Here is a 57671-nt window from a genome sequence, read left to right on the forward strand (position 1 = left end):
CCATTTCACCAAACTGCGCGAAGACGCGATTATTGGTTTCGTCTTTTCCACCTTCTTCGCACTCGGCCTGCTGCTGGTGTCGCTTAACCCGACGTCGGTCAACGTCCAGTCGATCCTGTTCGGCAATATTTTAGGCATCGATGACGCGGATATTTTGCAGGTGCAGATCATCGTTGGCATTTCGCTGGTGGTGCTGTGCGTTATCTGGCGGGATCTGCTGGCGGTCTTCTTCGATGAAGCGCACGCCGTGTCGGTCGGGCTTTCTCCGCTGAAGCTGAAAATCATTTTCTTCACCATTTTCAGCGCGTGCAGCGTGGCCGCATTGCAAACCGTCGGCGCGATTCTGGTGATCGCGATGGTGATTACCCCCGGCGCGACGGCGTATCTGCTCTCTGACCGCTTCTCACATTTGCTGATTATTTCGGTGATTATTGGCGCGGTCACCAGTGCGGCGGGCGCGTGGCTGAGTTATTACCTGGATGGCGCGACCGGTGGCGTTATTGTCTGCCTGCAAACCGTCGTCTTCCTGCTGGCGTTTCTGTTTGCGCCGAAACACGGCTGGCTGGTTAATCACTTCCGGCTCCGCAGGAGCCGCGCATGATGAGCTGGCTGGATGTTTTGCTTGAGCCGATGGGCTTCGAATTTATGCAGCGCGCGCTGCTGACCGCGGCGGCGACCAGTATCGTCTGCGCGATTTTTTCCTGTTTTCTGGTGCTGAAAGGCTGGTCGCTGATGGGCGACGCCATTTCTCACGCCGTTTTACCGGGCGTGGTGCTGGCCTATCTGGCGGGTATTCCGCTGGCCATCGGGGCGTTTGGTTCCGGGCTTTTCTGCGCCGTCGCCACCGGTTTTATTAAAGAGCATTGCCGGGTAAAAGAAGATTCAGTGATGGGCATTGTGTTTTCCGGAATGTTCGCCGCCGGGCTGGTGCTTTTCTCGCGGGTGAACACCGGGCAGCATCTCAGCCATATTTTGTTTGGCAACGTACTCGGCGTAACGGACAGCGAAATGCTGCAAACGCTGATTATCGCGGCAGTGGTGACGCTGGCTATCCTGTTCAGATTTAAGGATTTGGTGCTGTTTTGCTTTGACCCGGTTCAGGCCAAAGTCATCGGGTTACCGGTTCGTTTTTACCACTACGCGTTGCTGTGCATGCTGGCGATGACCATTGTCGCGGCGCTTCAGGCGGTCGGCGTGGTGCTGGTGGTGGCGATGCTGATCACACCGGGTATTACCGCATTTCTGCTGTGTAAAACATTGCCGAAAATGGTAATGATTGCAGTGACGGTGTCACTTTCCGCGGCAGTGTCAGGCACGTTTATCAGCTTTTATATTGATGCCGCGACGGGGCCGACAATTGTGCTGATTCAGGCGCTGTTTTTCCTGCTGGCGCTCACGGCTAATTTACTGCGAAAATCCCTAAAACCGCGACAGTCCGCACCGATTGCGTAGTGCTGGCCGGGCATGATTTGCCATGCTGTTTTCTGACATTTTTTGCTGAGAGATTCTGATGACCCCACAATTTGCGCCCGTCGAACTGGAAAAAGCCTACCGCCTGATCAACCACGGAGCCACCGCGCTGGTATCCGCCCACCACGCGGGCGTGGACAACGTGATGTCAGCGTCCTGGGTGTGCGGGCTGGATTTTAAACCAGCAAAACTGACGGTGGTGATCGATAAAATCGCCCGTACCCGCGAGCTGATTGAGCAAAGTGGTTATTTCGTGATTCAGGTGCCAACGGTGGCGCAATTGCAGATGACGTACGATCTGGGCACCAGAACGCTGCGTAACGATCCGGATAAATTACAGCATTGCGGCGCAGAGCTGTTTCGTATGGAAGGGCACGGCGACCTGCCGTTTGTCGCCGGTTGCTCTGCGTGGCTGGCGTGTAAGCTGATCCCTGAGCCGCACAACCAGCAGGCGCATGATCTGTTTATCGGTGAAATTGTCGGTGCCTGGGCGGATACCCGTGTATTCAGTAACGGTCACTGGCATTTCGAAGGCACCGATCCGTCCCTGCGCAGCTTGCATTACATCGCAGGCGGCCAGTTCTATGCCACCGGCGAAGCCCTGAACGCCAATACCGATCTGGGCTGATATTTCTGACGGGGCATATTCTTCGCCCCGTTTTCCCTCTGCGCGCCAATCCTCCAAACCTTTGCCATAATCACACCTTAAAAAAGTCATCAACAGGAAGATGAGACGCATGCAAATTACGAAATCCGATCATCATGACATTGCTGAGATCCTCAGTATTTTAAGCGGATCCAGAGGCGATAATCTGACGGCGCAGCAGCGCGGAGAAGAAGGATTTACGCAAGGGACGATGGACGCTGAATTGCTGGCAAAATTCCAGTCAGGCAGTGGCGTGTTTGTCAGCCGTGATGAACATGAAGGACAGCCGGTGATTACCGGTGTGGCGATGACCACGCGCGGCAGTCTGGCGAAACACGGCCCTGCGCAGGCAGCGTATAACGCGATACTTGCCTCCGGTGTGGCGACGGCGGAACAGATTTTTCTCTATGGGCCTGTCAGTGTCAGAAAGGCATATCGTGGTACAGGATTACTGACGAAACTCCTTTTACATATTTGCGATGCGCTGAAAGAGGACTTTGCGCTGGGTGTGGCTTTTGTTGATAAAGAAAATCATAAATCCCTGCTCATTCACCGGCATTACCCGATGACAGAAGCGGGCGAATTCTCGCTGAACGGCAGGGAATATGTCATTTTTTCTTTCGAACCGCGTCACGTGCTGGCGTTTTATCAGCATCGTGCGTGATCGGGTTTACACGCTCAGTTCACGCAACAGCAGGAAAGCCTGTTTGGTGTGTTCCTCGCTGGCGATAAACGCCCGCAGCTGATTCTGGTCGTCCCGGCCTTTCGCCATCATGCCCTGACCGTTGAACGTGATGTCCCAGCTCAGGTCGGTGCGTGTGGTTTCACCGGCAAAGAACAGGGGTAAATCCGGCGTTTTGACCTTCACCAGCATGGCGGGAAGATTCAGCGTTTCTGCGCCGCCCATCAGGTTTTTCGCCAGCGTCATTGCGCCAATCTGCGCCGGTTGCAGGAAAGGCAGAATTCGCCCTTCAATTTCTGCGCAGTCGCCGAGCGCGTAAATGGCCGGATCCGACGTTTGTAACTGACCGTTGACCACGATGCCGCGCTGCGTGTGCAAACCGGCGTCTGCGGCGAGGGCGGTTTCCGGTTTCAGGCCGATGGCCGCGATCACGGCGTCAGCACGTATTATCAGGCCATTTTTCAGCGAAACATTCAGGCCATCAGCCGTTTTAGCCACCGATTCCAGTTCGTTATTTAACGCCAGCTGAATGCCCATCTGGCTGAATTTATGCTGTAACCGGCTGCTGATTTCCGCAGGCATCACCGAAGCCAGCAGGCTGTGGGAACGATCAACCACCGTCACCTGTTTTCCGGCGCGGTGTAAATCCATCGCCAGTTCGCTGCCAATCAGGCCGCCGCCCAGTACCACAATCTGTTTCGCCGACTGCAACGCGTCCTGATTCTGCCGGTACTCATTCTGGCTGTTAAACGTGAAAATCCATTCGCTGCCCGGCAACGCAGGCAATATCGCCTGCGCGCCGGTCGCCAGCACCAGTTTCTCATAATCAAAAAACCGGTCGCCGCACACCACGCGTCTATTCCTGCGATCGATAGCCGTGACCCGCGTGTTTGAAACCACCGTGAGATTATTTTCCGCGGCAAACTGCGCCGCACTCTGGCGCGTCAGGTCATCCGCGCCTTGTTTTTGCGTGAAAACATGGCTCAGATCCGGTTTGTTGTAATCGTCTGCGCTGTCTGCGGTGATCAGCGTGACCGGTACCTGTTTATCGGCGCGGCGGATGTTTTTTATCAGCTGGCGCGCGGCAAATCCGGCGCCAATAATCACAATGTTTTGTTCCATCTGGCCTCCTTTCACAGCGGATCAAAGACGGATTTACCCAGCGCACAGCCCGGGCAAAGGAAGGATTCCGGTACGTCAGACCACGCGGTTCCCGGCGCGACATCCTGCAACGGCTCACCCAGCTCCGGGTCATAAACCCACTGGCACACGGTACAAATCATTGAAACACCGGCGTCGGCTTTCGGCTCAGCATTGCATCCGCAGGCAGATTCAACGGGCTGCACCGGCGCGCTGGTTTCTTTGAGCGGATGCAAAGCCCATTCGCGGGCGATTTTGCGGCCATGTTCACGGCATTCTTCCAGCGCTTTGCCGTCCGGGCGCCATTTAGCTTTCAGTGACAACGCAATATCAAAACCGGCATCCATCAGCCGGGTCTGAATGCGGTCAACCGCGCCGCCGGTCCAGCCAAAGCTGCCAAACGCGGAGGCTTTTTTGTTGCGAAAACGCAGACCTGCCAGCTCTTCAAGCATGCCTGCCACTTTCGGCATCATCACGTTATTCATGGTGGATGAACCGACCAGCACGCCTTTGGAGCGGAAGATTTGCGTCAGGATCTCGTTCTTATCGTGGCGGGAAATATTGTAGATTTTCACCGCAACGGTCGGGTCTGTGTCGTGAATACCCTGTGCAATGGCGTCGGCCATCATGCGGGTGTTTGAGGACATGGTGTCGTAGAAAATAGTGATGCGGTCTTCCTGATAATCCGCCGCCCATTCAAGGTATTTCGCCACAATTTGCGTCGGATTGTCGCGCCATACCACGCCGTGCGAGGTGGCAATCATGTCTACCGGCAAATTAAAGCCGAGGATCTCGTTAATTTTTGGCGTCACCAGACGGCTGAACGGCGTCAGAATATTGGCGTAATAACGGGCGCACTGCTCGTAGAGCTCTGTCTGATCGACCTCATCGTTAAACAAATGCTCGTCGCAATAGTGCTGGCCAAAGGCATCATTGCTGAACAAAACGGCGTCTTCCGTCATATACGTCATCATGCTGTCCGGCCAGTGCAACATTGGCGTCTCAACAAAAATCAGCGTTTTGCCGTTACCGATATCCAGCGAGTCGCCGGTTTTCACAGTGTGGAAATTCCATTCAGGGTGATGATGATGGCCGTTGATGGAATCAATCGCGTTGGTGGTGCAGTAAATCGGCGTGTCGGGAATGCGGGACATCAGTTCGGTCAGCGCACCGGCGTGGTCCTCTTCGGCATGGTTGATAATGATGTAATCGATCGCCGCAAGGTCGATTTCTTTCTCGAGATTGGCAACAAAGTCACGGCTGAATTTATGATCGACGGTGTCAATCAGGACGTTTTTGCCTTCACGGATCAGATAACTGTTATAGCTGCTGCCCTGATGAGTTTTATATTCGGTGCCGTGAAAATCGCGAACTTCCCAGTCACGTTGCCCAACCCAACTGATGTTATTTTTAACCTGAATAGCCATGATAGTTTCCTGAAAAAGTAATGGATGGTCTTCTTCAGAGAGCAATGACCGTGCCAGTGTTTATCATATTGATTTTAAATATTTAAATAATCTTATGAGTCATTTTGACAATACGCTATTATTGTCAAAATGACTTTAACTGTGTCGGAATGACATTATGAGCTTATCCATTCAGTCCCTGGCGGGTATTGCCATTGAGTTACAAAACGGTTTGTCCGGTGAGGATCGCTTTCAGCATCTGATTGCCAGCGTGCGCCAACTCCTCAAATGTGATGCGTCAGCGCTGTTGCGTTATGAAGAACAGCAGTTCAGGCCGCTGGCGATCGATGGTTTATCGCCGGATGTGCTCGGACGGCGTTTCGCGCTGGCCTCACATCCGCGTCTCGAGGCCATTGCCCGCGCGGGGAATGTGGTGCGTTTTCCGGCGGACAGCCATCTGCCTGATCCGTACGACGGGCTCATCCCCGGTCATGACGATCTGAAAGTTCACGCCTGCATCGGTTTACCGTTGTTTGCCGATCAGGCGCTGATTGGCGCGCTGACGTTTGACAGCCTGAATCCGCAACAATTTGATGCGTTCAGCGATGAGGAGTTGTGGCTCATCGGCGCGCTGGCGTCTTCCGCCCTCAATAATGCGCTGCTGGTGGATGCCCTTGAAAAGCAGGCGTTACCGGCGATGGCCGCGCCGAATGCGCGCAAACAAAACGTCCGCCGTCCGGAGGAGGAAATGATCGGGCTTTCCGAAGCCATGCAGCAATTACGGCATGAAATCAGCGTGGTGGCCGGTTCGGATCTCAACGTGCTGATCACCGGTGAAACCGGCGTGGGTAAAGAGCTGGTGGCCAATGCCGTGCATCATCTTTCACCGCGAGCGGGAAAACCGCTGGTGTATCTCAACTGCGCGGCGCTGCCGGAAAGTGTGGCGGAAAGTGAACTGTTCGGTCATGTGAAAGGGGCGTTTACCGGCGCCATCCATAACCGCACGGGCAAATTTGAGATGGCGGATAACGGCACGCTGTTTCTCGATGAAATCGGCGAGTTATCGCTGGTGCTTCAGGCCAAGTTACTGCGCGTGATTCAGTACGGTGACCTGCAACGGGTCGGCGATGACAGCACCAAACGCGTGAATGTCAGGATCCTGGCCGCGACGAACTGCGACCTGAAAAAAGCGGTGGTGGACGGGACTTTCCGCGTCGATCTGTTCCATCGCCTGAGCGTGTTTCCGCTTTTCGTGCCGCCGCTGCGCGAACGAAAGGGTGACATCGTTCTGCTGGCCGGTTTTTTTGTCGAACACATCAAAAACAAGCTGGGGATTTCGCAGCTCAGGCTGCCTGCTGACACGCTTTCGATGCTGGTCAGCTATGGCTGGCCCGGCAATGTACGTGAGATGAAACACGCAATTGAACGTGCGGCAGTGCTGGCGCGGGCGTCGCAAATTCAGGGCGATGTCACGCTACATCGTGCGCTGTTTAACTTTTCTGAGGCCGGAAATCCGGAAGTCATGGCCGCGCCCGAAACCGAAGCCCCGGAGGTAACTTCATTCAATCTGCAACAGGCCACGCAGGATTTTCAGCGGCAACAAATTACCAAAATCTTGCATGCACATCAGATGAACTGGTCTGCGGCGGCGAGAGCGCTGGAAATGGACGGCGGAAATCTTCACCGGCTGGCGAAGCGGTTAGGAATGAAGGCGTAATATCAGAGGGGATTAAGGCGGGGGCTGGCGAATAATGAGTCAAAATAGTTTGAGGCGCGAAAATAATAAATGCTACGGAAGCGAGAACTGTTGAAACGCGTCCGCTTCTGTAGCATTTTAGGTATAACTTCTTTTAAAAATTTCCCTGGTGTTGGCTAATGTTGCTACCTGACTCTACCGGTCAGGTTTTTTTTTGCTAATTAATTATTATGCGGTGATTATACGGGGGGAGACGCAACCCGATAGTTGTACTAAGGTGTAATCGTGCACTGTACTTTGTGACAGAAAGACCACGAAAATCAAAAGGGAAGCCGCGTCAGCCAGGGGGGAAGAGGAATGCATTCGCGTGTTAGAAATGATGAAAAAATTATCGATACGTTACGTGATTATCTCGAAAGGAAATTACTTCCTTACGGCAATCTGAAATACACCTATCTGGTGATCAATAAAAGAAATCCGGTCGACATCTTTGTCGTCACCAGCTATCCGGATGAATGGGCCGATATCTATAAATCGCATAATTACCAGCATATCGACCCGGTGGTTCTGACCGCGCTTAAACGTGTTTCGCCGTTCGCGTGGGATGAAAATCTTACCGTGCTTTCTGATTTAAAATCATCCAAAATTTTCTCGTTGTCGAAGAAATATAATATCGCGAACGGTTTCACTTTCGTGCTTCATGACCACATGAATAATCTGGGCATGCTGTCACTGATTATGGAAGCGGGCGCGGATAAAGGGCCGGAAAATAGGGTCGCGCAGGATATGGATAAGCTGCAATGCCTGCTGATCAAAACCCACGAGAAGATGCTGATGCTTAACCAGAGCGCGGCGCGTTCATCTCAGATTTCGCCATCGCTGGTGTCGGGCGGGAAACCGATTTTCTCACCGAGAGAAAATGAAGTGCTGCACTGGGCGAGCATGGGGAAAACCTACGATGAGATTTCGCAGATCATCAACATCACGACGCGAACCGTGAAATATCACATGGCTAACGTGGTGAAAAAGCTGGGGGTTATTAACGCCAAGCAGGCAATCCGGCTTGGCGTTGAACTGGAACTCATCAAACCTGTACTGGTGTCACAGGCAAAGACATAGGCCATTCACATAACGCTTCCAGCGAGGCTTCGGACTGATCGCTGATACGTCGGGCAAGGATGCCCTGGTTATGCAAATCAATCGGCAAACGGAGCAGGTAAATAGGCTCATTTTCGCTGACAAAACCTTCTTTGATCACTTCAATTTCCCAGCCGGAACGTTTCGCAATCGTCAGCATCGCCCGGCTGACAATGGTGTATATTCCGGTGTGTCCGTGATGGCGCGCATAATTAATCATCGAAAGAAACAGAACATGGCTGATCGGGAAACGGCTGCCGAGTAATTCTTTTGCGCGGTTCTTATCCACGAAAAATCGGCTCGATTCGATATAATCACCCTCGGGTAATTTCACGTCATCAAATAGCCGGTTAAAAGTATGGGTGATCATATTCGGCAGACGTAAATCAACGAAGCGCACGCTGCACACCAGCTGGTTGTCGTAAATGCCCAGCATGTAGCGCGTGTCGGCATTATCAAATTCATCAAATTCCATGTCATTGCTGCACTGAACGGCCCAGTCCAGGCGGTCTTTAAACGTTTTTTTCCTCAGTTTGTAGAGATCATCCGAACGTTTGCCTGTCAGGTCGTTGTAACTCACATCGAAAATTTCCAGCATTTTTTTTCCTGATTTTGAATACGGTCGAAGGGTTATATTTGGCATCTGAATTGATTATTACAATATACAATCGGCAAATAAATCACCGTCTGTAGGGGGAATTTATTTATGAGGGGAGTTTGTGATGTAAAACAAAAAAAAGCCATGCCGCTAAGACATGGCCAGATGCCGATATTTATGCGCTTTCAGTGATAAACAGGTAACAGATTTACGCTGGAAAAAATATGTACGACCGCATTGAGCACACCAAACAGTAATACCAGCATAATCATTTTATTTCCGCCCCATACGCGATACAGCGGGCTGCCAAAGCGCTGACGCGATGCGCGAGCCATCAGTGCCGGAACGATGACTGCCCAGACGGTCGCCGCCAGACCTGCAAAACCGATCGCATAGATAAAGCCATCCGGATAAATCACGCCGCCAACGATGGGCGGGATGAACGTCACGAGTGCGGTTTTAAAGCGTCCGGTTCGGCTGTCATCAAACCCGAACAGATCCGCCAGATAGTCAAACAGGCCGAGCGTCACACCGAGGAATGAACAGGCGACGGCAAAGTTGGAGAAGACCGTCAGCAGGAGATCTAATCCTTCACTGTTGAGGATCTGACTCAGTGACTGTACCAGCACGTCGATGTTGCCGCCACGGGCCGCAATGCCGATGAACTCCGGGCGCGGTATGTTCCCCATCGTCCCCAGCATCCAGATGATGTAAAGCCCGAGCGCCATCAGCGTGCCCAGCAGCAGGCACTTTTTTATGATCTGCGGATTTTTGCCGTAATACTTCATCAGGCTCGGCACATTGCCGTGATAACCAAATGACGCGAGGCAGAATGGCAGCGTCGCCAGCACGTAAGGCATATAACTTGGATTAATTTCAACGCTGTTGAGTAAATTCACCGGCTTGATGTGCCACAGCAGGCTGCCGAACGTCAGGAAGAACGCGATGATTTTAGCGCCCAGCACAATTGCCGTCATGCGGCTTACCGCGCGGGTACTCAGCCAGACAATAAACGCCACGGCAAGCGCCGTTATCAGCCCGCCGAGACGCGGGGAGAAGTTCACCGACATTTCGCGCATCGTATGCTGGAGCACGGAACCGCTGGCTGAGATATAGGCATACGTCAGGATATACAGCACGAAGGCGATGGTCAGGCCGTTAATCCGGTTCCAGTTTTTGCCCAGCAGATCGCCGGTCACCGTGTTGAAACTCGATCCTACCGGATAATTCAGGTTGGCTTCGAGGATCATCAGGCCGGAATGCAGCATGCAGAACCAGGTAAAAATCAGTGCCGCGACAGACCAGAAAAACCAGGCACCGGACATCACCACCGGCAGGGAAAACATCCCGGCACCAATAATGGTTCCTCCGATAATCATTGCGCCACCCAGCACCGAGCGTTGTGGGGTGGTCACGGAAAGCGTCGCCATAGTGCGGTTCCTCGCGTGGCTTTTATCACGATTCGTTCAAGAATTGCTGTAAAAGAATTGATAGGGGAATTGACCAAAAATCGCAGTTTTATCCTGCCTTGTTAGCCTTACGCGCCGCAATATAGTGCATCTTGTGCCGGATGTACACTGTTGAACTAGTTTGCTGGTACAAAACAGCGCATTGGCGAAGATGCCGGGCAGGGCGTGAATTGAGATGTTTCTAAAATATGAAAATGTTGATTTTTTAGGTTAAAACGCTAACCCCTATATCTGGTGCAGATCACATTTTTCATTATTATTACTTATCAAAAAAGGGAGTAAAAACCTGTGCTTAAATACAGTGTTGACACTCTGCTCATAACGAGTAAATTAGAAGTCAGCCCCGCAGAGAAATGAAGTGAAGATTTTATTTCCCGGTGCATTTAACAAGTTGATAAACTTGTCAGTAATGAGATGCGATAAAGGCCACGAAGTATTTTTGTTTGGGTGATTCAATATCAGGCGATATTTGAATGTCTGTGAGATGATGCTTTAAGGCCACGCGGTAAATCTGTGCAATCGCATTATGTGGACGAAAGCGCGATGATGTAACGCCTTGTAATTAAGAGTAATGTTCGCGATTTGGGTACGTAAGTCTGAAATCGAGAATATCGCGAAGAGAGTAAGGCCACGCATCAAAGAGTCTATATCGCGAGGGTGATGTACTCATTTATCCTGACATGAAAAACCAGGCTGAATGAAATGAACAGGATAGCGATGTTATTCCATAATATTATAGGAGGATAGCGTTAACCGGTTTCAAAAATATATCCTGTGAAACGATGTACATCTGTAGAAGTAAGTATCTGTAATTAAGTTGATGAATGTTAAATACTAATTTGATAGTACCTTAAAAGCCCCGGCAATAACTTGCTGGGGCTTTTTCATTCAGGGCACTGTAATATCTCGGATTATTCGTAACACTGGCCTGTCGCCTTATTTCACATTACCGAACTTACCGCTGATAGTGCCTTCCAGAACGGATTCCGCATCCAGATACACCAGAAAACACACCAGCGTCGTCTCTTTTGTGGCCGTTGCAGGCGTCAGTGCGCTGGTTTCGTCGCTGATTGCGTCACCTTTACCCAGCGTGTGACCGCCAATCGTAATTTCGCCGTCCATCACGTATAGCCACTGCGCAAATCCCGGATGCGTGGGGATTTCAATCGTCGTGTCAGTGTCCAGACGGATATCGTAAACGTAAATGGCCTGGCGGATTTCCAGCGGAGACTCAATGCCTTCCGGTGCGCCAATCAGCGTCCATGCGTTTTGTTTCGGGCCGTCCCGACGTTCCATAAACTGCACGCGGGCTTCAAGATTCGCTTTGCGCGGGCGGATAAAAATTTGCAACATCTCAGCCGAAACCAGAGGCGTGGATTCTTCATGCCAGAAACTTTCCCCGGCATTCATCATCATCAGTTTTTTCGGTGAAAGTGGAACGCGGTTGCCGGCAGAATCTTCGTGAACCATCGAACCGCGCCACATATAACTGAGGATTTCGTCGTTATTGTGCTCATGCATTTTCACCAGCGTCCCCTGTTCGAGATTCGCGTGGTCAATAACACTCAGCGGGCCGAAAGCATCGTCACCGCGCTCAGGCAGGATCTGCCCCGGACGCATACGCCGGATCCGGAAAGGGCCGTATTCGAAAGTCGTTTTGGGTTCAGCACGTAATACGTTAAACATGTTTTCTCCGGCAGCTTATTTTAGTCTCAGGCCAGTCTATCAAGGAGGCGAAGAGGGTGTGATCTTTTTGTTAAGAATGCGGATCTTCCTTACGCCGGGCTTACTTCTCAAAGAATATCCTCAGGAAAGCCGAAGGCGTGGCGCTCGCCCGTGCCGTTGAAAATATAGTTGGGCGAGGAAATCACGCTTTGCTTATTGCCTAAATAGAACGCTTTCTTCTCCGGCGTCGCTAAATCAAACCGGTAATATATTTCTGCTTTTTAAGCATAACCGCCGCGGGTAAAAACGATAGGCTGGCGCGAAAAAAGGCCGCATTTCTGCGGCCTTAAAGGGGAAATATTTAAACGTTAGCTCAGTTCCAGTAAGGCATTCAGTTCGGCGATTTGCTGTTGCCACTGGCGTTGTAATTCCGGTTTCTGATGTCTGGGCTTTCGCGCCAGATCTTCTTCCAGTTTACTTTCCAGCTCCAGCAGCGTCGCCAGCCAGTGCTCCTCTTCGGTTTCGGGAACCGCAGATGTAGCCACCTGTGGTTTTTCCGCAGCCAGGGTATTCGCCACCGGAATATCGGCGAGGATCGCGCAGACCGGCGCGAGACTGTGCCATTCCTCCAGCCGTTGCTGATGAATAAGCCAGAAGCGGTTGCAGCTTTGCGCAATCAGCGTCCGGTCGTGAGAAACCAGCAATACCGCGCCGCTGAAGTTTTTCAGCGTTTCTGCCAGCTCCTCTTTACCTTCCATGTCCAGATGGTTGGTCGGCTCATCGAGCAGCAACAGCGAGTAATTCGCCAGCATCAGACCGGTAAACAGCAACCGCGAACGCTCGCCCCCGCTCAGCGTGCTGACTTTTTGCTGATGGCGGAGATACGGAAAACCAGCACCGATCAGCGCCATTTTCCGCTGTTCTTCGGTCAGCGGCGCAAAATGTGCCAGCGCATCCGACAGCGAATCCTCATCCTGTAGTTGCCGCAGGCTCTGATCGTAATAGCCCGTACGCACTTTGGGATGAAACATCACGCCCTCAGCGGTGGTTTCCGGCTGACTGTAAGCCTGCCACAGATGGTGCAGCAGCGATGATTTTCCGCAGCCGTTGCGGCCTGCCAGCGCGATACGGTCGCCGCTTTTCACCCGCAGTTCGCCAAGTTCAAACAAGACCGGCGCATCCGCGGCGGGCCGGATCTGTAAGGCAGAAAGCGCCAGTACGCGATCCGCCGGTAAGGCTTCTCCGCTCAGCCGCAACTGCCACTGATTGCCCGCGGTGACATCGGTTTGTTCTTCCCTCATCCGGTCAACCTGTTTTTCCATTTTTTTGGCCTTGCGCGCCAGACCTTCGTTGTCGTAAATACTGCCCCAGACGGACAGCCGTTTGGCGCTTTTAGTGACACGGTCGATCTCCTTTTGCTCTGCTCTGCGTCGTAATGCGTCCGCCGCATCTTTTTCGGCCAGCGCCTGACGCGCCTGCGTGCAGGGGAGACGGATAAATTGCAGCGTTTTGTCGCGCAGGATCCAGGTGCAGTTGGTTACGCTGTCCAGCAGGCTGAGGTCGTGGGAAACCAGCACAAAGCTGCCGCCCCAGTTTTGCAGGAACTGTTCAAGCCACAGCAACGTGGGCAGATCGAGATGGTTACTCGGTTCATCGAGCAGCAGTAAATCTGGTTGCCGGACCAGCGCACGTGCCAGCATAAGCCGCGTATGTTGCCCGCCGCTGAGCGTACCTGCGGCCAGACTCCAGGTTTTTTCCCCAAAGCCCAGCGTGGCGAGCAGCACTTCGGCCTGCCAGCTTTCCGGCTGATGAAGGCTGCCGGGTAAATGGTTTTGCACCGCATCAATCAGCGTCGCATCTTGCAATGCGGCCGGAAGATGTTGTTCTACCGTCGCCATAATGCACTGGGTCGCCAGCGTCAGCTGGCCGGACGTCGCCGCCAGTTCGCCGTTGAGGATTTTCAGGAGGGTACTTTTCCCGCAGCCGTTATGACCGATAAGCCCGATGCGGTCGCCTTTTTTCAGACCGAAAGAAATTTCCGTCAGCAAAGGGCCGAAGGAATTATCGAAGGATAAGGATTGTGCAGATAATAATGTCATGGTGCTTACTCAAGTTTTACAGGCAAAAAAATGCCTCTCGTCAATAAAGCCGACGATAACCGGTAAGCCGGAGGGAAGTTCTCAGATTGTCAGTTAGCTTCGCTCAAGCAGGTTATCGCAGCACGATACCGGTAACGCTTGAGCAGTGACGATCGCTAAGGACGAGTGAAATTAAAAAAACTTCACGGGTCAGCATGGCAATCCTCCTTATGTATTCAGTTGGTGAATGAATGAACGGATTATATTGGGGATTTCCAAATTGTTCCAGTCCCGGAAACCCCGCAAAGCGTTACGGTGTCACCGCATCATTTTCCAGCTTCTGCCGTTTACGCAGGGCCGGGAACCAGGTCATCCATAATCCCACCACGATCAGCGTACCGACGCCGCCAATCGCCGCAGCGGGCACTGCACCGACCCAGGCAGCCAGTAAACCCGACTCAAACTCGCCAAGCTGATTGGAGGTATTGATGAAAATGGAATTCACGGCGCTGACGCGGCCGCGCATATCGTCCGGCGTGTCCAGCTGAACCAGCGCGCCACGAATGACCATGCTGATCATGTCGAAACCGCCGAGTGCAAAGAGTGCGAGCATGGAAAGCCACAACGACGTTGAGAAGGCGAAAACTAACGTCGCGACGCCAAAACCGGCCACCGCCGTAAACATAGTCATCCCGACATTGCGTTTCAGTGCACGATGGCTCAGCCAGAATCCGACGATTAACCCGCCGACTGCAGGCGCGCCGCGCAGCAAGCCCAAACCCCACGGGCCGGTGTGCAGAATATCGTGAGCGAAAATTGGCAACAGGGCCGTCGCGCCGCCCAGCAGTACGGCAAACAAATCCAGCGAAATCACGCCCAGAACGTCCGGCCGGTTACGGATAAAACTGATGCCTGCAAACAGGGTTTTGAACGTGGCAGGAACACGGCGCGGAGGTGCCTGTTCATAGCGTAAACGACTGACCATCAGGATCGACAGCAGATACAGCACGGCGCAGACCGAATAAGCCACGCCCGCCCCGGCGACATACAAAAAACCGCCCAATGCCGGGCCAACCATCGCCGCCGCCTGGCCGGAAACGCTGTTTGCCGCCATCGCGCGTGCCAGTAAATGCGGCGGAACCAGGGCCGGAAGCATCGATTGCAACGACGGCGCTTCCATCGCTTTGGCGGTCGAAATAATGAAAATCAGCCCGAGCACAATCACTTCATTAACGTGATGCGTGAGCGATAACCAGGCCAGCGCGCCAATCGCCAGCCATTCGACGATTTGCCCGAGCAAGACGACGCGGCGGCGATCAAACTGGTCGGCGACGTGCCCGGCGACCAGCGCCAGTGCGACAGAGGGGAAAAACTGCACCAGCCCGATCAGCCCGAGATCAAACGCCCGGCCGGTGATGGAATAGATTTGCCAGCTCACCACAATGGAAAGCATCTGAAAACCAAAGCTGGACGCGGCGCGCGCTATCCAGAACGCCACAAATGAACGATGTTGTAACAGTGAATCTGAATCCGCTGAGGAAGCAGGAGGCATGATAAATCCCTGAAAAAAACGTTTATACGCCGCGTCTGAGCCTTATTTTGGAATAAGTTAGCCCGGCAATTATTGTGTGTACAAATTATTAACAACCAACCGACCGGCTAGTTTTACCATAAAAGAGAAACATCACAAAAGGTTCAGCAAATCTTCATATAACGGAGTCTGCCGTCATATTGTGAAGAAGGAATGGAGTTCGCGGGGAGGGGATTATGGTTGTGTTTTAGAATTAAAAACGGCCTCCGGTGAGGCCGTCAGCAAGCGCGGAACTGCAAATTTACCAGCGCAGTTTACGGCCGGAATATTCCACAAAGTGATGGCCGCCTTTGCCGCGGAATGCGTCGAACTGATCGGCAATCCCGGTGGCGCTTTCTTCTACGGTCAGCGTGGCATCTTCGCCGCCCATATCCGTTTTCACCCAACCCGGATGGACGGACAACAGCGTCAGTTCCTGTTTCTCAGTCGCTTCCTGCAACCCGCGGGTCAGCATATTCAGCGCGGCTTTACTGGCGGAATACAGCGGATAGGTGGCGACTTCATTCTCATTGAGGCTGGAAAGCTCAGAAGTCATCAGCGCCAGCACGCCGGTGCGGTGGTTGAGCAGCGGAAGGAATTCAGCCGCGGTGCGGACAGGGGAAATGGCATTAGTGAGAAGCAGCTGTAAAATTTCTTCATCGGATGCCTGATGAATGTCCTGATGGTCAGGGCCAAATACGCCCGCATTCACAAAAATCAGATCAAAACGGCTTTCGGAAAGTGCGTCTTTAACCGCTTCCCGCGCTTCGGATTTATTGATGTCCAGTTTGACCCATTCAACCGAAGACGGACTTTTGGCCGGAACGGCAGCCCGCGTTGTCGCCGTGACCTGCCAGCCACGTTTTGCCAGAACGTCCACCACACCTAAACCGATACCGCGTGAAGCGCCGATGATCAATGCTTTTTTAGAGTCAGTCATATTCATCCTTTTATTCAATGCGTAACGTTAATTTATAGTTTTCATTAAACCTGTAAAACCTCATAGCGTGAGTTTCAGTATGGGACAGCCCGCCGCTGGCAACAATGGGCTGGAGTCCGATTTTCCTGACGGGATTTTTTATCGTGAGCTTTCTCGCAAATTTGCGATGAAGCACGGGATAATAATTTTGTAATCGATTACTTTTCCTAAAACACGTTTTGTAATCGATTACTTTTTGTGAGGCGAAAATGATGTCAGCATTAGAAAGCCATGAAAAAAGTCATATCCGGCACCGTTTTCTGGTGCCTCGTTTATCACTGATGATGTTTTTACAGTTCTTTATCTGGGGAAGCTGGTCGGTGACGCTGGGGCTGGTGATGGCGCATCACAACATGTCACTGCTGATCGGCGATGCTTTCTCGGCAGGGCCGATCGCGTCAATTTTATCGCCGTTTGTGCTCGGGATGCTTGTCGACCGTTTCTTCCCCTCACAAAAAGTGATGGCGGTAATGCATCTGGCGGGCGCGGTGATCTTGTGGTTTGTGCCGCAGGCGCTGATCGCAGAAAACGGTACGTTGCTCATCACGTTGTTGTTCGGTTACACGCTTTGCTACATGCCGACGCTGGCGCTGACCAACAACATCTCTTTCCACAGCCTGAAAAACATCGATAAAAGTTTCCCGGTGGTGCGCGTTTTCGGCACGATTGGCTGGATTGTGGCAGGGATTTTTATCGGAGTGACCGGCGTCTCGGCGAGCGTCAGTATCTTCTCGATCGCCGCGGTGTGCTCCGTGGTGCTCGCGGCTTACAGCCTGACGTTGCCACATACCCCCGCCCCCGCCAAAGGCCTGCCGTTTGCACTGCGCGATCTGTTTTGTGCTGATGCCTTTGCACTGCTGAAAACCCGTCATTTCTTTGTGTTCTCGCTCTGCGCCATGTTGATCTCTGTGCCGCTCGGGACGTACTACGCGTACACCGCGTCGTATCTGGCGGATACCGGTATAGCGGATGTCAGTACCGCAATGTCCTTCGGCCAGATGTCAGAAATCTTCTTCATGCTGGTGATCCCGCTGCTGTTCCGCCGTCTGGGCGTGAAATACATGCTGCTGATTGGCATGCTCGCCTGGTTTGTCCGTTATGCCTTCTTTGCGCTGGGCGTCAGCGAGGAAGGGCGTTTTCTGCTCTATATCGGGATTTTGCTGCACGGCGTCTGCTACGACTTCTTCTTTGTGGTCGGGTTTATTTACACCGACCGTGTGGCAGGGGAAAAAGTGAAAGGTCAGGCGCAGAGCATGATCGTCATGTTCACCTACGGCATCGGTATGTTGCTGGGGTCGCAGATTTCCGGTGCGCTTTATAACCGTCTGGTCGCCGGGCAAACCGTGCCGCAGGCGTGGGTGACGTTCTGGTGGATCCCGGCGATTTCCGCTGCGGTTATCGCATTAATTTTCCTCTTCTCGTTCAGATATGACGAGAAAGAGCGTGTTGAGTAACTCAGGAGGTGCAATGAAAACCATTAAAGGACCGGGCATTTTTTTGTCGCAGTTCATCGGGGCTGAAGCCCCGTTTAACACTTTAGAAGGCCTGGCGGAATGGGCCGCGGCGCTGGGCTATAAAGCGTTGCAGATCCCGTGCAACCATCCGCACATTTTTGATTTGCCGAAAGCGGCAACCAGTCAGGAATATTGTGACGAAATTACCGCCACGCTGGCGCGGCACGGGCTGGTGATCAGCGAGCTTTCTACCCATCTCGAAGGACAACTGCTGGCCGTGCATCCGGCGTATGATCTGGCGTTTGATAATTTTGCACCGGAAGCGGTGCGCGGAAACCCTTCAGCGCGTCAGGCGTGGGCGACGCAGGCGTTAAAACAGGCGGCGGCAGCCTCTGAAAAACTCGGGCTGACGGCGCACGCGACGTTTTCAGGCTCGCTGGCCTGGCCGTATTTTTATCCGTGGCCGCCGCATAATGCGGTCTTGCTGGAAGAGGCGTTTACCACATTAGCGCAGCGCTGGCTGCCCGTTCTGGACTGTTTTGATCAGCACGGTGTGGATGTATGTTTTGAAATTCATCCGGGCGAAGATTTGCATGACGGCGTGACGTTCGGGCGTTTTCTGGCGCACGTCAATCACCATCCCCGCTGCAATATTCTCTTCGACCCCAGCCATCTGCGGCTTCAGCATATGGATTATCTGGACTTCATCGACCGCTATCATGACCGTATCAAAGCCTTCCATGTTAAAGACGCGGAATTCGCCGCCAGCGGCCAGAGTGGTGTTTACGGCGGTTATCAGAACTGGGCTGACAGACCGGGGCGTTTTCGCTCGCCCGGCGATGGCGATATTGATTTCAAAAGTATTTTCAGCAAATTGTCGCAATACGATTATTCCGGCTGGGCAGTATTGGAATGGGAGTGCTGCCTGAAAAACGCCGAAACCGGCGCGCGTGAAGGCAGTGAGTTTATCCGTCGTCACATCATTCCGGTTTCAGAACGGGCGTTTGATGATTTTGCTGCTGGCCAGAATGACCGCCAGCAGGCACGCCGGATGCTCGGCCTGGGCGGAGATGTTTTTCATGATTAATGTCGGCATTATCGGCACCGGTTTTATCGGCCCTGCGCACCTCGAAGCGTTACGACGGCTGGGATTTGTCAATGTGGTCGCGTTGTGTGATACGCCTTTTGAGGCCGCGCAGAAAAAAGCCGGACAGCTGAATGTCCCGCATGCGTACAGTGATATCGACGCGTTGCTGGCACATCCCGGCCTGGACGTGGTGCATAACTGCACGCCGAACCATCTGCATGCGGAGATTAACCGCAAGATCCTTCGCGCCGGGAAACACGTATTCAGCGAAAAACCTTTGTGCATGACGCCGGAGGAGGCGCAGGAGTTGGTGGCAATGGCAGAAAACGCGGGTGTCGTTCACGGCGTGAGTTTTGTCTACCGGCAATTCGCGATGGTTCAGCAGGCCGCGAGCATGGTGCGTCAGGGGCAACTCGGGAAGTTATTTTCGGCGCACGGCAGTTATTTGCAGGACTGGATGTTGCTGGAAACGGACTATAACTGGCGCGTTGATGCGGCTCAGGGCGGCGCTTCGCGGGCCATCGCGGATATCGGTTCGCACTGGTGCGATACGCTTCAGTTTGTCACCGGCAAACGCATCACCGAAGTGATGGCCGATCTCTCTATCGTCTGGCCCACGCGCAAAGCTACCGTGCAGGGCGATTCAACGTTTGCCGCCAAAGAGGCTGATACGCATTATGAAGACCGGCCGGTCACAACCGAAGATATGGGATTTGTGCTGCTGCGGTTTGATGACGGCAGTAAAGGCTGTTTCCATGTTTCGCAGGTCAGCGCAGGCCGTAAAAACCGGCTGAGTTTCGAAGTGAACGGCAGCGGGGCGTCAGTGGCCTGGGATCAGGAAATACCGCAGCAACTTTGGGTAGGGCAGCGCGCGCAGCCGAATCAGTTGTTAACGGACGATCCGGGTTTGATGAATGCCGATGTGGTTCACAGCGCGCAATTTCCCGGCGGGCACATTGAAGGCTGGCCGGATGCGTTCAGGAACATGATGTTGCAGTTTTATACTGCCGTCAGGGAAGGGCGTCCACCGGCCAAAGATCACAGCCCGTTTGCCACTTTTTATGAAGGCGCCCGCGTGATGTCCGTTGTCGATGCCATTTTGCAAAGTCACCGGCAGCAGCGCTGGGTAAGGGTTTAAGTCCTTTCTTCACGCCCGGCGCACAGATAACGCCGGGCTTCCATTCATGCCATCTCCGATCTGTGGTAGCCTCTGGCAAAAAAGAGCAGACCGCAGGATGTGTTGTCGTTATGTCGATTCAGAAAATTGCCAAACTGGCCGGTGTCTCGGTGGCAACGGTATCGCGTGTACTCAATAACAGCGATTCCGTCAAAAGCAAAAACCGCGAACGTGTACTGGAAGCGATCAGGGAAAGTAACTACCAGCCCAATTTATTGGCCCGCCAGTTGAGAACGTCCAGAAGCTCAATGATCCTGGTGATGGTCTCGAATATCGCCAATCCGTTTTGTGCTGATGTTGTGAAAGGCATTGAAGAAGAAGCCGAAAAGAACGGCTACCGTATTCTTTTGTGCAATTCCGGCTCCGACATCGAACGCTCTAAGTCCAGCCTCGGTCTGCTTTCCGGCAAAATGGTCGACGGCATTATCACCATGGATGCCTTTTCCAAACTCCCCGAACTGACGAGTATGATCGGTCAGATGCCGTGGGTGCAGTGCGCCGAATACGCGGATACGGGGGACGTTTCCTGCGTCGGGATCAGTGACACCGACGCCTCCGAGTTTGCCATCCGGCATCTGCTTGCCCGCGGTTGTCGTCGTATTGCACTTATCAACCACGACCTGAGCTACAAATATGCCCGGCTGCGAGAACAGGGGTACAAAACGGTGATGCAGGAACAAGAGCACGGTTATGAAGCCATTGAATATGCCAGCGAGTTGAGTTTTAGCGCGGGAAAAGCGGCGATGGAAAAATTGCTGCAAGCCGCAGAACAACCTGATGGTGTGTTTGCCGTCTCCGACACGCTTGCCGCAGGCGCGATGCGTGCTATCGGGGAGACCGGGCTGAAGGTTCCGCAGGATATTGCGGTCATTGGCTTTGATGGCACCGAACTGGCCGAAATGGTTTCTCCGCAGCTCACGACCATCCAACAACCCTCGCGCGATATTGGCCGGCAGGCGGTTTCCTTACTGATTAAAAAAATCGATAACCCCGAATATCCGGCAGAACGCCTGATGATGGACTGGCATTTTATTGTACGCGCGAGTGCCTGAGTTAAATTGCCCGCAGCGAGGCGGGCATTTCCATTATTTCTCTGTTGCTGACAGCGCTTTGCTCAGGTTTTTGTAGGAAGTTGTTTATCGCAGGCCGGTTTCGCAGCATGTACAGGCAAAGCGGCCAGAGAACACAACACTAACAATCCGCCTGAGAGGTGAGATTTTAAAAGCATACTTACTTCCTTCATTTTGTAATCGATTACAAAATTTACACTTAAAAAGTAATCGATTACAAAACGTAGGTGGGATGATGATCAGGAGTGTGAGGGCGCTCACAAATCAGGTTTCCCAAAGGGCCAGACTTTCACGTTGCCAGCCTTGTAATGAATGCGTACTGTTGTTCTTTCGAAATGGCTGACAAGAGTGAGTGAAAAAATGGCCGTTAAATGGATAATTCTATGTTTTGTAGGAATTTTGTTGCTGTCCTTTGGTTACAGTTATGCCAGGGCGTCGCACACTAAAACAGAGCCTGCCAGTCAGAACTGGGCGACGGCGCGTCGTGACTCTGCGGGTATTGCGCCGGATCCGGTCAGACTACGCAGTACTGCAATTATCCAGATATATGCCGCGCCGACCTATGGCTGGCGCGGGCTGGTGGCGGTACATCCGTGGATTATTTTTAAACGTGAAGGCGAAACGGCGTATACACGTTATGACGTCATTAGCTGGGGCAGCACGGACGTTGTTCGCCGCAATTATGCCCTCCCTGACGGTTACTGGTTTGGGTCAAAGCCCAAATTACTGGTCGATCATCGCGGGGCTCAGGCAGAAGCGATGATCCCCAATATTGTCGCGGCGATTAAACGTTATCCGTATCCGCATACCTATCACGCGTGGCCGGGGCCCAACAGCAACACATTTATGGCGCACATTGGCCGCGAAGTGCCGGATCTCCAACTTGATATGCCGTCTAACGCCATTGGCAAAGATTATCGCGGCATCACAAACCCGATCGGTTTGCCACCTTCAGGGCGTGGTGTGCAGGTTTCAGTGCTGGGGCTTTTGGGCGTCACGCTTGGCGTTGAAGAAGGTGTTGAAGTGAATGTGTTAGGGCTGAATCTGGGAATTGATTTCAAAAATCCGGCGCTGCGTTTGCCGTTTGTAGGGCGCGTTGGTTTTGATAATCCGCAAAATGCCGGGCTTTAGCGTTTATTGCCCGGATCTACTTCAGAATTAAAAAATGGCCGGTATCTCTCCGGCCAGACAAAATGATCAGAACGATGAATGCTTGTAAGAACGGTATTCTGGCTTCCAAAATTCAGTATCAAGACGATTTTGCAGTGTCTCTTGCGATATTTCCGGCGCCACACCTTCCTGCTGCGCCACACGGGCGACTTCGGCGGCAATCACTTTCGACACGTGCTGAATATCGGCAATAGCCGGTAACAGCGAACCTTTACCGGTGGTTGCCAGCGGAGATAAGCTCGCCAGCGCCTGACTGGCGGCCAGCAACATTCCATCAGTAACGCGACGCGCTTTGGCGGCCAGGATCCCTAAACCTAAACCGGGAAAGATATACGCATTGTTACATTGCGGGATCGGGTAGGTGCGGTCCTGATAATGCACAGGGGCAAACGGGCTGCCGGTGGCCATCAGCGCGGCGCCTTCTGTCCACGCAATCACATCCTGCGGGCGGGCTTCAGCGCGCGATGTCGGATTCGACAGCGGCATGATGATCGGATGGTGACAATTGTGGTGCATTTCACGGATGATTTCTTCTGTGAATAGCCCCGGTTGCCCGGAAACGCCAATCAGTATTGTCGGTTTGGAGTTGTGCACAACATCCTGTAAAGAGATATTTTGTGCATCGACTTTCCAGTGGGCAATGTTGGCTTTGCGCGTGACCAGCTTGCGCTGGAAACCGAGCACGTTCGGCATGTCATCCGTCAGCAGGCCAAAGCGATCCACCATAAAGACCTGGCTGCGCGCTTCATCTTCCGTAGCGCCTTCGGCAATCATCTGCGCAACAATTTTTTCTGCGATACCGCAGCCGGCAGAACCCGCGCCAAGGAAAGTGACGCGCTGGTCGCGCAGTTGCGTTCCGGCGGCATGGCTGGCGGCAATCAGGCAGCCCAGCGTGACAGCGGCGGTGCCCTGAATATCATCATTGAAGCAGCAAAGCTCTTCGCGATAACGCTCCAGCAAGGGCATCGCGTTGGTTTGCGCGAAATCCTCGAACTGAAGTAATACGTCCGGCCAGCGTGTTTTTACCGCCTGAATGAACATATCCATGAATTCATTGTATTCACCGTCAGTAATGCGCGGGTGGCGCCAGCCCATATACAGCGGATCATCGAGGCGCTGCGCATTATTGGTGCCGACGTCGAGCATGATCGGCAACGTATTGGCCGGGTTGATCCCGCCGCAGGAGGTATATAACGACAGTTTACCGATAGGAATACCCATCCCGCCGATGCCCTGATCGCCCAGCCCCAGAATGCGTTCGCCGTCGGTGACGACGATCACCCGGATGTCATTCTTGGAGAAGTTTTGCAGCATTTCATCAATGTGGTCGCGGTCTGGGTAGGAGATAAACAACCCTCTCGCCCGGCGGTAGATATCAGAGAAATGCTCGCAGGCTTCGCCAACGGTCGGGGTGTAAATGATCGGTAGCATTTCTTCCAGATGAGAATTCACCAGGTTATAGAAGAGTGTTTCGTTGGTGTCCTGGATATTGCGCAGATAGACGTGTTTGGAGATATCACGTTTGAATTCAGAGAATTGAGTGTATGCACGGTCGGTCTGTTCGCTGATGGTTTCAACCTGATTTGGCAGCAATCCATTCAGATTAAGCGCGAGACGTTCTTCGCGGCTGAAGGCCGACCCTTTGTTCAGCAGCGGATTTTCGAGTAACAGCGAACCGGTGTAATGCGTGTAGAGTGGGCGTTTTTTTAACATCATTAAGCCTTAGAGTTTGTACTCAGTGATTTCCCCGGGCGTTATTTCTTCGCCTCAGGATCCCTCGCAGTAAAATCCTATAAACAATCGAATTGGAGTGAATGGGAAATAAAGACAATGGCGCACAGCAGCCGGAAATAGTATTTATTATTGTCTTGTTTTTATATCACGCGAGTGAGGAGGGTTCTGGTTACACAAATTACAAAAGCATTTAAATACTTACTTAGTGATGAAAGACTTCAGTGTGTTGTTGGATATTTCAGAATAATTCAACGTAAGTAATAAAATGACTCTGAACTTAAGTTAAATAATTGATATTAGTGTAACGCATTGAATTTTATGTAATTTATAATTAAGTAATTATTGTTATTCTTATCCAATAAACAGATGTGAGCACTATCACAATTACCTCTAAGTGAAAATAATATAAAGGCTCGCGGTTTTATTTTTCTTTCTTCAATTAACAATAAAAAAGATAAAGGTCTGATTATGCCAACTTTACTCTTATCCTCTTTATTTCCTTTAGTTTTTGTTATGGTTTTAGGCTGGCTGAGCGGGAAGCTCGGTTATATGAAACGGGACGATGCAACGGTATTAGCCACCGTGGTGATTCGTTTTGCTTTGCCATTACATCTTTTTATCGGCGCATTACACACCGATCCTTCCAAAATACAGAATTTATCCTTTATGGCTGTGCTGGTGATTGGCCTGATGGGATCTTATCTTCTGACATTGTGCATCTCGCGGTTTCTGTTCCGGCACGACATAAAAACCAGCGCCATTCAGTCGCTGGTTTGTGCGTTTCCGGATATGGCGTATTTCGGCGCGCCGGTTCTGGCCGTGCTTATCGGGCCGGAAGGTTTTCTCGGCGTGCTGGTCGGCAACCTGATCACCAGCGTACTGATGATCCCGCTGACGATCGTTCTGATCCGCATGGGGGATAAAGACAGTGAACTGACCGGGCAGGGTAGTTTGGGCAAAATGATTCTGACCAATCTATTTAAAGCGGTGCGAAACCCGATTGTGTGGATCCCGGTTCTCGGGGTCATCATGAGTCTGGCGGGGATCAAAATCCCGGAACTGCTGTCATCTTCGGTTGAAATGATGGGGAAAACGGCAGGGGGGATTTCATTATTCGCGCTGGGGCTGTTGTTCTTCGGCGAACGTCCGACGCTAAATATCCATACGTTTACCAACATCGGGATGAAGAACCTCATTCAGCCCGCCATCATGGCCGCCGCCGGGATAGCATTTGGGCTGAGCCATACGCTGATGCAGCAGGTGGTGATTATCGGTGCCACGCCGTCGGCGATTGCCGCCGGAATGTTTGCGGTGCGCAGCGATACCTACGTGGAATCCGCGTCGTCTTCCATTCTCATCGGCACTGCACTCGGAATTGTGACGGAAGGGATCGTGATTTTTATGATGTCTTAGCGCGGGAAATGCAGTGACCTGAGCTGATAAAAAAGGCCCGCCATTTAAGGCGAGCCTTTTATTTTACTGCAATGCGATTACTTCACGCATTTAGCACATTGGTTTTGCTGAATCTGCTGGAAGAAGTCGTTGCCTTTGTCATCCACCAGGATGAACGCCGGGAAGTTTTCTACTTCAATTTTCCAGATGGCTTCCATCCCTAATTCAGGATATTCAACGCATTCCAGGCTCTTGATGCTTTGCTGAGCCAGAACCGCTGCCGGGCCGCCGATGCTGCCCAGATAGAAGCCGCCATGTTTGTGACACGCATCCGTAACTTGCTGGCTGCGGTTGCCTTTTGCCAGCATGATCATGCTGCCGCCGTTTGATTGCAGAAGATCTACGTAGGAATCCATACGGCCTGCGGTGGTCGGGCCGAGGGAACCGGACGCATAACCTTCTGGCGTTTTCGCCGGGCCTGCATAGTAAATCGGGTGATCTTTAACGTACTGTGGCAAACCTTCTCCGTTATCCAGACGCTCTTTCAGTTTGGCGTGCGCAATGTCACGGCCCACGATAATCGTACCGCTCAGGGAAAGGCGGGTTGATACCGGATATTCAGATAGCTGCGCGAGGATTTCTTTCATCGGACGGTTCAGGTCAACTTTAACGGCTTCGCCTTCGCCTGCATGACGCAATGATTCAGGGATATATTTGCCCGGATTGCTTTCCAGTTTCTCAATCCAGATACCGTCTTTGTTGATTTTCGCGCGGATGTTACGGTCAGCGGAGCAGGAAACGCCCATGCCTACCGGGCAGGAAGCGCCGTGGCGTGGCAGACGGACGACGCGGATGTCGTGAGCAAAGTATTTGCCACCGAACTGTGCGCCGAGGCCCAGATTGTTCGCTTCAACCAGCAATTCCTGTTCGAGCTGTACGTCGCGGAACGCCTGACCGTGTTCGTTGCCTTCAGTTGGCAGGCCATCGTAGTAATGTGTTGACGCCAGTTTCACTGTTTTCAGCGTGGCTTCGGCAGAAGTACCGCCGATAACAAACGCGATATGGTACGGAGGGCAGGCCGCTGTACCCAGCGTGCGCATTTTCTCAACCAGATAACCTTTCAGTTTCGCCGGGGTGATCAGCGCTTTGGTTTCCTGATAAAGATAGGTTTTGTTCGCTGAACCACCGCCCTTGGCGATGCACAGGAATTTGTACTCGTCGCCATCGACGCTGTAGAGATCGATTTGCGCTGGCAGGTTGGTGCCGGTGTTCACTTCTTTGTACATATCCAGCGCAGCATTCTGGGAATAGCGCAGGTTATCTTCAATGAACGTGTTGTACACGCCCTGGGAAAGGCTGGCTTCGTCGTTGCCACCAGTCCAGACGCGCTGGCCTTTTTTGCCCATGATGATCGCGGTGCCGGTGTCCTGGCAGGTTGGCAGAATGCCTTTAGCGGCGATCTCTGAGTTTCTCAGGAACTGCAATGCCACGTATTTGTCGTTTTCGCTGGCTTCCGGATCATCCAGGATGGCGGCAACTTGTTGCTGATGTGCAGGACGCAGCATGAAAGAAGCATCGTGAAATGCGTGCTGAGCCAGCAGGGTAAGCGCTTCGGGCGCGACTTTTAAAACATCTTCACCGTCAAACTGGCTGACAGAAACGTGCTCTTTGGTCAGCAGATAGTATTCGGTTTCGTCTTTGGAAACGGGGAAGGGATTCTGATAGTAGAAAGGTTTATTCGACATTGTTTTCTCACTTAATCCGTTATGGCCGCCACGGGTACAACGATTTTCAGGAAGAGTACGGGAAAATCACGGCGACGTTTCTATTCGTTCCGTATGTTGCCAGCCAAATACACAGGCTGGCAACGTGGTTTAACTGTTTTATTTCAGTAAATGCTCTGTTAATGCTTTGTGGGTGATTTTATGCGCACCCTCAGAACATCATCACCATCCACGGGTAGCCGATAACCAGTAATGCGACCAGGAAGATTGCACCGAAAATGGTGCCCAGACGCCAGTAGTCTTTGGTTGGCAGATAACCACTCCCGTAGTAAATCGGACTCGGGCCAGTGCCGTACGGTGTGATGATCCCCATAACACCCAGAGACGTCACCATCAGCAGACAGAACACCTGCATATTGATGCCCGGAATGGCAGCACCAATAGTCAGCATAGCCGGTAAAAGTGCGGTGGTGTGTGCGGTGGTGCTGGCAAAAAGATAGTGCAAGAGGTAGAACGCCAGCAGCAGGGCGATAGTCGCCGCGCCCGGAGAAATGCCGCCCATCAACGCTGCGCCCTCTTTACCCAGCCAGGTAATGAAACCAGTACGGGACAGGCCGTCGGCCAGTGCAACCAGCGTGGCGAACCAGGCAAAGGTGTTCCAGGCCGGTTTGTTGCTGGTGATATCGTTCCAGTTCAGCACGCCGGTCCACAACATCAGAACCACGACCAGCAGGGCAGCCATTGCTGGCTCAATGAAGCTGGCGGCAAAAATCCACATCGCCAGCGCACAGCATACGAAGACCAGCAGCAGAATTTCGTGACGGGACATTCTGCCCAGTTTAGCCAGTTCAGAAGTCGCCCATTTCGGCACTTCGTCATTCACTTTGACTTCCGGCGGGTAGAACCAGTAGGCCAGCAGCGGCATAGTCAGCAGCAACAGCAAGCCGACTGGCAGGAACGCCATGAACCAGGTGCCCCAGGAAATGTTGATCCCGGTGACGCTGTTCACGATGCCCAGCGCCAGCAGGTTAGGTGCCAGTGCAGACAGGAACATCGAACTGGTGATACATGCCGCAGTGATCGCAACCCACATCAGATAAGAACCGATTTTACGCGCACTCGGGTCGTTAGGTTTTGAGCCGTACAGCGGGGGCAGGTTGGCAATGATCGGGTAGATCGTGCCGCCGCTGCGTGCGGTATTGGACGGTGTGAACGGCGCCAGCAGCAGGTCTGCGAAAGTGATGGCATAACCGAGCGTCAGGCTGCGGCGACCGAGATATTTCACCAGGATCAGCGCCAGACGGCGGCCAAACTGGGTCTTATCGTAGCCCGCGGCAAACATGAATGCCCCGAAGATTAACCAGACCGTGGAGTTACCAAAACCGCTGACTGCCCATTTAAAGGACTGTGCAGCCATTTTAAATTTCGGATCCGCCAGCTCTGCCGGGCTGAACAACAACCACTGGCTGAAGAGGGCGATAACCACGACGCCGGTCAGGCCGATAACGGCACCTGGCAATGGCTCGAAGATCAGGCCTACGATGACACCGACAAAAATGGCGAAGAAGTGCCATGCGTAGGGTTCAAGGCCATCAGGAGTCGGAACCAGCAGCAACAGAACCGCCACCAGCACGGGAAGTAACATAAAGATCCAGCGATTTTTTTTGCCGGATTCGGCTTTTTTCGCTGGCTCTTTCACCGCAGTTTTTGTTATTTCGCTCATAATATTTATCTTAGGTAGTTAGGAATATTGTGATGATGCTTAGGTAAAATGTCTTATGTGTTTTTTTAGTTATTTTGCTTTTTTTAGTTATTTAACGTTGCCCGTTTCTTATTGAAAATCTGCCCCGTTATTATTATTTGTGTTTGGTAGATGTCATTCCCCTTAAGAGGGAGGAATTGTTTATATAATGCGTTTTCCCTATTTATTACTGTTGATCTTGATCAACAAAATACGGTGGCAGTTTAATTTTTAGAATGAATAAATGCCCTGAAGAGACGCTATTAAATCAAACTGCCGGGAAGGGGTGATGGGAGTATCTTTGCGGATGTAACCCTTGCATAAACAGAGGTATTCATAAATGAGAGTCATTCACATCTGTGAGCCTGACTGTAGGGATGCCTCTGGCCTTGCGGGCAGGCGAAATCTCTGATTTTTTGCGGGAAAGCCGGCCCCGGATGTAATAGTTATCTGATCATATAAATACAAATAAGATCGTAGTTTACACGAATGTGATTATTTATTTTTAGCGTTAACATATTTTTAATATAACAGGCATTAGGTTAATAGATAAATAGTTAATAAACTAATGTAAGAGGTTTTGAAGCTAAAAATAAAACTATATTAAAAGCATCAGACCGGCATCGAAAAAAAACACAAATAATAATCACATATTTCGTCAAATAGCGGCCGGTAAAGAATTCAGAAAATTAATACTTAAAATTTGGAGTTATCATTATGAGCACCAACCAACCGCTATTGAGTCCGTTCACTCTGCCAAATGGTACCGTACTGAAAAACCGTTTCCTAATGGCACCCATGACCACCTGCACCGGTTTTTATGATGGTACCGTCACCAGCGAACTGGTGGAGTATTACCGTGCCCGCGCTGGCAGTATCGGCACCGTTATCGTGGAATGTTGTTTTGTTGATGATAAAGGCCTCGCATTCCCGGGCGCTATTGGTATCGACAATGACAGCAAAATTGCCGGTCTGGCGAAAATTGCCGAAGCAGTGAAATCTCAGGGTTCCAAAGCGCTGTTGCAGATTTATCACGGCGGCCGCATGAGCGAACCCAAACTGATTGGCGGACAGCAGCCGGTTGCGCCAAGTGCGCTGGCCGCTCCGCGTGACGGTGCAGCAACCCCGGCCGCGTTAACCGCCGAAGAAGTCGATGGCATGATCGCCAAATTTGGTGAAGCGACCCGCCGCGCGATTGAGGCCGGTTTCGACGGCGTGGAAATTCACGGCGCGAATACTTACCTTATCCAGCAGTTTTTCTCCCCGAACTCCAATCAGCGTAATGACAAATGGGGCGGCAGCCGCGAAAACCGCGCGCGCTTCCCGCTGGCGGTGCTGGATATCACCCATGAAATGGCGCAGAAATACGCCGATTCCTCTTTCATTATTGGCTACCGTTTCTCGCCGGAAGAACTCGAAGAACCGGGCATTCGCTTCACTGATACGATGTACCTGCTCGAACAGCTGGCGGCGCGTGGCCTGGATTATCTTCATTTCTCCCTCGGTTATTCGCTGCGTCCTTCCATCGTCGATACCACAGACCCGACGCCTCTTATCGACAAATATGTCGCGATGCGTTCTGAGGTGCTGGCGGCCATCCCGGTGATGGGCGTGGGCGGTATTGTGAATAAAGCCGACGCGGAGCTGGCGCTGGAACATGGCTACGACATGATTGCCATCGGTAAAGCCTGCATTGCTTATCCGGACTGGACCGACCGTATTGCGAATGACCAGAAACTCGAGCTGTTTATCGATAGCACACAGCGCGAAGCCCTGACCATTCCTGAACCGCTGTGGCGCTTCTCGCTGGTTGACGCGATGATCCGCGACATGAGCATGACGTCGAAAAAATTCAAAGCCGGTATCTTCCAGGAAAAAGTGCAAGACAATGCGCGTGAACTGGCGATTAACGTCAGTCTTGAAACCGACCGCATCTCTGACATCGTGCTGGAGGCCGGTGCGGATCTGGATGTGGAATTCACCACCAGTTTCGACATCATCCGTACACGTATTCTGGATGCAAACAGCCCGCATGTTGACGCCGTTACGGGGGCAACAGAACAGAGTGAGGCAGTGAAGAAAGCGGTATCCAAAGCCATAGCGAAATCCTGCAAAGCGCAATTGCTGGAAGAGGGCGGCAACCTCTCCGAACCGCAAAACTACGACGTGGTGGTGGTTGGCAGCGGCGGTGCCGGTCTGGCGGCAGCGATTCAGGCCTGTGATGAAGGCGCAAAAGTGCTGATCGTTGAGAAAATGTCTACCATCGGCGGCAACACCATCAAAGCCTCCGTGGGTATGAACGCCGCGGAAACCCGTTTCCAAAAACTTAAAGGCATTGAAGACAGCAAAGAGCTGTTCTATCAGGAAACCCTGAAAGGCGGCCAGTTTAAAAACAACACCGTACTGCTGAAAGAATTCATCGAGCGCGCCCCGCAGGCCGTCGAATGGCTGGCTGCACACAACATTGAACTAAGCGATATCACCATTACCGGCGGGATGAGCATCGACCGTACACACCGTCCGGCAGACCGAAGTGCAGTCGGCGGCTTCCTGATAAGCGGCCTGGTGAAAAACCTCAACAAACGCAATATCGACGTGATGCTGGATACGTCCGTGACCGAAATCCGTTACACCAACGGCGCGGTGCAGGGCGTAGAACTGCTCAACGATGAAAACGAAGTGCTGACGGTAAACGCCAGAAGCGTGATTGTTGCGACAGGTGGTTTCAGCGCCAACCGCGATATGGTCGTGAAATATCGTCCCGAGTTGGACGGTTTCGTGACCACTAACCACAAAGGCGCGACCGGTGGCGGTATCGCCATTCTGGAAAAAATCGGTGCAGGTACCGTTGATATGGGTGAAATTCAAATTCACCCCACCGTGGAACAGACAACGTCTTATCTGATTTCCGAAGCCATCCGTGGCGGCGGCGCGATTCTGGTCAGTCAGGCGGGACATCGCTTCTTCAATGAGATGGAAACACGCGACAAAGTTTCTGCAAAAATCATCGGTCTGCCAGAGAAATTTGCCTACGTGGTCTTCGACGAGCAGGTGCGTTTAAACAACAAAGCCGCGGATGAGTATATTGCGCGCGGTTTCGTTATCAGCGGAGCAACGCCACGTGAACTGGCCGCTAAGCTGGAAATGGGGTCAGACGCGTTCCTCGCTACGCTGGAAACTTACAACGTTGCGGTGGATAAACAAGACGATGCTGAATTTGGTCGTAAAACGGCGATGCGTCATCCGATCAATCAGGGGCCGTTTTACGCAATCCGTATCGCGCCGGGGGTTCACCACACCATGGGCGGCGTAACCATTAATACCGATACCTGCGTGCTGGATGCTCAGAAACAGGTGCTCAGCGGTGCATTTGCAGCCGGTGAAGTGGTCGGCGGGATCCACGGGGGCAACCGTATCGGCGGGAATGCCGTTGCAGATATCATTATCTTCGGTATTCTTGCTGGACAGAACGCAGCGAAATACGCGATGCAATAAAAAACCGTTTTCCTTCCGGTTGTACGGAGTCTGGCAACGCTAAGCCAGCGCCTGTAACCCGTAAGATTATGGTTTCAGTTCAACGTAAAGCCTGTCCCGCATCGCTGTGGGGCGGGCTTTTCACATTTCTTCTTTAAGGTCTTAAGGCCTGCTTTTGGGTAAATCTGATGACACCAGACGAACGTGTTTATGCTTACTCCGCCGTTTTAATGGGTTCGCCCATTCTTCTCAAGCTGTTTGAACATAATGAAACTCTGGCCTCCAACGTTTTCCGGCTCATCAAACTTCAGGAAAACAAACTGACGGTTAACCGCCAGCAATCTGAAGTGATGTCGGTTAACCATGCGGCAGGCAATCACGCCGTTGCCGTCAGCAAACCGGTGTTTGACCTGATCAGCCGGGCGAAAGCCGTGAGCGTACAGGAAAACAGCAGTTTTAATTTCACCATCGGCCCGCTGGTGAAGCGCTGGAAAATCGGTTTTAGCGGCAACACCGTGCCTGCTGCCACTGACTTACAGGCGCTGCTGAAGATAACGGATCCGCATGACGTGATCCTCGACGAAGGAACGCAGTCCGTTTTTCTGCATAAAACGGGGATGGAAATTGATCTTGGCGCGATTGCCAAAGGCTATATTGCTGACGTGGTTCGGGATTTTTTGCGTGAACAGCATGTGACTCAGGCGCTCATCAATCTGGGTGGCAATGTGCAAACACTGGGCGCAGGGGCTGAAGGCGCCTGGGCGATTGGCCTGAAAAAACCATTTTCTGATCCGGAGTCGCTGATTGGCGTGATAAACGTGACGAACAAATCGGTGGTGACATCGGGTATTTATGAACGGTACTTCGAGCTAGACGGCCAGCGTTACCATCATATTCTCGACCCGAAAACCGGTTATCCGCTGGATAATGAGCTTCTCAGCGTGACGATTATTTCCGATGATTCGATTGACGGTGATATCTACACCACGCTGCTTTACGGCATGGGCGTGAAAAAAAGCCTCAGGTACTTGCAAAATGTCCCGCACATTGAGGCTGTTTTTGTCACGAAAGACCAGCAGATTATCTTCTCGTCGCAGCGGCAGTTTACGTTCACGCCGCTGGACCCGGAGTATCACATTACTGGCAGTATTGCTTAAGCAGCGAGTAATGATCGGCCTGTAAGCGATAGCGGTAAACTGGCCTGCCTGTCACGCCATAGTGAATGCTGGTGAAGAGGATGTTCATCTGTGCCAGCCATATCAGGTATTTACGACAAGACACCCGGGAAATATTCACTGAACTGGCGAGTTCGTCGGTGGAGAATTCCATCGTGGGATGCTCGTCAATCCACTGGCACAGCGTGCGCAGCGTTTGTGGCGTGAGGCCTTTCGGCAGCTTTTTGGATTCTACCGCCGCCGGGTTATTGCCATGAATTAACCGGTCAACGTCCGACTGCTCGTAATATTGCTGGTTATCCATCAGCGTTTTTTTCTGCTGCCAGCCCGTCAGTGCTTCCTCGAAACGGGAAAACTGGAACGGCTTGATCAGATAATCCACAACGCCGTAATTCAGCGATTTTTTGATGGTTTCAGCATCGGCGGCAGATGAAATCACGATCACGTCGATAGGGCGGCGGGCATCGCGCAGCTCAGGAAGTAAATCCAGGCCGTTGTCCTGCTGCATGTACACATCGAGTAAAATCAGGTCGATAGACAGTTCTGAATTTAAAACCAGATCTTTCGCCTGTTGTAACGTCGACGCCGTACCGCAGCACGCGAAGCCTTCAATCTGGCCCACGTAGCAGCGGTTCAATTCGGCTACCATGGCATCATCATCAACTATCAGCACATTGATCAAGAACTTGTCCTCTCACCATCCCAGGGAAGTTGTACAAAAAATTGGGTATACACATCGGGTTCGGATTCCACGTTAATGGTTCCGCCGAGGCTTTCAACTTGCTGTTTTGCAAGGAACAACCCCATACCCCGTTGATCACCCTTGGATGAAACACCTTTCTCAAATATCGCCTCGACGTTCGCCGGTGTAATCCCCGGTCCGTCGTCACTGACAACGCAGGCCAGCGAGCCATTCTGATAATGTAACAGCACGCTGACTTCGCCGTCCGGCTGGTCACCAAGCGCATCCAGCGCATTTTCGATCAGATTTCCCAGCACGGTGATCAGCGCCGCGACCTGATTTTCATTGTTGTTATCAGGCAACAGACTGTCGTCGCTGAGCGTCAGCAAATGCCGGGTATCCGAGGCACGGTTAATTTTACTCAGCAGGAATCCGGCGATGACCGGAGACTTGATTTTCAGCAGCAGTGATCCGATTTCAGCCTGATAATTATTGGCCGTTTTGAGAATGTAATCTTCCAGTTGCGCGTAACTTTTCATGTGCAGCAAACCCAGTATCACATGGAGTTTATTCATAAACTCATGCGAGCGTTCCCGCAGCGAATCGGCATAGTTTACCATGCCACTCAGGCGCTGCATCAACTGGCTGACTTCCGTCTTGTCCCTGAAGGTACAAATTGCGCCAATAATGCCGCCGTTATTGCGCACCGGCACGGTATTGCTCAGCAGCAAACGACCTTTGTAGTTAATCTCTTCGTCACGGCGCGGAACGCCGGTATTGAGCACGTCGCGCAGGTTGGCGATAAGCGGCAGGGAATCCGCATTCGGCTCCACGTCCGTGGCGGTTTCCTGAAATATCTGGCGGGCGGTCTGGTTGATGAGCGTCACATGTGCGTCCTGGTCAACGGCTATCACACCTTCTTTGATGGATTGCAGCATCGCCTGGCGCTGTTCGAACAGCGTCGAAATCTCATAAGGCTCCAGCCCGAACAGAATGCGTTTCAGCATTTTGACCAGGAACCAGGTGCCCAGTGCGCCAACCATCATGCCAAACAGCACGGTCCAGAGAATACTCCAGCGGCTTTTATTAATTTGCTCGGTGACTTTTACCAGCGAAATTCCGATGGCGACAACGCCGATTTGCTTGTGATGATCGTCATACACCGGCGTAAAGACGCGCAACGCTTTATCCAGCGTCCCTTTATTTATAGAGACATTTTCGTTGCCGAGCAGCGCGGGATTGATGTCATCCCCGATAAAATGATGACTGATCACATCCGTATTCGGGTGTGAGAAACGGATGCCGTCCATATTTGTGACAACGACAAACAGCAGGTCGTTGCGCTTTTGTACGGCGCTGGCAATCGGCTGGATTATCCCGCTGTCCGGAGAAAGGGAAAGGGCGTGTTTCACTTCGGGGGAATCCGCCAGCGTTCTCGCCACAGCCAGCGCTTTATCTTTGACGCCATCACGCGTGGTATCGCTGACCTGGACAAAATAAAGCAGATGAACAACCAGCAGCACGGAAGCAATCACAGCGCTGATCATCAGAATTACGGAAGTGCTGAGTTTCATGGGGTGCTTGCGCACTGATTGACGTTGCTGCGAGTCGCTCATGGGAGCCCCAAAGAGAAAAGAGCAGAATGCTCATGAATGATAATTAATAGTTCGCGTTAAACGTCCTGCGCCGATGTACTGACCCTGGCATGAACGATGAACTAACCCTGTTCAGCCATAATGATAAGTCTATTTGCTTGATCTTACCGCTATTTAATACTTTCTAAAGTGCGTTTTGCGGCGTGTCTTCCAATGATGCAAAGAAAAAAGGCCTGAATCTCTTCAGGCCTTACAGACACGAACGTAGAACGTCTTACTGGAAGTAGATATCGCCGTTTTCGGCTTTAGTGATCTTACCGTCAGTGTCGGTGATCAGCGCGTAGCTGCCGCCGATATATGTCCAGTGGGTGCCTGCATCCGGCGCAGGAAGATGACGTTCCTGCCAGCCGATGATTTCATAGGGCTTGGTGCGGTACAGCGCCGGAACCTGATCGCCAATCGAGTAAAGTTTGGAATCATCGTAGAACGATTTGATTTCATGAGAGTTTGACGCAGCGAACGCTGTATTGGCCAGTGGCAACAAGGAAGAAACAACCAGAGCCGATAACATAAAAATTTTAGAATGACGCATAGATTATCCCGTTTAAAACCATCAACGTAATGCCTGCCTCGGTGATATGCCGCCAATCCATTGTGTGAGCAGTAAAGCCGAAACCTGTGCTTTTTGTAGGACAGAATAATAACGAGAAAATCACCAAAGGACGGGGCGTTTTATTGTGTCTAAATGCAAATGAAGCGGGGTGCAGGTGCTTTTTTTTGGCTTCATTCAGAGTACGGTTTCTCAAAAACGCGGAAAATTCTTATTTTTGAGCCTGTACAGCCCGTTACGCAGCGGGTTTCAGCGGGAGAGCTATGATTGAGTTATCTGTACCTCGCTACAGATAACCACTGCATTTAATCCTTGTGTCCGAATGTGTGCTTGCCCGTGCTAATGCGGGCTTTTTTTATTTGCCAGATCGGCATAATATCCCGCCCCGCAAATCAATTTCTTTCCAAAAGCATGATAAAACGCGCTACGTTGGAGCTTCTTGATTCATGTGTCTGCAATATCCACAATAAGATTGTTCTGGTTATGTTATCTTGAATGCATTATTTTTTCTCATGCCGAGTTCATTCCATGCCGGATATCAGGATTGTTTGCGAACATTGTGGCTCAGACCGTTTTATTGCCGCGGTGAATTCTCCGTTGGCAGAAGTCGTACATTCCATCCAGTGCGCTGATTGTGCTCATCCTGTGAGAGTCGATGAAGTGGTCATCTTCAGAGACGGCACCTACATCAGCGGGACATTCGACACGTCATCAGGTACCCAGAACCGGTTGAATGATTTTGATATCTGACGCTAAATTCTTTAAGACCTGCTCTGTCATTCTTTCCGGCAGCATTCTTCAACTTTACTAATCTATTACAGGTACACCTGTTGGCTGTCGTGTCGATTTCCGGCATACACCGCTATGGATTAGTCAAAGGAGAAGGACATGCAAACCCACCCAAATTCGACGTGCCGTAAAATCGCAACGGCGCTGTACGAATTGTTAAACCCCATTCCGCTGGGATTTTTTGTCGCCGCCTGGATCTTCGATATTCTCTACATGAAAACGTTCATCAATATGTGGACTGATGCGGCCAACTGGCTGATTGTGCTGGGGCTTTTGATCGCGGTCATTCCGCGGCTGATCAATCTTATTCAGGTCTGGAGCGGCCCGAAATCCTTCGCTGACAGCGCAGTTAAGCTGCATTTTTGGCTGAATCTGGTGGCGGTCATACTGGCGATTTTCAATGCATTTATTCACAGCCGTGATGCTTATGCGGTGGTTCCTGCGGGCGTTATTCTTTCCACGGGAGTGGTGGTACTTATGCTTCTGGCGAATGTTCAGCTGGCATTACGTCTTCCTGTTGCGGGAGGGGCGATACGATGAAAATTTATCAACGCCTTTTATCCGCCTGCGTACTGGCTGCGTTGCTCAGCAGTTGTGATGACAGTTCGCAAATTGATCCCAAAAAACAGACCGGAGCAAATCCTGAACTGCCTGAGGCACAGAACTTTTTAATGCCGCCTATGAAAGTGCCGGAAGGTATTCCCTGGAAAAACGGTGAAATGCCCAAAGTCGCTGAGGGGCTGAAAATCGAGAAAATCGCCGAAGGGCTGAAACACCCCCGTCAGGTTTACGTTCTGCCCAACAATGATGTGCTGGTGGCGGAATCTAACGGTCCGGCGAAAAAACTCATCTTCCGTCCGAAAGAGCTGATTATGGGCATGGTGCAAAAGTCGTCGGGTAAAGGAGGCGAGGGCGGTAACCGTATTACCTTGCTGCGCAATACCGGCGGCAAGTGGGAAAAACATACGTTTATTGAGCATGTGAATTCACCGTTCGGCATTCAGCTGACGGGAGACACGCTCTGGATTGCCAGTGCTGACAGCCTGATCAAATATCACTATCAGACCGGTGAAACACACATCATCGCGCCGGGGGAAGTGGTCACTGAATTGCCGGGCGGCCCGATCAATCATCACTGGACTAAATCTCTGCTGGCAAGCCCGGACGGCAGCAAACTTTACGTCGGCGTCGGTTCGAACAGTAATATCACCGAGAATGGCATCGGCGCTGAAGACCGCCGAGCGGCGATACTGGAAGTGGATGCCGCGACCGGTGCCAGCCGGATTTATGCCAGCGGATTGCGCAATCCGACCGGTCTGCAATGGGAACCTCAGAGTGGAAAACTCTGGGCGGTGGTGAATGAGCGCGATGAAATTGGATCTGATCTGGTGCCTGATTACATGACATCGGTACAGGAACACGGTTTCTACGGCTGGCCTTACAGCTATTACGGTCAGCACGTAGATAAACGGGTAAAACCGCCGCGCCCGGATCTGGTAGAGAAAGCGATCAAGCCTGATTACGCGATAAGCTCACATGTCGCGCCGCTCGGATTGCTGTTCTATACCGGTGAAAATATGCCGCAATATCGCGACGGTGCGTTTGTCAGCGAGCATGGCAGCTGGAACCGTAAACCGCTCAACGGTTATCAGGTGATGTGGGTAAAATTCGAAAACGGTAAACCGGTGGGACTGCCACAACCGGTGGTAACGGGTTTCCTGACGGACGATCAGAAACAGGTTCGCGGTCTGCCTGTCGGGCTTGCCATGGATAAGCAGGGTGGCGTGCTGATTGCAGATGATGCGGGCAACGTGGTCTGGAGGGTGAGTCAGGCTCGGTAAAAATGCAGTCACGGAATGCGGTCAGGATGCCTGCATTCCGTGATTAAAAGAGTGCCTTTCAGCATAGCATTCCCAGAGTTAGTGAGATGCTGTTTTGACAAGTACTTCATAAACTCAGCTGGTTAGCCGATGTATTTACGATAATGTCCAGACCCTCCCCAATACTGATGATATCCCGGCGATAATAATATTGAATAGTTCCTGAGGCATACAGACTTTTACTTGGTGTGAGAAGTACCATGCATGGAAATACTTCCGGCATTTCAGCCTGTAGGTCAGTTTCAATTTCATCTGGAGAGAGAATAGCAGGGTCGGACTCCTTATCCAGAGAAAGGTATTCGTTTATAAACCACGTTCTGTACTCGTATTCATTCTTTAGAAGTTTCATCAGGTGTGCCTTTTGTAAATAGTATGATTCTCTTTAAAAAGAGACCTTTATGTAATGTTGGAATTAAAAAATTTAGATAATATTACGCAGGAGTTCCGAATGCGTGGCGATCATTTTACCAGTGACCATACGCTGGCCGGGACTTTATCGAAATTTTTCCCTACTGTCAGTTCGGCTAACCGGTGGTCAACGGCAGAATAAAAAGCCTCATCCTGCGAAGCTCCGGTTTCATTATACTTGTGATACTCAATGATTTTCTCGAGTGTATCAATGCTTTGGCATTGCCTGAGCTTTAACAGCCAATCGAGCTTATTCATTTTAAGCCCCTCACTTTAATAAAATGTCAGTTTAAGAGAAGCTTATATTAAACCTTTAATTCTTTTCCTGCTATTGGTGTTAATGAGTAAAAAAAACACCGCGATCCAATTTTGTACTATCGGTTCATTTATAGTCGAATAAACGATTGATGGGCGGGGGATACCTATGGATAATGCGTCCAACAGTTAAGTAAGAGTGTTGAAAAAACTGTTAATACGTAGAGAGCAAACTTGCTGGCTTCTGTTAACAATAGTTGGATTCATTTATATCTGTCTTCTTGCTGTAATTTAAAAAAGTCTAACCGTTATTTAGGAAACGCCGGGAAATACCATATTGCATGGTAGTGCCAAACTATTTGGTCACTGGCAAAATTAATCACAAAGGAATATATCATGAAAAAGAATCTTATTGTTGCTGCTCTCGCGTCTTTATCCGTACTGTCTGCAGCGTCTGCTTTTGCTGCTGATGGTCAGGTTAATTTTAAAGGTGAAATCATTGATTCCGCTTGCACAGTAGCCAATACCCCCGCAGCTCCGTTGGATGTGACCCTGGGCCAGGTTCCTAAGTCATCTTTTGCATCAACCGGTGATACTGCAGCGCCAACCAAGTTCACTCTGAAACTGACTAACTGCCCTGCAACCGTCACTAAAGCTTCTGTGAAGTTTGATGGTACTGCTGCAAACGGTGATAACAGCGTGTTGGCTCTGACCCAGGAAACTGGCGTTGCTACCGGTGTTGGCGTCCAGATTACTGATTCTAGCGATAAAGTTCTGCCACTGTATACCGCATCAGCTTCTTACCCACTGGTAGAAACTGCTGAAAACAGCCTGAACTTCGTAGCACGTTATATCTCTACTGCCAGCACTGTAACTGCAGGTCCTGCAAACGCAGTAGCAAGCTTCACCGTTAACTATAACTAATCCACACGTTGATATTTGACGTGTTAAATATTAAGCCGGTGCATTAAGTGCACCGGTTTAATTCACAAAATATTTGTGGAATAAACAATGAAATTAATACCAAGTCTATTAACCGCCGCGCTGCTTTTTTCTGTATGTAGTGCGCATGCAGGAGTTCTTGTTGGAGGCACCCGTATGATTTATAGCGGTGCGAAGAAGGAGTCTTCACTGAGTGTCAACAACCCGGATACCGTCCCTTATTTAATCCAGTCTTGGGTTGAAACGCCGGGTAGTGGTGCTGAGAAAGCCCCCTTCATTATCACGCCGCCCCTTTTCCGATTAGACGGTGGACAAGATAACGTATTACGCGTTGTTCGTGCGGGGGGGGATCTACCTGAAAATCAAGAGTCTCTATATTGGCTCAATATTAAATCTATTCCATCTTCAGTTAAACAGTCTGAAAAAAATACGCTACTGGTGGCTGTGAAAACACGAATAAAACTTATTTATCGACCGCAAGGCATTAAAGGAGTACCGGAAGATATGGCGCAGAGTTTGAAATGGCAGGTAACAGGAAAACAGCTAAAAGTGATCAACTCTACGCCGTTTTATATGAATTTTCTGCAGGTAAAACTCGGCAATACTGAAGTGAATGATGCGACTTATGTCGCGCCAATGAGCAGTGCAAGCTTTGCACTTCCGGCAGGAGTATCAGGCAATAATGTTCAGTGGAAAATTATCAGTGATTATGGCGGCATCGGCCCTGAACATTCTGTTTCCCTATAAAAATTATAAACCCGCTTTGACATCAGGATGATTCCGCAGGTTTTCTATTTTAGATATTGGATCGAAAAATGAGTCTTCAAAATTATAAGGCAGTAAAAATAAATAGACTGGTTTTATTAATTTCTTTAGCTTTGGGAACGATATCGTTTAATACCTTTGCCGGGGACTATTTTAATCCTGAATTATTGCAAATAGATAATCCGCAACAAGGTGCGACGGATCTCTCTATATATGAAAGCCAAGGGGGACAGGCTCCGGGTACCTATCACGTTGATATTTTTATCAATAATGAACAGGCCGATACCCGTGATGTGGTCTTCAAACTTGTCGCCGGTGAAGATGGCAAAGAAACCTTACAGCCCTGTCTGAGTACGAAATCGCTGGCGGCGATGGGCGTCAAGACAGAACTGTTTCCTGACCTGGGGGACGGAGAATGTGTGTCGCTGAGCGCCATTCCTATGGCACATGCTGAATACCGTTTCGGTCAGCAGCAGCTGTTGTTAAGTATTCCCCAGGCAGCGGTGTCCCAGGCAGCGCGCGGATATGTTGCCCCGGAAATGTGGGACAACGGTATTACCGCCATGATGTTGAATTACAGCATCACGGGAGCGAATAATTATGCGCGCAACACTAATGCACAGGATAACGACAGTCAGTATGTGAACCTGCGCCCTGGTATCAACATAGGGCCATGGCGCTTGCGTAACTATTCGACTTACAGCCGCAGTTCCGACAGTCAGTCGCAGTGGGATACCGTCTATACCTACGCACAGCGCAGTATTATTTCTCTTAAAAGTCAGATGTTAATTGGGGATTCAAGTTCACCGGCAGACGTGTTTGACAGCGTACCTTTTCGTGGCGCGCAGTTAGCCTCTGATGATGACATGATCCCTGATAGTCAGAAAGGCTATGCCCCGGTGGTGCGTGGGATTGCAAGAAGCAATGCACAGGTCATTATCCGTCAGAACGGCTACGTGATTTATCAGAGTTTCGTTGCACCAGGGGCATTCGAAATTACCGATATGTATCCGACCGGCGGCAGCGGTGACTTATTTGTCACCATCAAAGAAGCAGACGGCAGTGAACAGACGATGGTGGTGCCCTTCGCTTCGTTACCCGTTCTGCAGCGTGAAGGCCGTTTAAAGTACTCGGTGACGGGCGGTAAGTACCGTTCCTATGACAGCAGCGTGGATAAGACCCCATTTATGCAGGGAACGGCGATTTACGGTCTGCCGCTCGGTTTTACGATGTACGGCGGCACCCAAGCTGCCAGTCATTACCAGTCAGCGGCGCTGGGCATGGGTAAAAACCTGGGTGACTATGGTGCTATCTCCGTTGATATCACTCAGGCCCTCTCAACCGTCAAGGATCAGGATAAACGCAGCGGTCAGTCTATGCGTGCGCGTTACAGCAAGGATATTTTGCAGACGGGCACCAACGTGACCATCGCCGGGTACCGTTACTCAACCTCGGGTTATTACAGCCTGCAGGATGTTATGGATTCTTATCGCAGCGGTCAGGATAACCCGCTGTTAGAGAGGCAGAAAAACCGAACTGAATTGTCAATGAACCAGAACCTGTGGGAAAACGCCGGTACGGTGTCTGTCAGCCTGATTAACGAAGATTACTGGAACAGCGGCCGTAACATGCGCTCTGTGACGTTGGGGTACAACAATTCCTGGCAGGGCATCAGCTATGGTCTGAACTACAGCTATAACGAAAATTCCACGGCGCAAAACGGCAACGATAACGCCAACAGTGGCGGGAGCAGTGGACGGATTTACGACCGTGACCAGGTGTTTGCCTTCAACATCAGTATTCCGCTGTCACGCTGGATGAGCAATACCTACAGCAGTTACAGCCTGAGCTCCAGCCAGAAGGGCAACACGACGCAAAACGTCGGCCTGAACGGTACTGCGCTTGAGGATAACAACCTGAGCTGGAGTGCGCAGGAAAGTTACGGCAGCAAAGGGACGGGCAACGGCGGCAACCTGAATGCGGATTATCGCGGTACCTATGGCGAAGTGAACGGCGGCTATTCCTATGATAAAGACAGCGAGCGTCTGAACTACGGTCTGCAAGGCGGCATCCTGGTTCATGAGAATGGTATGACGTTAGGCCAGCCACTGGGTGAAACCATCGCCCTGATTAAAGCGCCGGGAGCAGGCAATGTGGGCGTCAGTAACCAGACCGGCGTGAAAACCGACGGGCGGGGTTATGCCATCGTGCCTTATACCTCGCCTTACCGTAAAAACTCGGTACAGCTGAATACCGAAACGCTACCGGACGATGTCGATTTAACCTTAACGAGTCAGACGGTGATACCCACCCGTGGTGCGGTGGTTCGGGCAAACTTTAACGCCAGCGTGGGTCAGCGGGTGTTAATGACCTTAATCCGCCAGAACGGTACACCAGTGCCGTTTGGCTCAACCGTAGCTGAGCAGTCTCAAAAAGACGCTCAGGCTTTTATTGTGGGTGATGAAGGGCAGGTTTATCTCACAGGGCTGGAAAGCGAAGGAACACTGACGGCCAAATGGGGTAATGATTCAACGGAACAATGTCAGGTGAATTATAAGCTGACAAAAGAAGCCACTAAAGATGCCAGCATTATAATAATGAAGATGCAGTGTCAGTAATTACGCACTCACTGTACTACTGGCATTACCCTTTGAAATAGTTGTTATAAATAAATAGTCGGTGATTATTATGTGGAAAATATTACTTATTATAGTGTGCAGCATCTGGAGTCAGGTCTCTCTGGCGGCTCCAGCATGCGGCGGGCTGGCTGGAGGCGTAGTCACTTTCTCTCCTGGTACAATTTATGAGTCGCCAGATATGCCTGTAGGGAGCACGCTATACACGTCGGTTTCTCCAAGTGTAATGATACTTCAACGATGTACCGGGGACCCGAGCGCACAACCTCAAATGGTATATGCCACAGGAATAAAAAGTAGTTATGGTCAGAACGTTTATGAGACGGGCATTCAGGGGGTGGGAGTCCGAGTTAAAATATGGGGAAGATATGCTGTGAATCCACTGCCCTTACCGATTTGGACTCTTTATGAAAATGATAATGTAATGTCCGGGCCAATAACTCTGGAACTCATTAAAACAGGCCCGGTTTCCGGAGGGATAATGCCCAATGGAGTATTAATACGGGAAAATCTAGGGGCAGGCTATGGAAGCCCTTTAAGTCCTTCAATCACTAACACAATCGTTCAGTCAAGTACATGTAGTGTGAGCACTAAAAATATACAGGTCAAGTTGGATGATGTTATCGCAGCCGAAATGGAGAATGTGGGTAGCACGTATAATCCAAAGAATTTTACCGTTGGTCTCAATTGTGATTTAGGTGCACGCGTAAGCGCTACGCTCACTGGTACGAAAAATACGGACACCAACGCAGACGGCGTTTTGAAAATAAGCAATGCAGGAAGTAACGGCGTGGCGGATGGGGTCGGCATTCAAATCCTTTACAATAATGTACCGATGCCGCTGAATAAATTACTTTCACTTAAAACCTTTACCAATGAAATTGAAAACATACCTTTTACCGCACAGTATTACCAGACTAAAAGTACAGTAACTATGGGTTCAGTAAATGCCACTGCGACCCTGGACATAACTTATCAGTAATCAATCCATCTTATTAAAAATGGATGAGCACATTCTATTTGTAATCAACTCATAACGTACTACAGGAAATATCATGAATAAATTATGTAAAGCTTCAGCTATCACGCTGATCCTCGCCGCTGCGGGTATGTCTGCCGCTCATGCTGAGCCGGTTAATATCAACGTGACCGGTAATGTCGTGGCATCACCTTGTGTGGTCAACAACAGCAAAACCAGTTATGACGTCGACCTGGGGCAGACGATTCAGGCCGCCGACCTGGCTACCGCTGGGGCAGCAACCACTCCGGTTGCGTTTGACCTGACCATGGCTTCCTGCCCGACAGGCACCAAAAAGGTTATTGTGACCTTTACCGGTACCGCGGACACCGATCAGCCGACCATGTATAAAAACACCGGTACCGCGACCCCGCTGGCGGTGGAACTCTCCAGCGGCAGTACGGTTCTCAGCAACAACGGTACGCTGACCAAAGACGTCGCCGCAGACAAAACGGTGACCTACAACCTGAGCGCACGCGCGGTGACGGCGACCGGCAGCGTGATGCCAGGCACTATCGTGTCGGTCATTCAGGCAAACTTCACTTATAACTAAGACCGCAATGTGGGAGGCCTGAATGCATCAATGGATGAAACATACACTGTTAATCTTTATAGCCGGAATATGGAGCTTAGACGTTCAGGCCATGGATCTGAATATAGGCGGCACCGTGGTTGCCAGCGCCTGCCAGGTGGATAATACGTCGGTTAATCAGGTGGTCGATTTTGGGCAGCTGCGCAGTACGGATTTAAAAGAGCCTGGCTCGGCGTCCGAATGGGCTCCTTTTACCGTGAAACTGATTAATTGCCCGTCCACTACCCACAGTGCGAAGGTCACCTTAACGGGGACGCCTTTTACTGACGGTCCTGATCTGTACGGTAACAGCGAAACGGCCAAAAATATTGCCGCACAAATTGCGCTGGATAATGATAAAACGGTGGTAATAGCAAATGGCAGCAGCGTGACCGTGATGGTCGATGCGAAACATTCTGTCGTTTACAATTTTGTTGCCAGGCTATACAGCGTTAATGGTAATACTTCCAGCGGGACATTCAGCAGCATTGTGCAGATGGGTTTTACCTACAATTAATGTTTCACAATGGATGCTATAGAACGAAAAACTATAGCATCCCTTTTATCTGGTCAGCCTTATCCGCAAAGATATCAGAAGGGACTTTTAGCGAACACATCATGCTGGTGAGCTCAGTTCCTGATAAATTCAAAAGAGCTCACGTTAAAATTTTTCAGGGAGATGATTAATTTTTATCAGCAAACCTCTTTTTACAATAATGTAGCCACCTTTATTAAGCTGAGCTAACATTTTCATAATCACGCTTCTTGACAAATTCGTTCTCTCTTTAATATATCTTTCCGCGGTTGTAGCCGCGCGCACTTCAAAATCTTCCTCGATTAAACCACGGAGATAGTTACAAACAAGGGTATAAGTCGGCACGGACGTGTTTTGCTGCAAATATTGCTGATACCGCGTAGCCATATACATCAGAAAGCGTGTGGTACTTTCCCACAGATGATTTTCGCCCACCGTATGCAGCACAGCATCGACAGGTGCAAGAATGTACCTGATAGGGCCAATCGCACGCACTGTCAGTGAATTGTCATCATGCCAGAAATCGCTTAGCCCCATGATCCCCGGCGCATTAAAGTCAGTAAACGTCAGCTCATCACTCCCGCGGTTAAGGCCACACTGTCCTTCAGCAAGCAGAAAACACATTCTCTGACCGTTGAAATTGAGATTAAACCGGTCACCATTGCGTGCTTTAAGCAAAGGAAATGCGGGTTCAAGAGCATCTATAATTGCCTGAATGTGTTCAACAGGTTTTTCAGCATTTTTATGATTTTCCAAAGGAATTTCCTCATTTCTCTCAACGCAGATGATGAGTATAGTTTAATTCGCGTTGCCGAAGGTCATGGCAACATAATTATTGTTGTTTTCCAGATCCTTATCAGTGTTCACCGGTTCCTGAAGCACACATGTCACACAATGACAGTCTTCCGTCCATCATCAGGGATGACGCTATAAAAAGTGTATTCTGCACCTAAAATACAAATTTAATTTCAGGATCCAATTTTGGATGTAAGGTATATAACTGGCACGGGAATTTATTGAAGGAGGAAAGTCGTTAGAGCATAATGCCTGTGATTTAAACGGGGTTTGTTTATTTTTAAGAAAACATAAGATACTACTCTGTGATTGTTTATTTTAAATCCAATGATATCCCATAAGCCATGGGGGCCAGATATTTGTCATTTTTCTAAACGTGATACTTCTGATAAAGGCAGGCGATATATAAATGGGGTGTCTCATCATAACTCGGGGTAGAATATATGTATGATTATACTAAAACATTGTACCATAATTCACATCCTCAAGAAGTTGAAGATATTTTCAATTTCATCAAGGAGATTTGTCCCGTAAAAAAAGGGCGAGCGGGGCAACGTTTTACATTGCAGCAAAATAATATAAAAATGTGCCTGATATTATATCAGGGCACATGTATTATTCGCAGAATTAAAGATTCCCTGGTGTTATCGACGATCAAAGCACCGAACATGGTAGGGTTGTATGATTTGTATCATGAGAAATCTGAGATACAGGTTATTGCAAACAGTGATATTGAATTCAGGTTGGTAAGCATCGAAGAATTATTGAAATACACCGATCAACATCATCAGTGGAAGAACTTTTGTTATTTTTTATTGCTCTCCGCTACCCGGTTTTGTGATTATCAAAAAGAAAATGCCGGGATAAGCAACTATGAGTTGATTTGCAATATGCTTACTTCGCTGGAGAATGAAAGCTTTGAGATAAGGGCCACCACCACAGCATTAGAATATATTCAGGAGCGAAGCAAGCTTTCACGAAGCGGCATAATGAAAACCCTCTCCACGCTGAGGGAAGGAGGCTATATTACGATTAAAAATGGCCTGCTTATTAATATATTGTATTTGCCCAAGAAATTCTAGGTAAAGGAATAGTTATTTTAACTAAGGGACAGGATGAAATTATACATTTTGACACAAAATCAGTACATGTTTATGGGCTTAAAACACCTGCTCTGTTTTTACCTGGATAGAGAGTGCATACAGCTTGATCCTAAAGATGAAACGAATATCGATATTTACAGATCAAGTTCGGCATCTGATATTTTCTTTGTTATACCTGATGGTGAATATCTGGATCTATTATCTTTGATCCATCTGCATCATAGTCATTCACCTGTACTTATCGCAAATAACGATATTGCCTGGAAAGTGAGCGCGGTATTTGATTTTTCACCCTTACCGCAAAAATTTATGTTAGGTGACATACTCCATGGGCTCTGTTTTTTAAAGATAAAAAAGAAATTAATCCAATTTCCGCGCATGACAGAAAGAGAGAAAAAGGTGCTGTTATTAGTGAAAAAAGGGTATGCCATCCCGAGGATCAGCAGCTTAATGAACATAAAAAGAAAAACGGCCTTACATCACCAGCTGAATGCCTTGAAAAAAGTGGGTATAAAGAAAACACACCACATTTTTAAGCTCCCGAAGAACTATATCCGTTATCTTTGTGGCCCCGTAGATACTACCGCATAAGTCGGCAGTTTGAATGTTTCATGAAAATGGTCCGGTTTTACCCTCAGTAGCAACGGTGGACATGTCACGCAGACATTCATCACTTTCGCGCCAGTGCCGGGCCTTTTCATGCTTTCGATGGAAATGGGGGGGGCCGCTGGCTGCCAAACCGAGCAAAAGGGAGTGGAACGGGATTGAGTGCGCGACCTGATATTGCATTTAACATAATCATGATTATGCGCACCAAATCTGTAGAGGCTCAATGCTAATGTCTATTTGTGGCTCATTAGGAATGTCCAGGCTATAGTTTTCAAACCTGTATGTCTGGTCAACGACTCACTTTTCCTGATGAGGAGTTTTCTATGGCTATACATGACGCCGGGATGTTCACCGTGAAAGAAATCAACCGCCTCAAAATCCTTCAGGATGTCATTGAACGTAACCTGCGTCCTGGTCAGGCTGCGGAGATGCTCGGGATCACGCCGCGCCATTGCAGTCGCCTGCTGAAACGTTATCGCCAGTCCGGGCCGCTTGGTATGAACAACCAGAGTCGCGGTCGCACTGGCAACCGCCTGTTGCCCACATCACTGACTGACCAGGCTCTGAGTATCATACGAGAACGCTACCGTGATTTTGGCCCCACGCTAGCCAGGGAAAAACTGGAGGAAGTCCACGGTCTGGTCTTGGGTAAAGAAACTATCAGACGGCTCATGATAAAAGCCGGACTCTGGATCCCGCGCAAACAACGGCCGCCGAAAATTTATCAACCCCGTTACCGGCGGCCATGTACTGGCGAGCTGATACAAATTGACGGCTGTGACCATCACTGGTTTGAAAACCGGGGTCGGCCCTGTACGGCACTGGTCTATGTCGACGATGCCACCAGTCGTCTGATGCATTTGCTGTTTGTGAAATCTGAGTCCACCTTTACCTATTTTGAAGCGACGCGGGGCTATATCGAGAAATACGGTAAACCGATGATCCTCTACAGCGATAAAGCCAGCGTATTCCGGGTCAATAATAAGCACGCCACCACCGGCCCCGGAGAAACCCAGTTTGCCAGGGCCATGCGATGCCTCAATATCACCCCACTCTGCGCGGAAACCAGCCAGGCAAAGGGTCGCGTTGAACGTGCTCACCTGACACTTCAGGACCGGCTTGTTAAGGAGCTCAGACTTAAAGGGATCAGTACGATAGAAGCGGCTAATGCATTTGCGGAAGAATACATGGCGGATTATAACCGGCGCTTTGCCAAAGCCCCCTTGCATGATTTTAACGCGCACCGGTCGCTGACATTAGACGACGACCTGGATGCTGAATTTACCTGGCGAGAGCCACGGCGGGTGTCAAAAAACCTGACCGTACAGTATGACAAGATGCTTTATCTGATTGAGGACAGTGAATACAGTCGAAGGGCCATCGGCAAGTACATCGTTGTCTGGCATTATCCTGACGGGCATAAGGAACTGAGACTGAATGGAGTACTACTTCCCTACTCCACCTATGATCGATTGTCTGAAGTTGATCCCGTCGCGATTGTTGATAACAAAAGACTGGGCCATGTTCTGGACGTTGCCCGTCAGGTCCAGAGAAAACGGGACAATAATCGCTCACAATCGTTACCTTCCTCTGGTGATGAGCCTTCCCGCAGACGGCATGCTCCCAGTATTAACAAATCGCAGCGTTCTCTGAATGAGGATGACTTGCTCGAAGCAATGATAAAGCTTCAGGGCAGCTCTGAGGCTATTTTTGGTAAAAGATGATCCTTAGGCAACTTGACGGCCCTCAAGGGCTGCCATGAGCGAAGAGCGGAAGCGACATCGGTTACCGGCTACATATTGATAAAGTAGCCGGGAGACAGTTTTTAGCCTTACTTGTTCTGATAAAGATCCCAGCGGTTGCCGTAAAGGTCCTCAAATACGACAACTGTACCGTATACCTCATCACGAGGTTCCTCAGAAAACTCTACACCTTTTGATTTCATAGCGTTGTAGTCGCGCCAGAAATCATCTGTCTGGAGAAAAAGAAATACCCTACCGCCGCATTGGTTGCCGATGAATCCTTCCTGCCTCTCATTTGAAGCTCGTGCCAGAAGAAGATTGCAATCGCTTTCTGGGTTGGGGGAAACGACTACCCAGCGTTTTCCTGGCTGTGGAATATCCTCAACAAGGGTAAACCCCAGCTTTTCCGTGTAATACTCAATTGCCCGATCATAGTCATCAACCACGATGGCCACATATCCCATACATCGTTTCTGTGTTCTCATTTCTGCTCCGTCTGATTTCAGGCATAGCACCCCAGAAGCATCTTTTTAACACAAACGATCCTTACTTGCCGCATGGATTGGTCCTAAGTGCTGATGTCTGCTGTTGGCACACAGCAGACATTTCTTCGTTATGATGCCCTGGACATTTCTAACGAGCCACAGATTAGACAAATCTAGTGAGCTTTGACAAAAATCTGTAAGTCCCATTTTATCCAAAATCTCATCAAAATCTTTCGATCTCTTGCCCATTACGTACATGCCGGGCTTGAAAATCACATCATCTTTGATTATTTTGGCAGTGCCTTCTGAAGGTCGTAAGCGTTTACGTTAACCAACGCGCATCTCCCGCTTAACCGTGGGCAATCTGATGTGCAGGTAACGATAAATGTCTAAATTTTTTCTCCCGCTTTTTTCATTTCGACGTCCGCATGTTCTGGGATTCATCCTCTATTTTCTCGCTGGTTTTGCAGACGGCCTGATGGTGCCATTTTTTCCGCTTTGGGCGCAACACACGGCGGCAATTCCGGTCGGGCTGATCGGCTTACTGTTTGGCTGTTATGCGGGTGGCGAACTGATTGCCGCGCCGTTCATTGGCGGCATTGCTGACCGCGTTGGCCGCAGGCCGGTGCTTATACTCTCGGCTACCGGCGTTGGTCTGGGGTTTATTGCGCTCTATTTTACGCATGGCGTCATTGAAGCCGCATTAGTTCTGGTGGTCATCGGGATTTTTGAATCTGTCTTACACCCAACGATATACACACTGATCGCTGATGTAACACCGGCTGCTGAGCATCGTCACCAATTCAGTATCGCGCGTGTTTGCTCATATGCTGGGGGGATTTCGGGTCCGCTGCTGGGTGCTGTCATCGTGCAAAGCAGTCTGGGTGACGTGTTTATGGCCAGCGGAATTGCTCTGTTGTGTGGCGCCGTTCTGCTGATTCTTTGCCTGCCAGAAACCCGGAAACATGGCGATGAACCGGATGACGAGGAAGATGAAGGTTTTGCCGCTTTGTTGCCCGCTTTTCGCGACCGGCGGCTCGCCATTTTGTTGTTCTGGGCTCTGCTGCTGGGTGTTTCAGGCAGCTGGGTTGAAGCCATTTTACCGCTCTATGCCCATAATCAGCTGGGAATGAGTGACACGGATGTCGGCCTGTTGTTCACCTTTGGCGCGGTGCTCAATACTTTCGGGCAGATCACCCTGACTAAATTGTTTTCCCGACGCTCACCTCTGTTCATCGTACTCAGTGCGGGGCTGACGTTGATCCTGGCTTTCGGTGTACTTTTAACATCTCCGAATATTCTGGCTCTGGTTGTAGCCGTTTGTTTCTATTCTCTGTCACAGATGATGGTCGGCCCGCTGATGCCTGCCGCCGTCAGTCAGCTGGCACCGGTCAGATTGCGCGCGACGTATATGGCGGCGCTGTCGGTGGTCAGTGATTTACGTGATTCGGTGGGGCCAGCAACGGGAACTGCACTGTTCGCGGTAGCTTATTCCCTGCCGTGGATGCTAGGTATTCCGGTTGTGGTAGTGGCCGCGCTGGGATTAGGTATCTCATTGTCAAAACGAAGTAAATCTTCAGTTCAGAACTCTGAAAACGTGTAAACATCCTAAACTGAAGGTGACAGGAACGTCCTGTCACCTTCATTCAATTATCGCTTACGCCGACAGTTGTTTGATCAGCACTTCTGCCGTTTCCGTCGAGGACATCGGGTTTTGTCCGGTGATCAGCAGGCCGTCGCGGACGACATACGAACTCCAGTCAGCGCCTTTGGAATAGTTCCCGCCCTTCGCAATCAGCTCGTCTTCCACCAGGAAAGGCACCACGTCCGTCAGGCCGACCGCCTCTTCTTCCGTATTGGTAAAACCAGTGACTTTTTTGCCTTCCACCAGCGGTTTGCCGGCAGGTGTTTTTACATGACGCAATACGCCGGGAGCATGACAGACAAGCGCAACGTGTTTATCCGCCGACAGGAATGCTTCGATGAGTGCGATTGAGTTTTTATCTTCGGCAAGATCCCACAAAGGACCGTGGCCGCCCGGATAGAAAACGGCGTCGTAATCTGCCTGCGAAACGCTGTCGAGGCGAACCGTTGCAGCCAGTTGCGCCACGGCATCCGTATCGGCTTCGAAACGATGAGTCTGTTCGGTCTGGAAATCAGGCTCATTGCTTTTCGGATCTAACGGCGGATTCCCCCCCTTCGGCGAAGCCAGCGTGATTTCAGCGCCAGCATCCTTGAACGCATAGTATGGCGCTGCCAGCTCTTCGAGCCAGAAACCTGTTTTACGTCCGGTATCGCCCAGCTGGTCGTGTGAGGTTAAAACCATAAGAATCTTCATTGTAAATCTCCAGTGTAGTAGGTAAAAACGACCAAGTAGACCAGTCGTCTATTTATCGGGTAAATAAAAAACGGTGAACCTTTTGTGATACACCCCCGTCAGGGGGCGGTATGAATAATTTGCTGCGTCATGCTCATAGCCGAATCGAACGGGCCGGTATTGCGGACAATCTTAACCATAATGCTGGCACCGACCCAGAGCTGATAAAGGCTCTCTGCGACACGAGCGGGCTCATCATCAATGCTCAGGGAGCCTTCTGCGACGCCGGATTCTAACGCCAGCGTCAGGCGCGATATTATCCCTGATGTCCCTGCCTGTAAGGTTAAGCGCATACTGTCGGACAAATCCGCCACTTCTGCGCCAAGTTTCACGGCAAGGCATTTCCCCTGGCAGTCAAAAAATGACTGTGACTCCTGCCATTGCTGCCAGTAATTCATCAGGCGCTGCGACATCTTCAGGCCCGGCTGGCTCAGCGTGCTGTCAAGCTGCGCCAGATAATCGTCAAAATAGCGCTCAAGCATCGCCGCGCCAAAGGCCTCTTTCGAACCGAAATAATGGTAGAAAGACCCTTTAGGCACGCCCGCGTCCTTGAGGATTTCATTGAGCCCGACCGCCGAAAACCCCTTACCGGCCATAATTCGCTGGCCAGTCTCGAGAATGTGTTCGCGGACATCATTGTTATGGTGCTGAGTTGCTGTCGTCATGAGGCTAAACTATCAGCGATTAGACCAGTCGTCTACAAATAAATTAAATGAATTGTCTTTTGCCCAAAAAAAGAGGCCGATCGTCAGATCCGCCTCTTTCATTTTTACCCTGTTGTTCCGCTATTTAATGAGAATAGCGTTATGCCTTATCACGCATTGGTCGCGGGTTTCGTTTGTGAATTTTCCAGCATTTTGCGCACTGGAATGATCAGAACGAACAGCACTGCGGCACAGATCAGCAGCGAAATAGAACAACGCGCGAACAAGTCTGGCAGAACGTCCAGCTGATCGGCTTTTACGTGGCCGCCAATCAGCCCGGCCGCCAGATTACCCAGCGCACTGGCACAGAACCACAGCCCCATCATCTGGCCGCGCATTCTTTCCGGCGCCAGCAGCGTCATGGTCGCCAGCCCAATCGGGCTCAGGCAGAGTTCGCCCAGCGTCAGCATCAGAATACTGCCCACCAGCCACAGCGGGGATACCCCTGCTCCGCCGTTGCTCAGCACATTCTGCGCCGCCATCATCATGATCCCGAAGCCCGCCGCTGCGCACAAAATACCGATGATGAACTTAGTGATGCTGCTCGGACGCACATTATTCTGTGCCAGTTTCGGCCATGCCCAGCTAAACACCGGGGCCAGCAAAATGATGAACAGCGCATTGACGGACTGGAACCACACGGCAGGGATTTCAAAATCGCCGATCATGCGGTTGGTGTAGTCATTAGCAAACAGGTTGAACGAGGTCGGTTTCTGCTCAAACGCGGACCAGAAGAATGCCGCTGAAACCAGCAAAATGAAGCACACCAGGAGTCTGGCGCGTTCTTTGCGATTCAGACCGGCGAACACGAACAGATAGATGAAATAGAGTACGACCGAGGCCGCAATGACGTACACCAGCATACTGGCGAGTGCGACAGGATTAATGACGATAATGCCCTGTGCGATCAACGTAACGACAACCGCCACACCGGCCGCCAGCGCCAGCAACCAGGCGCCGACGCCTTTCTTCTTCGCGACCGGGCTGTTCCAGGTGGAATCCAGACCGACTTCGCTGTCATAGCGTTTCATCGCAGGAACGGCGTAAACACGGAAGATAATCAGTGCTACCAGCATCCCGATACCACCGATACCAAAGCCCCAGTGCCAGCCGTGGGTTTTGATCAGCCAGCCGGAAATCAGCGGTGCGATAAATGAACCCATGTTAATGCCCATATAAAACAGTGAGAAACCACCGTCGCGGCGCGCATCCCCTTTTTTATACAGCGTGCCCACCATGACGGAGATACACGTCTTAAACAGGCCGGAACCGAGGACGATAAACATCAGGCCGATAAAGAACAGGTTGTCGCCAAACCACGCAGACAACGCAATCGCCAGGTGGCCGAGCGCAATCAGAATTGAACCGTACCAGACCGCTTTTTGCTGCCCGAGCCAGTTATCCGCCAGCCAGCCGCCCGGTAATGCGGCGAGATACATACAACCCGCGAAAATACCGACGATTGCTGATGCATTTTCGCGCGCCAGCCCCATGCCGCCGTCGTAAACGGTCGCGGCCATGAACAGAATCAGTAAAGGGCGGATCCCGTAAAACGAAAACCGTTCCCACATTTCGGTAAAAAACAATGAACCCAGCGGATACGGATGGCCGAAGAACGTCCGGCTCTCGTTTTTGTTAACAGAGGAATGCATAAATTCTCCAGAGAAAGTCTTTAGTCGTGCTTGTGAATACCGAAATGTCCGGCGGCATCTGGACGGCCGCTCTACGACAATCAGCTATTATTATGAGTAGCAAAATACCAGTCAGGTCTGGCGCCAACCGTGGGACTTTAAGATGAAAAGTCGACAGTTGTCTACTTTTACAGATTTTAAATCGGCAAAAAGAGAGGGGTTATTGGCATGAATAGGGCGAGGGAATTTAACGCCTTGATAAAACAACCCTATGATTTATAGATAAATCTTATTGCACAAAATACCGGTGTTGTACTTTCAAAAAAGAACAGACGCCATGACCGCGCGTCTGTTCTGATCTGCCGGTTTCAGTGAAGTGAGCCGGAAATCTGCGTTGTCCGTTTCCCTTTACGAGAACGCCAGAGCGTAAAACTGCTCCAGATTTGCGCGATCCGGTAATGCCGTCATGGCCCCTCTGGCCGTCGTTGCCAGCGCCCCGCAAGCCAGCGCCTGACGGAGTGTCTGCTCCCAGTCGCTTTCTGAATTCAGCGGCCAGTGTTGCGCCAGTCCGGCCAGTAAACCGGCGACAAACGCATCGCCCGCACCGGTTGTATCCAGTGTTTTCACTTCAGGTGCCGGATATTGCATCAACGACGCATCTTTTTTGCGGTATACCGACACGCCATTTTTGCCCTGTGTGACCAGCAAAAGTTCAGGATTATGACGGTCGCACAAACGCAGAATTCCCTCGGAAAGTAGCGCTTCACCCGTCAGATATTCCAGTTCGTCTTCGGAAATCTTGATGATATCGGCCATCGACAGCGCCTGGTTCAGGCAATCGCGTAGCTGATTTTCATCCGGCCATAAGTCGTGGCGAATATTTGGATCAAAACAAACGACGCCGCCGGCGGCTTTCATCTGCGCCATCGCCAGCACGGCGGAAGAGCGGCTGGGTTCTGCGGATAAAGCAATGGAACACAGATGCAGAAACTGCCCGGCTTTGAAGGCCGGAATATCCGTCGGTTGAAGGAATAAGTCCGCACCCGGACGCACCATAAAGGTAAAAGACCGTTCTCCATCGGCATCGTTTTCAACCACCACGGTTGACGTGCGATGGCTGACGTCAGGCAGCATGTGCTCGGTGTTCACACCTTCAGCGCTCAGCGTTTTCTTCAGGAATTTCCCAAACGGGTCATCCCCTACCCGCCCGATAAATGCGCTTTCTCCGCCCAGACGACTGATCCCCACGGCGACGTTAGCGGGCGCGCCTCCCGGACATTTCAGTAAGCGGCCATCCTCTTCCGGAATTAAATCCACCACCGCATCGCCCAGTACCCAAATTCGATTTTTCATTTTCATTCCCTGTATTCAATCCCTGTCTGGCTACAGGGTTAGGTAAAATAGAAGAACCGGTTTAGCTAATCAAGTACAAATGAATTATCTGAGTTTAGTGATAATTTGCAAAGAGGATCACAAATACGGGAAATGACGGTAAAACATCATTGATTAAATCGGGTGCGGGTGATTATTGTGCACAGAAAAACCAGTTTAGCAATTTAGCAAAAATGGTTTTTCTCATAATAATTACACTTACCCTGAGGGATAAAAATGATGATGAAACCTCGCTATCTTGCTGTTGCTATTGGATTAATTCTTTCTGGAGCCGCGCAGGGAGCGGATACGTCGGTGAGTGCCATTGAGGCCCGCCTGAATGCTCTGGAGAAAAGACTGCAACTTGCCGAGAATCGCGCCGCCAAAGCAGAAGCCCGCGCCACTGAAGCAGAAAAACAGGTAAAAACGCTGGA

Annotated in this window: 49 protein-coding genes (2 of these 49 running past the window's edge); 27 read left to right on the forward strand and 22 right to left on the reverse strand. The window is 50.7% G+C overall.

What is annotated here, in order from left to right:
• From M2403_RS14990 to M2403_RS15005, 4 genes are all read left to right on the forward strand, one after another.
• Positions 1–601, forward strand: the 3' portion of a protein-coding gene (locus M2403_RS14990; protein ID WP_152323856.1) for a metal ABC transporter permease. 251 nt of this gene lie to the left of the window's left edge; 601 of the gene's 852 nt are visible here — the last part of the coding sequence; the start codon falls outside the window, past its left edge; the stop codon is at positions 599–601.
• Positions 598–1452, forward strand: a complete 855-nt coding sequence (locus M2403_RS14995) for a metal ABC transporter permease (protein WP_152323857.1) — start codon at positions 598–600, stop codon at positions 1450–1452. The genes M2403_RS14990 and M2403_RS14995 overlap by 4 nt, the downstream gene beginning before the upstream one ends.
• A gap of 58 nt (positions 1453–1510) precedes the next feature.
• Positions 1511–2098: a flavin reductase family protein gene (locus tag M2403_RS15000; RefSeq protein ID WP_259229814.1), complete on the forward strand. Its 588-nt coding sequence runs from the start codon at positions 1511–1513 to the stop codon at positions 2096–2098.
• A 109-nt stretch (positions 2099–2207) separates the two neighbouring features.
• Positions 2208–2780: a hypothetical protein gene (locus M2403_RS15005; RefSeq protein ID WP_208950787.1), complete on the forward strand. Its 573-nt coding sequence runs from the start codon at positions 2208–2210 to the stop codon at positions 2778–2780.
• 6 nt (positions 2781–2786) lie between these two features.
• On the opposite strand, the gene norW is transcribed toward M2403_RS15005, so the two are convergent.
• Positions 2787–3920: an NADH:flavorubredoxin reductase NorW gene (norW, locus tag M2403_RS15010; RefSeq protein WP_259229816.1), complete on the reverse strand. Its 1134-nt coding sequence runs from the start codon at positions 3918–3920 to the stop codon at positions 2787–2789.
• Positions 3921–3931: 11 nt separating this feature from the next.
• On the reverse strand, positions 3932–5365 hold the full coding sequence (gene norV, locus M2403_RS15015; RefSeq protein WP_259229817.1) for an anaerobic nitric oxide reductase flavorubredoxin: 1434 nt from the start codon (positions 5363–5365) through the stop codon (positions 3932–3934).
• 157 nt (positions 5366–5522) lie between these two features.
• On the opposite strand from norV, the gene norR reads away from it, so the two are divergent.
• Both norR and M2403_RS15025 read left to right on the forward strand, forming a co-directional pair.
• Positions 5523–7061, forward strand: coding sequence for a nitric oxide reductase transcriptional regulator NorR (norR, locus tag M2403_RS15020; RefSeq protein ID WP_259229820.1), 1539 nt, complete (start codon positions 5523–5525; stop codon positions 7059–7061).
• Positions 7062–7397: 336 nt separating this feature from the next.
• On the forward strand, positions 7398–8159 hold the full coding sequence (locus tag M2403_RS15025) for a LuxR family transcriptional regulator (protein WP_152323863.1): 762 nt from the start codon (positions 7398–7400) through the stop codon (positions 8157–8159).
• On the opposite strand, the gene eagI is transcribed toward M2403_RS15025, so the two are convergent.
• From eagI to M2403_RS15055, 6 genes are all read right to left on the reverse strand, one after another.
• The gene (gene eagI / locus M2403_RS15030) at positions 8125–8775 is read right to left on the reverse strand and encodes an acyl-homoserine-lactone synthase EagI (RefSeq protein WP_152323864.1); all 651 of its coding nucleotides are present in this window, start codon (positions 8773–8775) and stop codon (positions 8125–8127) included. The two genes, M2403_RS15025 and eagI, sit on opposite strands and share 35 nt — an antisense overlap.
• Before the next feature lie 185 nt (positions 8776–8960).
• Positions 8961–10205: a tryptophan permease gene (mtr, locus tag M2403_RS15035; RefSeq protein ID WP_259229821.1), complete on the reverse strand. Its 1245-nt coding sequence runs from the start codon at positions 10203–10205 to the stop codon at positions 8961–8963.
• A gap of 975 nt (positions 10206–11180) precedes the next feature.
• Positions 11181–11930: a pirin family protein gene (locus tag M2403_RS15040; RefSeq protein WP_152323866.1), complete on the reverse strand. Its 750-nt coding sequence runs from the start codon at positions 11928–11930 to the stop codon at positions 11181–11183.
• Between the two features lie 347 nt (positions 11931–12277).
• On the reverse strand, positions 12278–14008 hold the full coding sequence (locus M2403_RS15045) for an ABC-F family ATP-binding cassette domain-containing protein (RefSeq protein WP_152323867.1): 1731 nt from the start codon (positions 14006–14008) through the stop codon (positions 12278–12280).
• A gap of 289 nt (positions 14009–14297) precedes the next feature.
• On the reverse strand, positions 14298–15539 hold the full coding sequence (locus tag M2403_RS15050) for an MFS transporter (RefSeq protein WP_208950793.1): 1242 nt from the start codon (positions 15537–15539) through the stop codon (positions 14298–14300).
• Between the two features lie 280 nt (positions 15540–15819).
• Positions 15820–16497, reverse strand: a complete 678-nt coding sequence (locus M2403_RS15055; RefSeq protein WP_165060330.1) for an SDR family oxidoreductase — start codon at positions 16495–16497, stop codon at positions 15820–15822.
• 248 nt (positions 16498–16745) lie between these two features.
• On the opposite strand from M2403_RS15055, the gene M2403_RS15060 reads away from it, so the two are divergent.
• The 5 genes from M2403_RS15060 to M2403_RS15080 all read left to right on the forward strand — a co-directional run bounded on the left by M2403_RS15060 (position 16746) and on the right by M2403_RS15080 (position 22455).
• Positions 16746–17990 (forward strand): MFS transporter, encoded by a 1245-nt coding sequence (locus tag M2403_RS15060; RefSeq protein ID WP_165060332.1) that lies wholly within the window; start codon positions 16746–16748, stop codon positions 17988–17990.
• 13 nt (positions 17991–18003) lie between these two features.
• Entirely contained in the window at positions 18004–19077 is a 1074-nt protein-coding gene (locus M2403_RS15065) for a sugar phosphate isomerase/epimerase (RefSeq protein ID WP_259229830.1), read from the forward strand.
• Positions 19070–20215 (forward strand): Gfo/Idh/MocA family protein, encoded by a 1146-nt coding sequence (locus M2403_RS15070; RefSeq protein ID WP_259229832.1) that lies wholly within the window; start codon positions 19070–19072, stop codon positions 20213–20215. Before M2403_RS15065 ends, M2403_RS15070 begins: the two co-directional genes overlap by 8 nt.
• A 110-nt stretch (positions 20216–20325) precedes the next feature.
• Complete coding sequence (locus M2403_RS15075; protein ID WP_259229833.1) at positions 20326–21306, forward strand: LacI family DNA-binding transcriptional regulator; 981 nt, start codon at positions 20326–20328, stop codon at positions 21304–21306.
• Positions 21307–21684: 378 nt separating this feature from the next.
• Positions 21685–22455: a DUF3750 domain-containing protein gene (locus tag M2403_RS15080; RefSeq protein WP_259229834.1), complete on the forward strand. Its 771-nt coding sequence runs from the start codon at positions 21685–21687 to the stop codon at positions 22453–22455.
• Positions 22456–22521: 66 nt separating this feature from the next.
• Here the strand turns inward: M2403_RS15080 and M2403_RS15085 are convergent, their stop codons facing one another.
• Positions 22522–24207: an NAD-dependent malic enzyme gene (locus tag M2403_RS15085; protein ID WP_371819785.1), complete on the reverse strand. Its 1686-nt coding sequence runs from the start codon at positions 24205–24207 to the stop codon at positions 22522–22524.
• A gap of 489 nt (positions 24208–24696) precedes the next feature.
• On the opposite strand from M2403_RS15085, the gene M2403_RS15090 reads away from it, so the two are divergent.
• On the forward strand, positions 24697–25641 hold the full coding sequence (locus M2403_RS15090; RefSeq protein ID WP_152323874.1) for an AEC family transporter: 945 nt from the start codon (positions 24697–24699) through the stop codon (positions 25639–25641).
• Between the two features lie 77 nt (positions 25642–25718).
• On the opposite strand, the gene fumA is transcribed toward M2403_RS15090, so the two are convergent.
• Together fumA and M2403_RS15100 are read right to left on the reverse strand one after the other, a co-directional pair.
• Positions 25719–27365 carry a class I fumarate hydratase FumA gene (fumA, locus tag M2403_RS15095; RefSeq protein WP_152323875.1) on the reverse strand — a complete coding sequence of 549 codons (1647 nt, stop codon included), beginning with the start codon at positions 27363–27365 and terminating at the stop codon, positions 25719–25721.
• 190 nt (positions 27366–27555) lie between these two features.
• Positions 27556–29067 (reverse strand): anion permease, encoded by a 1512-nt coding sequence (locus M2403_RS15100; RefSeq protein WP_259229835.1) that lies wholly within the window; start codon positions 29065–29067, stop codon positions 27556–27558.
• A gap of 735 nt (positions 29068–29802) precedes the next feature.
• Between M2403_RS15100 and M2403_RS15105 the strand changes: the two genes are divergently transcribed.
• Positions 29803–32580 (forward strand): flavocytochrome c, encoded by a 2778-nt coding sequence (locus tag M2403_RS15105; protein WP_259229836.1) that lies wholly within the window; start codon positions 29803–29805, stop codon positions 32578–32580.
• Between the two features lie 167 nt (positions 32581–32747).
• Positions 32748–33716 carry an FAD:protein FMN transferase gene (locus tag M2403_RS15110; RefSeq protein ID WP_259229837.1) on the forward strand — a complete coding sequence of 323 codons (969 nt, stop codon included), beginning with the start codon at positions 32748–32750 and terminating at the stop codon, positions 33714–33716.
• Here M2403_RS15110 and dcuR read toward each other — a convergent pair.
• The 3 genes from dcuR to M2403_RS15125 form a co-directional block, all read right to left on the reverse strand.
• A complete protein-coding gene (gene dcuR, locus M2403_RS15115; RefSeq protein WP_152323879.1) occupies positions 33697–34416 on the reverse strand; it encodes a two-component system response regulator DcuR in 720 nt (239 codons plus the stop codon). The genes M2403_RS15110 and dcuR overlap by 20 nt on opposite strands.
• On the reverse strand, positions 34413–36032 hold the full coding sequence (locus tag M2403_RS15120; protein WP_259229839.1) for a sensor histidine kinase: 1620 nt from the start codon (positions 36030–36032) through the stop codon (positions 34413–34415). Before M2403_RS15120 ends, dcuR begins: the two co-directional genes overlap by 4 nt.
• A 253-nt stretch (positions 36033–36285) precedes the next feature.
• Positions 36286–36603 (reverse strand): RcnB family protein, encoded by a 318-nt coding sequence (locus tag M2403_RS15125; RefSeq protein WP_152323881.1) that lies wholly within the window; start codon positions 36601–36603, stop codon positions 36286–36288.
• Positions 36604–37509: 906 nt separating this feature from the next.
• On the opposite strand from M2403_RS15125, the gene M2403_RS15130 reads away from it, so the two are divergent.
• Positions 37510–37950, forward strand: coding sequence for a DUF2231 domain-containing protein (locus M2403_RS15130; RefSeq protein ID WP_165060357.1), 441 nt, complete (start codon positions 37510–37512; stop codon positions 37948–37950).
• The gene (locus tag M2403_RS15135) at positions 37947–39251 is read left to right on the forward strand and encodes a sorbosone dehydrogenase family protein (protein ID WP_259229841.1); all 1305 of its coding nucleotides are present in this window, start codon (positions 37947–37949) and stop codon (positions 39249–39251) included. The genes M2403_RS15130 and M2403_RS15135 overlap by 4 nt, the downstream gene beginning before the upstream one ends.
• 106 nt (positions 39252–39357) lie before the next feature.
• On the opposite strand, the gene M2403_RS15140 is transcribed toward M2403_RS15135, so the two are convergent.
• Positions 39358–39639 (reverse strand): hypothetical protein, encoded by a 282-nt coding sequence (locus M2403_RS15140; protein WP_152323885.1) that lies wholly within the window; start codon positions 39637–39639, stop codon positions 39358–39360.
• 110 nt (positions 39640–39749) lie between these two features.
• Positions 39750–39956, reverse strand: a complete 207-nt coding sequence (gene hha, locus M2403_RS15145; RefSeq protein WP_259229844.1) for a hemolysin expression modulator Hha — start codon at positions 39954–39956, stop codon at positions 39750–39752.
• A gap of 393 nt (positions 39957–40349) precedes the next feature.
• On the opposite strand from hha, the gene M2403_RS15150 reads away from it, so the two are divergent.
• The 6 genes from M2403_RS15150 (at position 40350) to M2403_RS15175 (ending at position 46402) form a co-directional block, all read left to right on the forward strand.
• The gene (locus tag M2403_RS15150; RefSeq protein ID WP_259229846.1) at positions 40350–40877 is read left to right on the forward strand and encodes a fimbrial protein; all 528 of its coding nucleotides are present in this window, start codon (positions 40350–40352) and stop codon (positions 40875–40877) included.
• 87 nt (positions 40878–40964) lie between these two features.
• Complete coding sequence (locus M2403_RS15155) at positions 40965–41642, forward strand: molecular chaperone (RefSeq protein ID WP_259229848.1); 678 nt, start codon at positions 40965–40967, stop codon at positions 41640–41642.
• A gap of 68 nt (positions 41643–41710) precedes the next feature.
• Positions 41711–44278: a fimbria/pilus outer membrane usher protein gene (locus M2403_RS15160; protein WP_259229849.1), complete on the forward strand. Its 2568-nt coding sequence runs from the start codon at positions 41711–41713 to the stop codon at positions 44276–44278.
• Positions 44279–44348: 70 nt separating this feature from the next.
• Entirely contained in the window at positions 44349–45278 is a 930-nt protein-coding gene (locus M2403_RS15165) for a fimbrial protein (RefSeq protein ID WP_405047829.1), read from the forward strand.
• Positions 45279–45351: 73 nt separating this feature from the next.
• Positions 45352–45867 (forward strand): fimbrial protein, encoded by a 516-nt coding sequence (locus M2403_RS15170; protein WP_259229851.1) that lies wholly within the window; start codon positions 45352–45354, stop codon positions 45865–45867.
• Positions 45868–45958: 91 nt separating this feature from the next.
• The gene (locus M2403_RS15175; RefSeq protein ID WP_259229852.1) at positions 45959–46402 is read left to right on the forward strand and encodes a fimbrial protein; all 444 of its coding nucleotides are present in this window, start codon (positions 45959–45961) and stop codon (positions 46400–46402) included.
• Positions 46403–46546: 144 nt separating this feature from the next.
• On the opposite strand, the gene M2403_RS15180 is transcribed toward M2403_RS15175, so the two are convergent.
• Complete coding sequence (locus tag M2403_RS15180) at positions 46547–47176, reverse strand: helix-turn-helix domain-containing protein (RefSeq protein WP_259229853.1); 630 nt, start codon at positions 47174–47176, stop codon at positions 46547–46549.
• A 482-nt stretch (positions 47177–47658) separates the two neighbouring features.
• On the opposite strand from M2403_RS15180, the gene M2403_RS15185 reads away from it, so the two are divergent.
• From M2403_RS15185 to M2403_RS15195, 3 genes are all read left to right on the forward strand, one after another.
• Complete coding sequence (locus M2403_RS15185; protein ID WP_152323894.1) at positions 47659–48297, forward strand: helix-turn-helix domain-containing protein; 639 nt, start codon at positions 47659–47661, stop codon at positions 48295–48297.
• Between the two features lie 33 nt (positions 48298–48330).
• Positions 48331–48909, forward strand: a complete 579-nt coding sequence (locus M2403_RS15190) for a LuxR C-terminal-related transcriptional regulator (RefSeq protein WP_165060381.1) — start codon at positions 48331–48333, stop codon at positions 48907–48909.
• A 341-nt stretch (positions 48910–49250) separates the two neighbouring features.
• Entirely contained in the window at positions 49251–50651 is a 1401-nt protein-coding gene (locus M2403_RS15195; protein ID WP_259229855.1) for an ISNCY family transposase, read from the forward strand.
• 107 nt (positions 50652–50758) lie between these two features.
• Here M2403_RS15195 and M2403_RS15200 read toward each other — a convergent pair whose 3' ends face one another.
• The gene (locus M2403_RS15200; protein WP_115631800.1) at positions 50759–51154 is read right to left on the reverse strand and encodes a VOC family protein; all 396 of its coding nucleotides are present in this window, start codon (positions 51152–51154) and stop codon (positions 50759–50761) included.
• Between the two features lie 385 nt (positions 51155–51539).
• Here M2403_RS15200 and M2403_RS15205 point away from each other — a divergent pair, with 385 nt between their 5' ends.
• Complete coding sequence (locus M2403_RS15205) at positions 51540–52757, forward strand: MFS transporter (RefSeq protein ID WP_259229859.1); 1218 nt, start codon at positions 51540–51542, stop codon at positions 52755–52757.
• A 54-nt stretch (positions 52758–52811) separates the two neighbouring features.
• Here M2403_RS15205 and M2403_RS15210 read toward each other — a convergent pair whose 3' ends face one another.
• From M2403_RS15210 to M2403_RS15225, 4 genes are all read right to left on the reverse strand, one after another.
• Positions 52812–53492 (reverse strand): type 1 glutamine amidotransferase domain-containing protein, encoded by a 681-nt coding sequence (locus tag M2403_RS15210; protein ID WP_152323899.1) that lies wholly within the window; start codon positions 53490–53492, stop codon positions 52812–52814.
• Positions 53493–53590: 98 nt separating this feature from the next.
• Positions 53591–54196 (reverse strand): TetR/AcrR family transcriptional regulator, encoded by a 606-nt coding sequence (locus M2403_RS15215; RefSeq protein WP_152323900.1) that lies wholly within the window; start codon positions 54194–54196, stop codon positions 53591–53593.
• Between the two features lie 149 nt (positions 54197–54345).
• On the reverse strand, positions 54346–55887 hold the full coding sequence (locus tag M2403_RS15220; RefSeq protein ID WP_152323901.1) for a peptide MFS transporter: 1542 nt from the start codon (positions 55885–55887) through the stop codon (positions 54346–54348).
• A gap of 387 nt (positions 55888–56274) precedes the next feature.
• Positions 56275–57219, reverse strand: a complete 945-nt coding sequence (locus tag M2403_RS15225; protein WP_259229866.1) for an aminoimidazole riboside kinase — start codon at positions 57217–57219, stop codon at positions 56275–56277.
• Between the two features lie 255 nt (positions 57220–57474).
• Between M2403_RS15225 and M2403_RS15230 the strand changes: the two genes are divergently transcribed.
• On the forward strand, positions 57475–57671 hold the 5' portion of the coding sequence (locus M2403_RS15230; protein WP_259229867.1) for a carbohydrate porin. The gene runs 1384 nt beyond the window's last position; the window shows 197 of its 1581 coding nt (coding positions 1–197); the start codon lies at positions 57475–57477; the stop codon falls past the right edge of the window.

Source organism: Rahnella sp. BIGb0603 (genome assembly GCF_024808755.1).
Taxonomy (GTDB): Bacteria; Pseudomonadota; Gammaproteobacteria; order Enterobacterales; family Enterobacteriaceae; genus Rahnella; species Rahnella contaminans.

Coding starts and splice junctions, on each gene's coding strand:
- M2403_RS14995 (WP_152323857.1), top strand. CDS start 598: ATGATGAGCTGGCTGGATGTTTTGCTTGAGCCGATGGGCTTCGAATTT.
- M2403_RS15000 (WP_259229814.1), top strand. CDS start 1,511: ATGACCCCACAATTTGCGCCCGTCGAACTGGAAAAAGCCTACCGCCTG.
- M2403_RS15005 (WP_208950787.1), top strand. CDS start 2,208: ATGCAAATTACGAAATCCGATCATCATGACATTGCTGAGATCCTCAGT.
- norW (WP_259229816.1), bottom strand. CDS start 3,920: ATGGAACAAAACATTGTGATTATTGGCGCCGGATTTGCCGCGCGCCAG.
- norV (WP_259229817.1), bottom strand. CDS start 5,365: ATGGCTATTCAGGTTAAAAATAACATCAGTTGGGTTGGGCAACGTGAC.
- norR (WP_259229820.1), top strand. CDS start 5,523: ATGAGCTTATCCATTCAGTCCCTGGCGGGTATTGCCATTGAGTTACAA.
- M2403_RS15025 (WP_152323863.1), top strand. CDS start 7,398: ATGCATTCGCGTGTTAGAAATGATGAAAAAATTATCGATACGTTACGT.
- eagI (WP_152323864.1), bottom strand. CDS start 8,775: ATGCTGGAAATTTTCGATGTGAGTTACAACGACCTGACAGGCAAACGT.
- mtr (WP_259229821.1), bottom strand. CDS start 10,205: ATGGCGACGCTTTCCGTGACCACCCCACAACGCTCGGTGCTGGGTGGC.
- M2403_RS15040 (WP_152323866.1), bottom strand. CDS start 11,930: ATGTTTAACGTATTACGTGCTGAACCCAAAACGACTTTCGAATACGGC.
- M2403_RS15045 (WP_152323867.1), bottom strand. CDS start 14,008: ATGACATTATTATCTGCACAATCCTTATCCTTCGATAATTCCTTCGGC.
- M2403_RS15050 (WP_208950793.1), bottom strand. CDS start 15,539: ATGCCTCCTGCTTCCTCAGCGGATTCAGATTCACTGTTACAACATCGT.
- M2403_RS15055 (WP_165060330.1), bottom strand. CDS start 16,497: ATGACTGACTCTAAAAAAGCATTGATCATCGGCGCTTCACGCGGTATC.
- M2403_RS15060 (WP_165060332.1), top strand. CDS start 16,746: ATGATGTCAGCATTAGAAAGCCATGAAAAAAGTCATATCCGGCACCGT.
- M2403_RS15065 (WP_259229830.1), top strand. CDS start 18,004: ATGAAAACCATTAAAGGACCGGGCATTTTTTTGTCGCAGTTCATCGGG.
- M2403_RS15070 (WP_259229832.1), top strand. CDS start 19,070: ATGATTAATGTCGGCATTATCGGCACCGGTTTTATCGGCCCTGCGCAC.
- M2403_RS15075 (WP_259229833.1), top strand. CDS start 20,326: ATGTCGATTCAGAAAATTGCCAAACTGGCCGGTGTCTCGGTGGCAACG.
- M2403_RS15080 (WP_259229834.1), top strand. CDS start 21,685: ATGGCCGTTAAATGGATAATTCTATGTTTTGTAGGAATTTTGTTGCTG.
- M2403_RS15085 (WP_371819785.1), bottom strand. CDS start 24,207: ATGTTAAAAAAACGCCCACTCTACACGCATTACACCGGTTCGCTGTTA.
- M2403_RS15090 (WP_152323874.1), top strand. CDS start 24,697: ATGCCAACTTTACTCTTATCCTCTTTATTTCCTTTAGTTTTTGTTATG.
- fumA (WP_152323875.1), bottom strand. CDS start 27,365: ATGTCGAATAAACCTTTCTACTATCAGAATCCCTTCCCCGTTTCCAAA.
- M2403_RS15100 (WP_259229835.1), bottom strand. CDS start 29,067: ATGAGCGAAATAACAAAAACTGCGGTGAAAGAGCCAGCGAAAAAAGCC.
- M2403_RS15105 (WP_259229836.1), top strand. CDS start 29,803: ATGAGCACCAACCAACCGCTATTGAGTCCGTTCACTCTGCCAAATGGT.
- M2403_RS15110 (WP_259229837.1), top strand. CDS start 32,748: ATGACACCAGACGAACGTGTTTATGCTTACTCCGCCGTTTTAATGGGT.
- M2403_RS15120 (WP_259229839.1), bottom strand. CDS start 36,032: ATGAGCGACTCGCAGCAACGTCAATCAGTGCGCAAGCACCCCATGAAA.
- M2403_RS15125 (WP_152323881.1), bottom strand. CDS start 36,603: ATGCGTCATTCTAAAATTTTTATGTTATCGGCTCTGGTTGTTTCTTCC.
- M2403_RS15130 (WP_165060357.1), top strand. CDS start 37,510: ATGCAAACCCACCCAAATTCGACGTGCCGTAAAATCGCAACGGCGCTG.
- M2403_RS15135 (WP_259229841.1), top strand. CDS start 37,947: ATGAAAATTTATCAACGCCTTTTATCCGCCTGCGTACTGGCTGCGTTG.
- M2403_RS15140 (WP_152323885.1), bottom strand. CDS start 39,639: ATGAAACTTCTAAAGAATGAATACGAGTACAGAACGTGGTTTATAAAC.
- hha (WP_259229844.1), bottom strand. CDS start 39,956: ATGAATAAGCTCGATTGGCTGTTAAAGCTCAGGCAATGCCAAAGCATT.
- M2403_RS15150 (WP_259229846.1), top strand. CDS start 40,350: ATGAAAAAGAATCTTATTGTTGCTGCTCTCGCGTCTTTATCCGTACTG.
- M2403_RS15155 (WP_259229848.1), top strand. CDS start 40,965: ATGAAATTAATACCAAGTCTATTAACCGCCGCGCTGCTTTTTTCTGTA.
- M2403_RS15160 (WP_259229849.1), top strand. CDS start 41,711: ATGAGTCTTCAAAATTATAAGGCAGTAAAAATAAATAGACTGGTTTTA.
- M2403_RS15165 (WP_405047829.1), top strand. CDS start 44,349: ATGTGGAAAATATTACTTATTATAGTGTGCAGCATCTGGAGTCAGGTC.
- M2403_RS15170 (WP_259229851.1), top strand. CDS start 45,352: ATGAATAAATTATGTAAAGCTTCAGCTATCACGCTGATCCTCGCCGCT.
- M2403_RS15175 (WP_259229852.1), top strand. CDS start 45,959: ATGGATCTGAATATAGGCGGCACCGTGGTTGCCAGCGCCTGCCAGGTG.
- M2403_RS15185 (WP_152323894.1), top strand. CDS start 47,659: ATGTATGATTATACTAAAACATTGTACCATAATTCACATCCTCAAGAA.
- M2403_RS15190 (WP_165060381.1), top strand. CDS start 48,331: ATGAAATTATACATTTTGACACAAAATCAGTACATGTTTATGGGCTTA.
- M2403_RS15195 (WP_259229855.1), top strand. CDS start 49,251: ATGGCTATACATGACGCCGGGATGTTCACCGTGAAAGAAATCAACCGC.
- M2403_RS15200 (WP_115631800.1), bottom strand. CDS start 51,154: ATGAGAACACAGAAACGATGTATGGGATATGTGGCCATCGTGGTTGAT.
- M2403_RS15205 (WP_259229859.1), top strand. CDS start 51,540: ATGTCTAAATTTTTTCTCCCGCTTTTTTCATTTCGACGTCCGCATGTT.
- M2403_RS15210 (WP_152323899.1), bottom strand. CDS start 53,492: ATGAAGATTCTTATGGTTTTAACCTCACACGACCAGCTGGGCGATACC.
- M2403_RS15215 (WP_152323900.1), bottom strand. CDS start 54,196: ATGACGACAGCAACTCAGCACCATAACAATGATGTCCGCGAACACATT.
- M2403_RS15220 (WP_152323901.1), bottom strand. CDS start 55,887: ATGCATTCCTCTGTTAACAAAAACGAGAGCCGGACGTTCTTCGGCCAT.
- M2403_RS15225 (WP_259229866.1), bottom strand. CDS start 57,219: ATGAAAAATCGAATTTGGGTACTGGGCGATGCGGTGGTGGATTTAATT.